This is a genomic window from Devosia pacifica, from assembly GCF_014652635.1.
Lineage (GTDB): Bacteria > Pseudomonadota > Alphaproteobacteria > Rhizobiales > Devosiaceae > Devosia > Devosia pacifica.
The window spans coordinates 677,552-735,222 of record NZ_BMZE01000002.1; the positions used below are offsets into that span (position 1 = coordinate 677,552).

The following is a 57,671-nucleotide window of genomic DNA, read 5'->3' on the forward strand; positions in this document are numbered from 1 at the left end:
ATTGAAGACGTTGTTAGGGCGCTCGAAGTGATGTCGTCGATCAAGAAGCCGATCGTCCGGATGGATCCGCTGCCGACAGGTGACCGTCTCCAAACGTGGTAGCCGATCTCATCTGCTACCTGACGCACACGAGCTCGCGTATCGGCGTTGACCCTCACGCCTCCGGTGTCGTTCAGGACCAGAGAGACCGTCGCTTGCGACACGCCAGCACGTCGGGCAACTTCAGACATGGTGGCCCGTTTCGGCCGCCTCTTAAGCCCGTCCTCTGTCATCTTACCTCTTTGCATGGCCTGCAGTTCATCTAGCGATTGCTATGAAGTGCCACAAGCGCTACGCTTCAAGTAATAAATAACCCAATCGGGTAGGGTCATCGTAGCCTTGGAGGAGGAAACAATGAATTCGAGCAAACAGGTTAACGTCATAAACCGGCGCGAGCTCATGGCCGGAGTAGCGGCCATCACAGCGATGGCAGCTGTCATGGGCAGCAGATCAGCGCACGCACAGGAAGGAACTCTCGCCTGGTGGGACCACTTTCAGCCACTTGCCGAGTTGCATGAGCGGATGTGGGCCAACTATGCGGCTGAGAGCGGTGGCGTACCCGTAGAGCACACGGTCATGAACCCGTCGGACATGATGCAGTCCCTGCAACTCGCATTTCGAAGCGGGGAGGCGCCAGACGTTGCGTCCATTCCCGATAGTTTGGCGGTCATAAGCCAATTGCTCCGCGCTGGGCGCTTTGCTTCGCTCACCGATGCAGTGTCACTCGACAAACCAGTTCAGCGCGAAGCTCTGTTCGACGGTATGCACATCGTCGACGGAGAGGTTTATTCATTTCCGATCTTCTCGTTTCGCTGGCACACCACCGCCCTTTGGTTCCACAAGCAGATGTTAGAGGAGGCTGGTATGGATCCGGACGCCGGTCCTCGGGATTGGGACCAGATTGCAGCGGCGGCCCAGGCAACCACCGGAAATGGGCGATACGGGCTCTTGTTGCCTATTCAGTTCACTGGTCGCATGGAGGCTCACCTTGATGATCTGGCACAGATGGCGGGCGGGGTCGGTCCAATTGACTGGCGTACTGGGCAGTACACATTTGCCGGCGACCAGTATGTCGAGGCTCTAGAGTTCCTCCTGTCCTTTCAAGAGAACGGCACCCTTCATCCGGCCTCGTCATCACTTGATGCCCGGCAGGGTCGGGTACGGTGGGCTGCTGGTGAGGCAGCCATGTTCACGGATGGGCCGTGGAACAGCGGTTCACTGGCGTCAAACATGCCTGATGTGATCGATGGCATCGGCGTTGTGACAAATCCTATGCGGAGTGCCGGTAGCACGATGCAGGTCGGCCCAGCAGCCGGCACATTCTGGGTCACCGAGCAGTCTCAGATGCGCGAGCAGGCGAGTGAACTGCTCGCGATGATGACAACTGATGAGTATTACGTCGCTCTGGCTGAGCGCATGGATCAGCCCCCGCTGGACTTGAGCGCCGTTGAACGCGCCGATGTGCATGAGACCTACCGTACGATCGTGCGAGAGTATCCAGAGACCGTCAGGCTTGCTCCGGAGCCGCTCATCCGGAACCCGGACATAGCGCAGGTCTATGCGCAGATGCGCACCGTCAGTCCGGGACTCGGCGAGATCATCCAGGGTGCGTTTGCGGGGGCCGTGCCGGACATCCGTGCGACGTTGCAGGAGTATCAGGACGCAATGACCGCGGAACGTGATCGTGCTATTTCTGTAGCCCGGGAGAACGGCGCCCAAGTCAGTGTCGATGACTGGATTTTCGAAAACTGGGAGCAGGGCACCGACTTCGCTCCCGACCAGTACTCGTAGGTCTGAAGATGGCCCGCACTGCTCCCATGGGGAGCCGCACGCAGCTGGTCCAGCAGTTGTGGCGCGACCGCTATATCTATCTGTTCCTGTTGCCCAGCACTGCGCTCTTCGCGCTTTACACCCTGTGGCCGATTGGCGTCAGCATCTACTTTTCGATGCTGGACTGGAGTGGATTTGAGCAGGCGGGCCGTTTTATTGGTTTTGCCAACTATAAAGAGCTGGCGAATGATCGCCTGTTCTGGAACGCCTTCCGGAATACGGTGACGTTCATGGTTTTGGCAGTTCCGCTACGCGTGGGATTGGCACTCTTGCTAGCGATACTCCTCAACCAGGCCTTGCCATTCTCACGGGTCTTTCGAACGGCAATCTTTCTACCCGTCGTCACCACGGCCGCAATTCTCGGCGTTGTGATGCGGTTCATCCTCGATCCCACGAGCGGTCCGGTTAATCTCGCGCTGCTACAGAGCGGAATTCTTGATCAGCCCGTGAACTTTCTCGGGCAGTCGGGCGTGGCGCTTTACACGGCCGTCGGTGTCTGGGTCTGGAAGTGGCTCGGGATCACCCTGATCTACTGGCTTGCCGCGCTGCAAACCGTACCGAAAGATCTTTACGAAGCAGCACGGATCGATGGGGCCAGCGGGTGGCAGCGCATCGTGTACATTACATTGCCGCTGCTGACGCCATTCACCATTATCATCACGCTGATCACTGTCGTCGAGGCAACCAACGTTTTTGACTTGATGCTGACGCTGACAAATGGCGGTCCCTTCTACGCCACCGAAGTCATCGACATATTCGTCTACCGTCAGGCCTTCGCGTCGAACACGCCAAGGCTGGGATATGCGTCGGCGGCCTCGCTATTTTTCGGGATCTGCGTCATCGCGCTGGCACTCCTTCAGTTGATTATCCTGAGGCGAATTCGCCAGAAACCGGCGGAAACTGAATGAGTATTCGTAGATCGAGACCCCTTGGCCGGCGTCTTTCGGTGGTTCTGGCAGTGCTGGGATTGACCGCACTGTGCGCGCTTTGGATTTATCCGTTCCTGTGGCTGGTATCCGCCTCGTTCAAGGGCCCCCTGGAGATGTTCCAGAAGGGACTTAACCTGATGCCGGATGCCTTTGACTGGGGGAACTACACGCGGGCATGGCAGGACGGGGGCTTCAGCACCTACATGCTGAACACCTTCCTCGTCACATCCGGAACAGTGATCCTGGTGATCTTTCACTGCTCCCTCTCCGGTTACGTGCTCGGGCGCTACGAATTCATCGGCCGCAAAACCGTCATCGGCGTTCTCGCCGCGACATTCGTCATTCCGCTTGGCTTCACCATTATTCCGATCGTGGATCTCTCGCGGAACCTTGGGCTGCTCAATTCGCACGCCGGGATCATTCTTGCACTCGGTGGTAGCGGGCAGGCAGCTGCAATCCTGCTCTATGCCGGGTTCTTCAGCCGCATCCCCAAGGAAGTGGAAGAGGCCGCAATCGTTGACGGCGCCGGGTTCTTGCGCATCTTCTTTTCAATCATGCTGCCTCTCGCCGGTCCAGTAACGGCGACGGTTGCCGTGTTGTCGTTCCTAGCGGCTTGGAACAGCTTTCTGGTTCCGTTGGTCTTCACCTTCGGCAACCCGAACCTGCGCACGCTTGCAGTAGGAATGCTCGCCTTCGTCGGCACCAATGAGACCGACTGGTCGGGTATGGCGGCCGCAGCAACGCTTTCCCTGGTGCCGGTCGTTACCTTCTTCTTCCTCGTCCAGAAGTACTTCGTCGAAGGTGTAGCTGGCGCCATAAAATCATGAAGTCCAACCGAAAGATTGCTTGAACAATGACCCGCGCTCCGAACATCCTGTGGATCTGCACCGACCAGCAACGCTGGGACACGCTCGGGTGCTATGGCAACGAGTTTGTAAAGACACCAAGCATTGACCGCCTGGCGAAGGACGGCATGTTGTTCGAGCGAGCGTACTCGCAAAGTCCCGTCTGCACGCCGAGCCGCGCGAGCTTCCTGACGGGCCGCTATCCGCGGACAACAAGGACGCGGCAGAATGGGCAGGACATTCCGGCGGAAGAGCGCCTGATCTCAAGGGTGCTTGCCGACAGTGGCTACAATTGCGGCCTGGCCGGCAAGCTGCATCTTTCCACGTGTCACCCGTCGATCGCACCATTCACGGAGCGTCGCATCGATGACGGCTATTCAGAGTTTCACTGGTCGCACCACCCCTCGCCGCCGCTTCAGCGCGGAAAGGGTAACAACTGGCCAGCCAACGAGTACGATCTGTGGCTGCGAGAGAAGGGCACCGAGTATCAACGTGCGCCCTATGAGGGTTCACCGCACGTGCATGTGGGGCCGCCAGCCGAGGATCACCAAACGACCTGGTGCGCACAGAAGGCGATCACCTTCATGGAAGCGAATGCGAATCTGGATCATTCTTGGATGTTCTCCGTCAACATGTTCGATCCGCACCATCCATTTGATCCGCCGCTCGAGTACCTTCAACCGTATCTCGACAAGCTCGACGAAATCCCGCTTCCAAACTACGAAGCCGGAGAACTCGACAATAAACCTACTGTGCAGAAAATCGACCACGAGGGAGCCTATGGCGGCCGTGCTGGCTTTGAGTATGAAAAGATGTCGGATCGCGATCACCGGCTGGTGAAGGCCGCGTACTGGGCAATGTGCGATTTGATCGACGCGCAGGTCGGACGCATGCTTGAGGCTCTGGAGCGGACGGGACAGCGCGAAAATACAATCGTCATCTTCATGTCCGATCACGGCGAGATGCTTGGCGACCATGGTATCTACCTCAAAGGCTCGTACTTTTACGAGGAGGCGGTGCATGTGCCGCTGATCATCGCCGGCCCCGGTATCCAGATAGGAGTGCGCAATAAGGATCTGATGGAACTGGTAGATATTGCGCCGACCCTCCTTGGTGCCGCTGGCATCGACCGAGAACCCGGCATGCAAGGCCGCTCTTTCCTGCCTTTGCTGCGCGGCGAGGCCTTCAAAGCTCGGGAGGACGTCTATTGCGAGTACTACAACGCTATGCCGTGGCACCCCAAAGACGTGAACCCGCAGGCGACGATGGTGCGCACTGACAGGTTGAAAATGGTAGTCGTTCACGGACACGACGAAGGCGAACTATACGATCTGGTTGAGGATCCGCAGGAGCGTCACAACCTCTGGGGGGACCCGAAGCGTGAAGGGGACAAACTCGCGCTCTACAGGCGTCTCGTCGACCGGATGGCATGGACCGTCGACCCGCTGCCGCAGCGTCGAGCCGATTTCTAGCGGCATGTCTTTAGCTGTAACGATATGGCGGCGATAAGCAGAAAAGCAGTCGGCAAATGCTTCGCCGCTACTCGTTTTTTGGTTGGATAGTGATACATGGCGTGCTGCAGCCCTACACGTAAAATCAATGAGTTGTCGTCCAGCGGTTTGGCACCGGTAGCAATGCCTCCGGCAACAGGCACGGCCGACAGCGCTATCCACGTAGTTGGCGGCAAGAGCTTTGTCGGCACAAATGCTCCGGTAGTTCTCGTTGACGGAGAGGGGCCGGAGCGGGCTGTGACCTTGTACGATTTTGCGCTAGAAGCAACCACGGTCACCAACGCGCGCTTCGCCGGTTTCGCAGCTGCCACTGGTTATGTCACAGAGGCTGAACGATTTGGCTGGTCTGCGGTATTTAGCAACGAGCGAGAGAGCGTCGATCGTTCTGCAGATAGCGGATCGCACTTGCCCTGGTGGCAACAGATCGAGGGCGCGAGCTGGCGTCATCCGGAAGGGCCGGGCTCTTCCTTAAATGGTAGGATGGACCATCCGGTAGTCCAAGTCTCCTGGAATGATGCGTACGCCTTCGCCCGGTGGGTTGGTGGCCGCTTGCCGAGCGAAGCAGAATGGGAGCATGCAGCGCGTGGTGGTCCGGTGCGCAAGCGCTTTCCTTGGGGCGACGACGAGCCCGATGACGCTAACATCTTTTGCAACATTTGGCAGGGCAGGTTTCCGGATCTGAATACGGAGAGAGACGGTTACGCTCTCACCGCACCGGTAAGGAGCTTCGAGCCCAATGCGCTGGGCTTTTACTGCATGAGCGGCAATGTCTGGGAATGGACGCACGATGCGTTTCGTGTGCGCTCGATCTCCAAGCTCGCGAAGCAGAGAAACGCGCGCGCCCTACAAGGCGAGGAAAAGGTCCTCAAGGGCGGATCCTTCTTGTGCCACTTCTCCTATTGTTACCGCTATCGCATCGCCGCGCGCATGGCGATGACTCCTGATAGCGCCGGCTCAAATACAGGATTTCGTGTGGCTTACGACCTGCCTGCGCAGGTTCACGAGCCCGCTAGTGGCTAAGGTCTATTCAGACTTTTCCACGGCGACGGAACGAGACACTGGATACGAGGGCCAGTGATGCGTTGCATGCGGTCGTTGGCGTAGTGCGATCCTTGAGGCTCTAGGAGCACAATCCGATACGCCGCGTCCCCAAGAGTCGCGTGCATCTTTCGAGCTTAGCTTCGAAGGGATGCCGGGAAAAGCGTTCCAACCACGTGAAAAGCTGTCATTCCTGGGCAAAAAAAAGTCTGAATGTCGATAAACTCTAGTGGGGCGCAACTCACCTTTGTCGGGGTCTCACACTCAGGTTAATCCCAGTATCGGGGCGCACGGTCATCAGCATGGTCGGGGTAGGTAAGGCGAGGGGGCCTTGAGCAAACCTGAATCGCGACAGCAAGGTCCCTAAGATTATCTGGGCTTGCATCATTGCAAAGTTGGCACCGACGCAGACGCGCGGGCCTGCGCCAAAGGGCAGATAGGCGTAGCTGTCCCTAGCCTTGACCTGCTCTGGCAGGAAGCGGTCAGGGTTGAAGGTATTGGGATTGTCCCACAGCGTTGCGTGGCGATGCAGCGCATAAAGCGGCAGGAAAATCACATCCTTAGCATGAATATCGCGACCACCCAGCTGGTCACGGATGAGCACTTCGCGCGCTAGCATTCCCACCGGTGGATAGAGCCGCATGGTTTCCTGAAGGATGCGCCGGCCGAGTGGCATAGACTCAAGATCACCGAGGCTGGCTGGCTGATCGCCAAGAACGCTGCGGGCCTCGGCATGCGCTTCTTCCTGGATTTCTGGATAGAGCGCTAGTAGCTGCAGGGCCCAACTGAGCGCCAGCGCCGTTGTTTCGTGGCCCGCTACGATGAAGAACTGCATGTTGTGCAGCACATCTTGTGCCGACATCGTGCGTCCCGTCTCAGGATCCGTGGCCTTGAGCATGAAATCGAGCAGATCATCAGCCTGGCCGGTCGCCTGCGCGCGGCGCGCATCAATGGCCTTGTCTACCATGTCGTGCATTGTATGCACTGCACCATAGCCCAGCAGCTCCCCGGGCCGCGGGAACCAGCTCGGAACGCGCAAAAAGTCGAGAAGCGACGCTTTTCCGGCGGTTTCGAAATAGCGAACAATGGCAGCGCCATAGACCTTGGCATCAAAATGCTCCCGGCCCGATAAGGCGACCTCGCATATGACATCGAAGGTGGCGGTGAGCATTTCAGCCACCAACTCAGCTTGCGGCCCGGCCGCGTGTAGCCTCTGCGACGCCCGCTCAGCAGTGGCCGTCATCACCGGTGCGAGTGATGTTACATTGCGCCGCGCAAAAACCGGCGCGACGGCGCGACGTTGCCAGCGCCACTCGGCGCCTTCGGCAGTGAATAGACTATTGCCGATTGCCGGGCGCAGCATTCGCACCATGACCTCTGACTTGGGATAGTTGGCGGCATTGTCGAGATAGATGCGCCGCAGCGAGGCCGGGTCCTGCACCATGTGCCAGCGGGCACCTCCCATGCGTCCCGACACAATTGGTTGCTGATAAGCAATGGAAGGAATGATCTCGAGCACGTTACGGCGAGCCGCGCGCACCGACTGGAGGATAGACAAGGGCTTGCGATGAGGCTCAACATGGGGCGGCTGCATCTGCAGATCAGTTTGGGGCAAAACCTTTGTCCTCGCTTCTGCGTAGCCAGACCTACCCCATGAGTTTGCTGATCCAAAACCACACTTGAGTGATTGCTCCTTCAGCTAACAACTCAGCTGTTACACCGTTCAGATCCGGCAGCAACGCGCCCATTTGGGTGGAAAGGCGACGGTCGGCTTTCGGCGAGTGGCCGGGCCTCAGCGGACACTTATTAGACATCGGGAGCCCGGAACGGTTGTGTCCCGGGCTCCAAGGTTAGAGCGCCATCCCAATGGCCCTGCGGATGGCTATTTGCACCGCCGAGGGTGGCAGCGACGGGTCGAACTCACCCGTCGGCAGAAGCGCGGGCTGAGCCATGAACCGGGGCTCAGATCCGCTATGCGGCTGAGCGGAGTGGACCAGGAAAGGGTGGCAAAGATAGACCGTCCCGGCTTCCCCGGTAGCCAGCACTACTTCGCAGTCGGCTGTCGAAGCGAATCCATCAGCGGCCAACTCGCCAAGCGTGAGACCGCCCGGTCCGGCCGGCAGTAACTGCCTGGCGATGGCGCTGTGCGACCCACTTCTGATTTTGGTCGGCGCATCCATTTTCCCGATATCGGAGAAAAGGAATAGCATGAGAAGGGCACGGCCACTGCTTTTCACGTTGACCCGCCACTGCATGAAGTCGGGGTTATCGGTACCGAAGCTGGCATCAACGTGCCATCCAGCATCACCCGGATCGTTTGGCGACGGAAAACGCACAGGGAAAGTGCCCAAGCCATTGGGCCTCAACCACCGGCCTTCGCCTACCAGGGCATCGTACGATGCGTGCAAGAGCGGGGTGTTGGCGGCGTCGACGAAAGGTTTGTCTGTCATGAAGCCCAAGCGGACAACAGGCTGTTTCCATGTCTCTGGCGCGTCTGGAGAAAGCCCCACGGCATTCCAAAGCTGGTCCCGCCCTTTTGCGGCAAGGTCGCCATCGAAGGCACCGTCTAGTTTGATATATCCATGTTCAATGAAGTGCGAGATCTGAGCTTCGCTCAGATCGGAGTTACGAGGTTCCGACATTCAAAAAATTCTCCGCACGGCCTCCACGGAGGACAGGCCGTTATGATCTCAAAAGGCGCCAGGGTGCACGACGACACTGGGTCGTCAGATCAGCGGAAAGAATGTGGACTTAAACATCATGGTGGCGGGTGTTTAGCAGTGGGGCTTTTTCCCGGCAAGAGCTTGAGTTCTGAAACTTGGCGGCCAAGCGAGCGATTTCCGCTTTTCTGAAATCGTTGGAAGCCATCCTTTGACCGAAATGGGGTCGAGTTCTGCCGGTCAGCAACGCGCCCATTCCGGCCGTTCCCCGATTTATTTCCCGAAGCTAAAAGCGGACACCCGCCTTGCACGAGCGGGTCGGCATTATCGCAGCAGACGGCCGGGGCATGATTTTGGTTGCTTTCGGTTCTGTCGACGACCGAGTGAGGGCGGCAGTAGACTGCCATGCCGGGATTTACATTTCTCCAACCTTCCCTAAGTCTTTCACCGGGCTGATGATGATCTATTAAGGGCTTTGCTGTCAGGAACCGTCCCTGACATCGCGGATGCTGTGAAGCATTTTGACGATGCGATCAGCATCCTCGTGTGTCCGGTTCCAAAGCGAAAGCACGCCGCGGGTCAAGCGTCGTTCATCCTCGTCTTGAAGGGCGTCAGGCAAGGGCGAAATATGCAGCTTATTGCAAATTTGCCAGACGCTGCCACTGATTACGATGAACTGGCCTTTGCAGATTTTGAAAACCTGACTGTAGTCAACGCCGGTCCTGGTAGCCAGCTCAGGAAGGGTTAGGCCGCGATCGATGCGTGCTGCATCGATCCGTTGTCCAATGGCCTTTGCCTCTGCTTCGTTGACTTTCATGCAAATTTGCATATTGATAGATGATGAAAAAAGCAAGGTGGTCGGCATGAGTGACATTGGAGAAATCCGGTTCTATCGGGCAAGCGAGAAGCCCTACGGCGCCTTCAGCAATTTGTTCCGCAGAGAAATCCAGTTCGAGGGTGAGACCTTCAAGACCTCGGAACATGCCTATCAGGCAGGGAAGGCCCGGAAAGCTGAAGTTCGCGCCTGGCTCATGCAAGCGCCCTCTCCGGCGCTTCTGGCTATGGCGGCGCACGGACTCTATTACTGGGATGTCGCCCCGGGATGGTCGAAAGCTAAATACGGCCGCATGCGCCGCGTGCTGGCGGCCAAGTTCGAACAACATGCAGATTTGAAAGAGTTGCTTCTCTCAACCGGCGAGGCGCGTCTCGTGGAGTCCGCCACCGTCGACAACGAGGTCAATCGACTCTGGGGTGAAGTAAACGGCGTTGGCCAAAATATGCTCGGCCAGATGCTTATGGAGCTGCGGACCGCGCTCAGGTCAGGGATCGACATTGCCGACGGCTGGCCAGCACCTATGGAAGCTGCGGAATAGTCTTAATGTCGGGTATCAAGCGCTTGCCTTGCGGCAGCTGCACCCAACTCTCGAAACAGGCCGCGCGCGCCGACGAATCCGCAGTTTGCTGAGGCGAGGCTTTGTCCCGCGCGCGCTCCTGCGACGACATGCTCCAGCGACAGTGTTGCCGCTGTAGCCGCAGCGCCAAGAAGGCGATCGATCAGGCCAACGCTCACCATGTCGCCCGAACCGCAGGTGTCTAAAACCCTTGGGGCCGTTATGGCCGAACACGAAACTTCATAGTTGCCATGTACGACCTCGAGGCCGCGCTCGCCATGCGTGACCATGCCAAAAATCTGCATTTCCGACAAATGTGGCCTTAGCACATGGCCAAGCCGTTCCTCCGAGAACTTGATGATCGATGTGTAGCGAAGCGCCTGGCGAAACAAGGCTTCATCACTAACAGCCGAGGGCTCGAAATACACAATACCGCCGGCTTCTGCAGTCGCCCTCATTGCTTCGACGATCGCAGGGCTAATCCGATCAGAGTAAAATACCGCGCAGTTTTCGACAATCGGACGCGCGGCGTCGAGTTCACTCAGCTCGATCGGACGGTACGCGGGAAACCGAGTGCTGGTGTCAGGGCAGGTGAAACTGAAGTGGTGTTCGCCCGTAGTCGCATCGAGGAACTGCACAAGGACCGGCGACAGCCGGCCAGCGTGACGCGTTATGTATCGCGTGTCCGCCCCGACCGACTCGAACTCGTGGACCATTTCAAAACCAGTAGCGTCGTCACCAAGTGAAAGAATGGGGACCACGCTGCGGTTCAGCATTGCCAACGACCAGAGAACGTTCGCACAGGATCCACCGAGCGACTCCTGTTGCTTGCTGCCGCGTTCATAAAGTCGATCAATAACCGCAAAACCCGATCCGGCAACGTCAACGCTGGTTTTCACGATTTGCCCCCGCACCTAGCCTTCAGACGTCGCACCTGCACTGATAAGTCGGTCAATGTCCAACTGGAATACGCCGTTTCGCACCACATTGCTCGCGCGAAGTATCGCCAACAATGCTTCTGGACCTCTTAAGTTCGAGCCGAAAAGTGACCAGCAGCCATTTGGGCGGTGGCAAACACGATCGACGCTAATCCCGAACTCGTGCCCCAAGAGCTCGAAGTCGTTGCCCATGTGGTGCCCACTGTCCCCAATCCTGAGAGCCGTCACGCTCCTCGATAGTTTGGAAGACATGTATCCGAGCACATTGAGCTTGGTGCTGCCAGCGAGCACGATATCGATAGAGTGCATAGACATCGCAAACCTGATCTCGCCTGACTCCATGAGCGGCGATTTTTTGAGTTCAGTCAGGAAGTTAGCAAGGTCTGCGACACGATCGGTATCAATAGACACCTGAACCGAGCTGCGACGCCCGTCAGAGTGCAGGATGCCAGGATGTCGATCAAGCCATTCATACACGGCTTGCATAATGGGCGACACGGGCGGGGGCTCTTCGGAAATGTTAACGTCCAGGGTGCGCACAACCCCCCCGTTGTAATATCCCATGATCACAGCTCGGTGCTGATCTGGGGGAAGCACGTCACGAAGCATTTCACCGGCCGAGCCTCCTCGACCCGTGGCGATGCCGATCATCACGCCTCCGCCAATCAGGCGAGACAATTCGTTGATGATTGCAGGAGCAGGAGGCGATAGCCGTTCGTCGGTGGTGACGATCGTGCCATCATAGTCCATCACCAAGGCGTCGAACTCGGCGCCCCTCAAAGCTTCCAAAACGCTGACGTAGCTCTCGATTACATCGGTCGGTGGGGTTTCTTGTCGATCGCTGATGCGATGCGCTGAAAGTTTATGGCGAACTGGAGCAACAAGCTTGGTGCTAAGACGTCGCAGGCCGGCGGCCTCGTAAATCGGCTTGGCGAAAGCGCCATGGCCAGGCTTGCCGGGATCTACCCCCTGCCGGTTGCCCAACGCTTCAACTACCAAGAGTGCATCGACCATGGTCATCGCAGCTTCGATCCTTCCCCCGTCCGATATCTGGATCGTTTGGCGCCGGATCGTTGCCGGCAGTTTCTCACTTATCTCGGACCAGATATCTGCGGACACCTTGCTGGTTAGAGCCAGGACGAAACTGCTGTCGCCCCTTTGAGCCAACCAGACATGTCTGCCATGAGCGAAGTTTCGGAAGTCGGTTCTTTGCACGGGATGGAGTGCGGCCTCCCATAGGGACGTCTCGATTGTAACGGCGGCGGCGTCTAATTGGGGATCGGTAAGCAGAAGGATTGTATCCGTCGGTCTCACCTCGTCCAGCCTCCTGCGGAGCGAGGTACGGGCGTCTGGCAAAAGCCGACGCTGAAGCTTTTCTTGCAAAAGCGCAGGAATGTCGCGCGAGTGGACACCATGCACCGCACGTTCCGTAGCAGTGACCAACGCCGCGACAACTGCCCAAAGTGAATGGGTCGATAGAAAACCGTCCTTTTCGTCCGCGACGGCGACGTAGTGGCCGGAAAAATTCTCGCGACCAATGAGGCGTCTAAGAGCTGCCGCTTCGGGATTGCTGGTGACAACATGGATTTGAGCAGCATTGCGCAGGATGGCGGCATCGACTGCTGCGAGGATGTCAGGATTATTCCCGCGACCAGTAAACAGCCACACTGCAATGGAGCTCAGATCCTCGTGTCCCAAAACGAATTCCATCGGGGTCTGAAGGGCGCTGGTTTTGTCCGAAACATCGCGGCGACACCTATTAAAGAACGCTGCGCTCGCCAATGAGCCGCCGGACCCGACAGCAATCGAGGGAATGTGCCTTCCTGCGCTCAGGGCCTGCGCCAAACTCAAAGTTGTTTGGTCGGCCACCAGCTCAGTAGTCTTCGAAAGACCGTCTAGCTTCTGGCTTAGAACATTGGTCACAGAAGCGCCTTCTGTTCACTCAGATCAACCTCAGCGTCAGAGGTAGTTTCCGGCTCGGGTTTGCTGAATTGAGCTGCAAAGCCATCGTAGACAGGACCATCCAGCCAAACATGGACAAGCTTCAGGTCAGTGGGGCCTTGATTAAAGTCTGGCGCCTCCATCTCGTAGCGCAGCGCCTCGACATAATGAACTGCCAGGTCATGTTTGATGGCAGCCATCATTGCGCCTGCTGCCATCACCTTGCTGCCGATCGGCGAGAGGATTATTTGAGATTCGTAGACGCCTGCCACCGTCTTATCGTAGCGGGCCTTCAACGTTTCGATTGTCCGGAATGTATCGAGCGGATTTCGCTCGGAAACGTACATGAAATCGCGGTTGTTGACGTTCCAGAGTTCGCGGATTTCCTCTCCGTACTCCGCGATAAGCTCGTCGGCTCGGCGTGGGTCACTGGCCGGAAATGGCAAGATCGGGCACACCTTGTATAGCTCGTCAAAGCTAGCATGGATCTTGCGAAAGGCTGCGTTACGTTTTTTTGCCAGTTGGGGCAGCCAAATCCTGGCCACGCGACGTTCAGAGTCATCCGGCAGGGCGCCGGTAAACCCGCGCACTGCCTGCGGCCGTGCCGCAGGCTCACCCACAATGCCGCCGTCTAGCTCCGGGTTCGAGGTCACCATGATATGCAAGTTGAGGTCACTGCGCCGTTCTGACCAACCCAGAAGTATGCGGGCCGCTGGATATGAAATGCCCAATGACAGCGCGCTCATATCGAGGACGATGTCAGTAACATCGGCCGGTAGCGCGAAGCGCCGAAGCCGTTCGCTTATCTTGGTCCCACCGACAGGTGCGCTATCTTCTGGATCGAAGATGTCGATCGGCCAGATTTCCAAGTTCTCGATACGATCCCGGAGCGCTCCTTCGTTCTGGTCAGCTGCATCTCGCAACGCTTGTATCGCCTCGCCTCGTTCCTCACGCACTAAGATCGCCTGGAGCCGTTGCCCCATAGTTTCGGCCAGAGCCGACGGGATCGTTTGTGTCCGAGGGTCGAAACCAGCGCCGGCCAACAGGACGCATTTACAATCGACCCGCGCAAAATAGTCCGAGATGAAACGCGATACGTCGCTATTGAAGTGCGTAATGCAATTTCCCCAGTGCTCACGCATCAGTCAGCCTCACCCAGAATTTGATTGAGATCTTCGACCGTTCTTTCGAGGAAGTTGCCTCGGCTGAGATCGAGCCCGTTCGCCAAGCAGACCGGGCCGGACAATTCAAGCAGACACCACTGCTTTCCGCCTTGTCCATAGTCTCTGACCGCGCTCAATGCGCCGTAAGCAATGGCGTATTTCAAGACCACCGGAAGCTCGGTGTCGGAATGCAGCAATTGCTTCATCTCAGACTCCAAAATGCCGATGGTGTTGGCGCCGCCGCCTAACGGCGCATTTGGCTGCATCGCATTCTCGCGGCAGTCCGCAACAAATCTATCGATCAATGCCCTGACCCGCTTGGAATATGGGAATGACCACTTAGCGATAATCTCACTCGCCCTTTCAGTAAGTGCATCTTGTTGCTGGGCCGGCGTCAGCGTCGTTTCCTGGTTTCGGATGACCTTGGTTTCCATGCGTGCAACCAGTGAGCCTGCCAACTGCAGAAAAAGCTCCGCATTTTCCCCGCTCGCGTTGCACAGGTCTTCCATTCCAAAGTGGAGCGGTCTTCCGTAATCGTGATGCAGGTGCACCCTGGCGGCGTCGACGATCTGCGATTTTGCTTTGACGGGTACATTCGGTTCTGGGTCGTCGAACAGCGACATCGTTGTTCCCGCAACCCTTCCAGCATGCCGGTGCATCAGGATGCGCAACATCGCCTCTTCCACGTCGGGGGTAAGGTCCGCTTTGGTGGAGCCCTTCGCGTATCGTTTGACTACTTTGCGGATATGCTCGCGGCGCGAAGACGTGATCTCGAGCGCCTTCTGCTCACGGTCGATTACGGAGGCCAGTTTTTGGCGGTTGTTCTGGGTGAGCAAGGGTGGCTCCTTGCTCAACAATGGTGAAAAGGCCTGGTAACCGCGTTCTTGAAGCGGTTCCACGTATCGAAGGTACCGGTTCGCCATATCGGTCGCCATCTTGCGAAACTGCCGCCGCTCTCCGGTGCGATTGGCCGCGCTTTCCATCACGATGTCGAAGTAGTCTCTGTCGTACTTCAGGCCTGGGAGGGCGCTTTCGTCAGGCGAACGAAACACCGCGTTTGGGCTGAGGGCGTCCATCCGCATCATCATCCAGCGCCCAACGCGAATTTCCCGGCGAGCCAGCGCGTGCATCAGCGCTGCATATTGCTCGGGGTGCAGGTTATGAACGTCGTCGAGGATGACTAACGGCCGAAGTGATATCCGTGAGCTTTTCCACGTAACCTCAAAGCTTTGGATGGCTTCAAAAGGCTGGTACGGGCTCTGCGCTGTTGATGGGATGTCGGCGAGGTCAGGTGGGAGCAAGCTTGCGCCGACTGAATAGACGGCGCGTTCGACCTCTCTTGCTCGGTCTCTAATCGCAACGCTGGACAGTCCCCCGATCTGGTCAACTTGTGCGTCGGCGCCCTGACGGGCGATCACGGTGATATCCTCAAGTTCACGATATTTGTTGGCGGTAAGCGTGCGTAACCAACCCAGCATTGCCCTCGCTTGGATGAGCGAAAGCATCAGTTTCGTTTTGACGCCATCCTCATAGGGAAGCTCCCAGAAGTCTCGGTACTCGGACTCCATCGGTAAACGGACCGAGACCACCTTTGGGTCAACGCCGTCAGCGAAATGGATATCGGTAAGTGCCGCGGCCAAGGCCCGGGTTTCATCAGAACTTTGGTCGCGTAAAATGGCCTCGACCAACCGATACTCGACGATGGACGCCATCATCGTCTTGCCTGTTCCGGGGCTGCCGATAATGCGTACGGGCAGGTCGAGAATGTCGTTGACCTTAGGGTGTCTGGCGATAAACGTCTTCAGCGGTTCGGGACTCGTGATGTGAAGGAAAGCGCTGGTATCACGCAGATATTCTGTCGCGCGTCGAAGGAATGGGTTCATTTAGTTCATCCGTGGCGGTCGCGGCGGCGGAACAATGGCTGCATGGAGTGGCCGGGTGTCCCAGGTGTCTCCGCCCAAAGCAATGCAATGCTGTTGTTGGGTGTGTTGTGATCCAAGATTAGCGGCAGGGCGCAGTTGGCATATCCGTACCGTACGGAGTCGATACCAGATTCGGCGAGATGCTCTTTGAGCCGCTCGTCCAGCGCTGCGTCCTGATACTTGGCACATAGAGCCAAAATCGCCTCGTCGCGCGGCAATTGTAATTGCAAGGAAGGCGGCAGCAGCGTTCCTTCCGTCACGATGACGTTTCGATCAAAGGTTGGGTTTTTCCAGCTACCCTTCGCTTTTTCAAGCAGTTCATCCAGTTTTCGCCTGGCTTGGTCGGTCGAAACGTAGTGATGAATATGCAGCGAGTAGTTCTCGACCAGCGGAACATTGATGCTCGTGCGAGCTTCCCTGACGCGGCGATCAAATTTTTCCAGCTTTCCTTTCCACTTCCCATCTCGCCGCCGCAAAAACGTTGTGCCTGACGCGGTAAAATCTTCGATGAGATAAACGCTTTCGAACTTGGCGCCTTCCCCTTCCGACTCCGCCAGCTTCTTACCAAGATCGAGCCACTTCTCGTCGTCGATATTGAGCGTTGGCAAAACCTGCTCAGTGCTCATCTTGCCGGCGTTTGCTCTACGCAGAATGTCGATCCTGCTCCCATCGCTCATACCGACAAAAAGGGTACGCCGAAGCTTGTGAGAAAACAGACGAGCAGCCTCCGGGGTCTGCCACACTTCGTACGGCTTGATCCCAAGGTCGTGAGCGACTTCAGCACGCAAGTAGGGAGTGACCACCTCCGACATAAAGATTTCGATGAGGCACTGCAGCTCGGCTGGCGAAATGTACACGAGCCTGGTCTTGAAAAACTGATATGCGCCTTCTCGCTCGCTGGGCTCAAATTGCTTGAGCCAGACCGCAAGGCTTTCAATAAACCGTACTCCGGCGCGGAAGTCGGAATACCCATCATACTTGATGGACGACATCATCCGCAGCCACGCATACTCGCTAGTTGCCGGGCTGCTTAGATTTTCATCCCAACCCATCACCTCGGCAATCAGATCTAATGCCATATCAGTGGCCAAGCACGTCTCCTCCCTTGAGATTACCTCTATGCACCTTCCGTGTCGCCCAGTATTGGAGCAGGGCGCAATAGTCACTCATCGCTGTTTTTTCGAGATTCTTGAAGGGGTCCCAAGCGCGATGGGCCGGGTCTGGAGTTTGGGTGATATTACGCTACTCCGTCGGACGTTCTGCGGCGCGCCTTGCGGCCGCTTGCAGGTTTTGTGTCGTCTTTCCGGTCTGAAGAGGCCTCGGCAAGTAACGTTGTCCATTCGTTGTATGGCGCGGTGGACATGCTGGACTTCATGGTCGAGCGTCGTCCAAAACTCGCTGCTGAACTGTTACGGTATGGCTTCCGCGACAGATTTGAGTTTTCGAATGCCCTGCTTGAACGCCTGATGCAGTCGCAAGGCAGCCGGCTTTATGAGGAGCTTCGCAGCATCGAGAACCTCACCAAGCAGAACGGGTACTTTATTGATCCCCGTAACACCCTGCTCACCGCGTATGTCGCTAATGCCACTGTAGCAAGCGATCTAGCTGCGTATAAACCTGTTGGCGACCATGTCCTTCGTGTGCACGGTCCTGCAATGACGCCAGAGTACTTGGACTTCATGAATGGAAATGCCAGCGACTTCGACAACGAACGATGGCCAGACCCCACGCATGCCGGGATCCGATTCATTGTTGTAATGGCGCGAGCCGCAGTAGAGCAGGGTGTGCCCAGTCACATGTGGATCAACTACATCCCGCATGTCTCCACACTCGGACGTGCCGCCGAACCTTCTCGGAGGTGGTAACGCCATCCCGGGGAATGCGGCGGTGATAATGGGGGCTGTCTTCGAGCGATCATTATGTCCGATCGCCTCACGGCCGAATTTCAGTCGTCTATACTCGTTTATGGACAGACCACTTTGCGAGACTTGCAAAATGACGGCCAGCAAAGAAAATTGAAGCGGTTCTTGGCTGTAAGTCTAGTAGCGGGCGGTCGATCAGCCGTTGACGTCGAGTACGCCAACCGTTTGCAGGGTATTTTCGCTGAAGTGGACCACGTCCTTCGATGGGATTCAAAGGACTTCGGGGAAGCCTTTGCCGCCACCTATGGGCACAAAATTCGATGATCGGATTTGGTCTGGCTATCTCATGCCTGAAGCTAGGAGTTGTAGACATCCGTGCGGCAGTCAACCGACTGGCCGGACAGGGTGTGGATTTTTAGGGCTCGACGGTAATCCTTGGTGATGAATGTCACTACGATACTGCCTCTCAGCACCTAGCGTAGTGATACATTTCGCTGATAAATCAGCACTTGGAGATCGCGGGCGGAATGCCGGAAATCCTGGGTTTTGAATGGTGTGGCGAGAGTTCCTCTCCACTATATGTCTGCTTTCCATTGAAACCTAACCAAAACCTGCCAGTCTGGTTCCGGCCCAAACTGACCTTCGCCGGCCTGCCAAAATGAGATCTGGCATCTGCTCTGAACCGACAGCCGTTTTTAATTACGCTCAGGGTTGTCGCGATATCGGATCCGATCGCCGACCCGACCGATCCCACGGTGTCGTCGGTCCCGCAGATGAATGCGGTTTCCTCGAGGATGGACCGGCGCGCTGGCCGACACGGGGTATGGCTTCGGTCCCTGAGCAAGCGGAGCACTGATGATCACAGATGGTGCGAGAACTCGGAATGGCCGAAACAGTGCAACGGTGGGCTTACAGATGCCTGCAAGGGAAATGTAGCCCTGTAGGAGGCAACATCGGTCCAGACCGTCATTTCTAGGACGCTGCATTTTGCCTCGGCGGTATTCTCCCGGTGCTGGCCGCCTGCAATATCAATAGGCAAGTGTTTGGGCCCGAAGGACGAAACTATCTCGTGCTGCATTGCGGGCGGCGAAACGATATCTCGCCGCCCGAGTGCGTTATTATTCAGACGCCGCCGGCTCGATCTGGGCGACGATGAACTTGAAGTTTGACCACCACCACCATGGGCCTTCATAGTAATTGTCGGCCGACGGATAGTTCGTCCAGTATGTCTCGTTTACCGGAACGAACTTTGAGGTTCCGAACATCTCGATCGCCGGCAAGCCTTCGACCATCTCCTTGAGGATTTCGGTGCCGATCGGCACGATCTCCTCGTCGTCCGCCGGGATCGCGCGCAATTCGTCGATCAGGGCGCTCAGGTCCTCGTTGACATAGCGGGCCTGGTTGGACGAGGCCGGGGTGCCGTTGTCGCGGACATAATCCTGGTGCCAGCCTTCCATGTCGACGAAAAGGTCGGGCGTGATCGCGCAGGATGACCCCCAGTAGGAACCGACTTCGTAGTCACCGGTATTCTCTGCCGTAAAGAAAGCCCCCGCCTGCATCTGTTGGACATTTGTGGGGACACCGAACTGGCTCCACTCATTTGCAACCGCGAAGGCAAGGCGCTGCGACTGCACCTCAAAGTCCGCGGGCGCGAGAATGGTGATGGTCCACGGCTCACCGTCAGGCTTTACCCACTGGCCACCGTCCTGGGTGAAGCCGGCTTCCTCGAGGAGCTTCGTCGCCTGCTCGGGGTCATGCTTCCACCAGCCGACTCCGAACAGTTCGCGCGCTTCTTCGGCGTCTTCTGGAATGTTCTCGATACCTTCGGAACGCAGCCGTTCCGCAAGGTCCACGGCGTAGTCGGGGTTGAAAGGCTGGTAGCCGTCCTCTAATTCGAACGCGGCGAGCCATTCGGCCATCGGCTGGTGGTAGGTATCCATTAGTACCGAGGTCGGCGGTATGGCCAGCGGCGAGGCACGCATCATGCCCGAATAGGTGGCGATGCTGGCGCGTTCGATATCCATGGCCAGCGCAAGGGCCCAGCGGGTTTTGGCATCGTCATAGGGCGCGACACTGGTGTTGAAGTGCATGCCCCGCTCGCAGGGGTCGTCAAGATTGGCGAACGGGAAGTCGGTGAACCAGCCGCGCACGTTCTCGTTCTGCCGGCGCAGGATATCGAGGCTTTCCGGCGAGATGTCGGTCAGGATGTCGATGTCGTCGGCGGCCATCGCCAGAACGCGCCGTTCCTCAGTTCCATAGCTGCGGAACAGAACATATTGTGGGTCCGGCTCGCCGATGAGCTGCCCCACATCAGTGTTTTCCCAGTCCTCGCGCTTCTCCCACAGAAACCAGGTGCCGTTCGGATCGTTCTCGGCGAACTTGTAGGCGCTGATGGTGACCGGCGGGAAATTGGTGAAGGTCGCGGGATCTTCCTCGGACCAGATATGCTCCGGCACGACGATGAAGGCGTTGCCGTAGATCACCGAACCCAGAACGATCGACAGGCGCGGCGTCGGGCGGGTGGTCTCGATCTCGACGGTATAGTCGTCCACCTTCCTGATTGACGCGATCTGGTCGGTATAGGCCGCGCTATAGGCCAGTTCCGGCGTGTCGCGCAGCATCTGGTCGGTATAGATCACGTCATCGGCGGTGAACGGCTCGCCGTCGCTCCAGGTCAGCCCCTCACGCAGCGGCACTCGGAACTGGGTGTAGTCGTCATTGAGCGCCTCGGGCATCTCGGCGGCGAGGCCCGGGATCTGCTCGCCGGCTGCGGTGTCGATATCGTAGAGCTGCGAGGTGGCCAACTGGTGCAGGCCGTGATTGGTGGTCACGCCCTGCTGGTACATGTTCATGTTGGTGGGATTGCCGACGCGCGCATTCAGCATGTCGACGATGAGCGTTTCGGCGCGCGGGGTGCCGACATCGGTCATCTCCTGGGCCAGTGCCGGCGTCAGCGCAACGCCCGACAGCATGGTCGTGCCCATCGCCAGCGTAAGGCCTGCGGCGAATGCCGGTCCCAGCCGGCGTGGTTTCAGAAATCTGGTCACATTCTCCTCCTCGGGGTGCCAAAATCAGCTTGTGGTCTGGTGCCTTGCGGCACTCTCGGTCGTGGCGCGGTCCCCTGTCGGGTACCGGCGGTCGATCTCCTCGAGTTCCGTCCAGCGAGCGCCGATGGTGGGAATGGCCCCCATCAGCTCACGTGTGTAGTCCTGGCTCGGATTATCGAGGATGTCGCTTGGAAGGCCCTGTTCGATGACTCGTCCGGTATTCATGATCGAGACGTGGTCGGACAGGTAATAGGCGGTCGACAGATCGTGGGTGATGTAGATGAAGGAGACGCCTTTCTCCTCGACGATCTGGCGAAACAGATTAACGATGTTCATGCGCATCGAGGCGTCCACCATAGAGACCGGCTCGTCGGCGACGATCAGTTTCGGATCCGGGATCAGCGCCCGCGCAACGCTTATGCGCTGCAATTCCCCGCCGGAGAACTGGCGGATATATTTGCCCGCTACCCGGTCGAGACCGAGCCCTACCGAACGCAGCGCCTGATCGGCCGCCTCGTCCGCCTCGCGGTCGTTGCGCGCAACCTTGAGGTTGAGCGCAGTGCGCCTGAGATAGGTCGAAACCGGCAGATAGGCGCTGAACGCCTCGAACGGGTTCTGGAAGATCGGCTGTACCAGCCGGCGGAACGCGAAATTGTCGATCCTGTCCTTGCCGTTGACCGGCTTGCCGAGCAGTCGGATCTCGCCACTCGACGGCTCGACGAGCCTGAGGATCATGCGCGCTAGAGTGGTCTTGCCGGTGCCGGATTCCCCGACGACTGAGAACACCTGCGGGCGGTCGTCGATGGAAAAGGACACATTGTCGACGGCGGTCAGGGTGTTGCGGCTGAACATGCCGCCTCGGCGAAAAACCCGGCTGACCCCGTTGACCTCGAGAATATTGGTATCGTTCATCCGGACCTCAGCGGAAATGGCACGCCACCGGCCGGTCGGCCGAGCGCATCTTCAGTTCGGGTGACTGGGCGCGGCAGATATCCTGCGCCTCGGGGCAACGGGCAGCGAAGCGGCAGCCTTGGGGAGGTTTGACAAGGCTTGGAGGACGTCCCTCCAGGCCGCTTCGCTGACCCTTCTCGCCGACCCTGGGAAGGGCGGCAATAAGGGCTTGGGTGTAGGGGTGCGACGGGGCCGCGAAGATCTTCTGGGTCGGACCAATCTCGACGATCTTGCCGGCATAGGCGATCGCCAGCCTGTCGGTGATCTGGTAGTGCACGCCCAGATCGTGCGACACCAGCACCAGCGTGTTCTTCAGCCGGCGCTGGATCTCGACCATCATCAATAGGATGCGCTTCTGCACCACCACGTCGAGCGCTGTGGTCGGCTCGTCGGCAAGGATCAGGCGAGGGTTGACGAAGGCCGCGATGGCAACCAGCACGCGCTGGCGCATGCCGCCGGAAAGCTGGTGCGGATAGGCCTCGAGGACGCTCTCCTCGAGGCCCAGGCCCTTGAGGAAATTCGCGATGCGCTTGCGCAAATCCGCGCGGCTACCATGCTTCTCGCGTTTTGGCAGGCCGTCGATGATCTGCTTGTCCACCTTCATCAGCGGGTTGAGGACGCTCATCGAGCCTTGCGGAACGTACGAGATCTGGTCCCACCACAACTCGCTGAGATTGGCACCGCGCTTTTCCACCGTTGTGCCGGTGCCGGCATCGGTGAAGCGGGCATTAATCTCGCCGCCGCGCTGGCGCAGGCCATGCGTGAAGTCACCATAAAGGGCCCGCAGCAGCGTTGACTTGCCGCACCCGGATTCCCCGGCAATGCCGACAATCTCGTTGTCGCCGATGGTTATGGTGACGTCGTCCACTGCGGCGATGAAGGCCTTATCCGGCCCGTAGCCGACGACGGCGTTCTCGAGTGCGATCATAGTCCGAGCCTCCGTGCGGCCGATTGCATGGTGAGCCCCGACGAGACCAGGAACAGGCCGATGAACAGCAGCAGCACCGCGACCACCGGCGAGCCGATCCACACATAGCGCTCCGCCAGCAGCGCCTGGTATTCGATCGCCCAGTAGATCATCGTGCCGAGAGTCGCCTGGGTGGCGCTCGACAGCCCGATCACCGCCAGTGCTGATTCAGTCGTCACGCCCACCAGAACGGTGTTGATGAAGTTAGCTGCCGACCAGCCGGCGATGTAGGGAAAGATGTGGCGCACGAGGATGCGCACACCGGACTCGCCGCTGAACCAGGCGACATTGATGAACTCGCGCTCGCGCATAGACAATGCCACGGCGCGCACCTGGCGTGCCGGGTAGGGCCAGTTGAAGATCACCAGCGCCACGCCGATCACCGGGAGCGAAAGCTGTCCGCCGAACAGCGCCGCCAACAGGATCAGGATGGGCAGCGATGGCACGCACAACAGCGCATCCATGCAGAATGATAGGAAGCGGTCGAGAATACCGCCGGCATATCCGGCAGCAAGGCCGAGGAACACCCCGATCAGTGTCGAGAAGAACGCCACAGCGAGCCCCAGGATCAGCGAATTGCGCAGCGCCCAGGTGAGCAGCCAGAAGATGTCCTGGCCGAGGCTGGTTGTGCCAAGCGGATAGACGAGGCTCGACTCCTGGTTGCGTGGCGCGGTGTACCAGGTCAGCGGGTTGTCCGGCGCGAACCAGGGCAGGATGAAGCCGAGAATGACGCACAGCACCAGCAGCAGGATGCCGAGATAGAGCCGGAACGGTGCGTTGTGAAACATGGAGGTTATGCGTTGCATCGCCATCACCTGTGCCGGATTCTGGGGTCGATCAGCGGATAGATCAGGTCGATCACCATGGTGGCGGTCGCCACGGCGATGACCGACAGGCTGATCGTGCCCATCAGTAGGTTGAAGTCGCCCTGCAGCACGGCGGTGTAGATCAACAGGCCAAGCCCGGGATAATCGAACAGGATTTCGGTGATCAGCGAGCCGTTGAACATCAGCCCGATCTGCAGCGCCAGGAACGTGATCTGCGGCAGGATGGCGTTGGGCAGCACGTAGCGCGTCAGGATCCGCGTCTGGCTCAGGCCCTTGAGCCGGGCATAGCGGATGAACTCCTCATCCTTGAGCTGACTGGTCTGTGCCTTGACGCTGATCACCCACCAGCCGAACACCACAATGACGATGGAAGCCGCCGGCAGTATGGAGTTCCAAACGATCGAGGAGATCAGATCCCAGCTCCATGGGGCGCCACGAATGGTCGTCGTCAGCGGGAAGATCTGCCAGACGTAGGAAAACAGGATCGAGAGGACGAGCGCCAGGATGTAGTAGGGGATGGGGTAAAGGAAGATTGCCACCCCCTCCATCGCCTTGGCGGCGTTGCTCTCGGGGCGCCAGCCCGCCAGGAGGCCGACAAAATTGCCGAGCACCCAGGCGATCAGCGTCGAGGTCAGCAGCAGCCCGAAAGTCCAGGGCAGAGCGTTGAGGATCAGCTCCATCACCGGTGTCGGATACATCGACAGCGACGGGCCGAAATCGCCTGTCAGCAGAATCCGCTTGATGAAGGCCCAGTACTGCTCGAGCAGCGTGCCGTTGAGCCCGAACGTGTCCGCCAGCGATTCACGCAGGCGGTCCACCTGGCTGGCATCCATGTAGGCGCCCTGGGCGGCGACCTTTGCCAGCATGGCCTCGACCGGATCGGTCGGCCCCAGCCGGGGCACGAAGAACAGGATGGTCAGCCCGAACACGATGACGAGCAAATAGACCACCAGGCGGCCCGCGATGTAGCGCAACAAACGCATGTCTTGCCTCGGTAAGCTTGCGTGTCTCTGGGTTCAGATGACTTCGAGATAGTCGCGGTCGGGCAATTCGGGGAACGGTGCGGTCGGCAGCGTCTGGTACCAGAAGGCGACCGAGGCGATATCGTCCTGCAATGGCAGGTAGCGCCGGTCTTTCTTTTCGGTGCGCCAGCCCAGCGCCTGGATTGTCACGCGCAAATCCTGGTCGAACCGGATCGGGTCGGGGATGTGCCAACGATACATGCCGAAGCGCATCTGGCTCTGATAGACCCCATCGGGGCGAAGCACCTGCGGCAGGCCGGCGTAGGGCGTGGAAAATTCGCGATAGGCGCTTTCCATGGTCTCATCGACCACACCGCCATCGAAATTGTAGGCGCCGCAGAAATAGTCTTCGGTCCCTGTGCCGCAAATGGTCGGGAAATCGGTATCCCCGTCCATGAAGAACTTGATCTCGCCTTCGCCCCACCAGCCGGAATTGTTGACGCCCCAGGCCATGTAGGTGCCGACATACTGGCCTTTGCCGCTCACGCCATCGAGGATCGTGTAGTCCTGTTTGTAGGGCAGGGGGTTGGTGCGGCGGAACTGGGCGTGGAAATAGGCCGCGTCTTCGGGCACATCGTTCAGCGCGTAGTTGACCTGGTAGTAGATGATGCCGGTCTGATCAGGATCGCGGTTTTCAATCTCGATGCGGGCGCGCTTGCGGAACGGCATCTGCCAATAGCAATTGAATGCTCGCCCGGGATTGACGCAGACCGCCAGGGACGTCACCTGCGAGAACCGGTTCCAGCCCGAGCAGAAGAAGTCGCCGATCGGCGCCTCGACCGATGGATTGTCCTGATCGTCCCAATAGATGCGCAGGATCAGGTCACGCCACTTGAGGACGGCGCTGGTCAGCCATATCTGCTGGATCGCTCCGGGACCGGTGATGTCCGCCAGCACCCGCGTTTCGCCGGGCTGGATCTCGATCGACGGAGATATTTTCCACCCCTGTCCAAGGCCACGAGCGCAGCGAGCGCCCGTACCCTCGGTCGCCATACCGCCCTTGCCTTTTTCGCCGGTGAAATTTTCGGGCGATATCGACCGGGTCTTCGCGTCCGACAGGCGGTAGAGATTATTGATGTTGACGTCGAGGCCGGAAAACGGTGTGGACATGAAGTCTTTCCAGAGCTGGGAAAAGCATGAGTGAGCTGTCACGCGCCGGCACAGCGGCTCATGGACAGTCGTACGATGGTTAGGCTCTGCCCAAGATGCTCGGGCGAAATGGCGGGCGGCGCTGAAGATCGCAGTGCCGGCTGACGCTATTGGTCGACGGACGTTTTCAAGAATTTTCCTCCGATATGCGAATCGCTGCCGGCTTTAGCGCTGGTCTTGCATCGCTTGATGCGGATCTCGTTGATCCGATGATCTGACGATAGCACCAAAAAATCGTTTTGCAAATCCATTCACAAATCAATTTGCCAGATGTGAGTGCCGATGGTAGCCAGTTGTCATGACGACGATTTCCAAAGTGGCTGAACGTGCCGGCGTTTCCCGGACCACCGTCTCGCATGTTCTCAACCATGCGGACCGCGTTTCACCGCACCTGCGCGAGCGGGTCCTGAAGGCGGTGGAGGAACTGGGCTATTCACCAAACCCGCAGGCGCAAAGCCTACGGACGGGGCGCACCAACATGGTCGCGATGCTGATCCCGGATATTCGCAACCCGTTTTATCCGGAACTGGTGAAAACCGTTCAGTCTGATCTCGAGGCCGCCAATCTCGACACGCTGATCTTCAATACAGATGTGCCCGGCGGCCACTCGCAGGATCTCGGGCGAGAATACCTGCAGCAGATCCGTCAAAAGCGGATTGATGGCCTGATCGTGGGCGATTTTGCGTTGCACGGCATGCACGATGCTCTGCAAGAGATCGATATTCCCACCGTCTTTATCGGTAAATTGCCCAACCAGGCGGTGGATAGCGTACGCGTTGATGATGAGGCCGCGTGCTATGCAATGGGGGAGTATCTCGCCAAACAAGGGCATACCCGCGTGGCCCAGATCACCGGGCCTTCATTCTTCAGCGAGGCAATGGATCGTGCGCGCGGGCTTCGCCAGGGGCTGGTGGACCATGGCGTCAGTTCCGAAGACATTTTGGACTGGGAAGGTACATTTCTCGCCCCGTCAGGCTTGGATGGAGTCGATTGGCTAATGGAGCAGCAGGCGGCAAAGAAGGTTACGGCCCTGTTCTTCGGCAACCACCTCATGGCGCAAGGCGGTATGGCGCGGCTGTTCGACCACGGGGTTCGAGTTCCACAGGACTTGGCGGTATGCGTTTATGGTGATCAGCCGCAGATGAACTATATCCGCCCGCGTTTGACACGGGCTGGCGTTCAGCCAGCCGTGCAAGCCCATATCGCGAGCGAAATGCTGCTCGATCGTTTGAACCGCAAATTCCAGGGGCCACCACGAACGACGGTTCTGTCGGGTACGTTAAAGCAATTCGACAGCGCCTGAGATCAGTTCGTACTTCAGAATCGCTTATGCGCGGACCGCCCGTAGCACGACTTCGGCAAAAGCATCGCCAATATCGGCGGCGTTCTGCGGGCCACGTGGATCAAGCCAAAGAAAGCTATAGAAGTACATTCCCAGTAAGCCCTTCAGAACGGTGCTCGGGATTGGCCGAAACGTCCCTTTGGCCATGCCATCACTTAACGACCTCGACCAGATTGCCTGGTAGTCACTGTGAAGGCTCATGACGGCACGTCGGCGCTCATCGGTCAGTGCATGCAGTTCGCGGAAGCAGACTGTCATCTCGGATAGATGTTCAGAAATCGCCATCATCAAGGCGCGGCTAAGCTTCTGGGTGCGCAGCGTTGGATCACTTTCGCTTTCGAGGATCGACTGGCCTTCGGCGATCAGGTCGGACATATAGGCGGTGGTGATATCGTAGAGCAGGTCTTCCTTGCTTGAGATGTGGTAATACAGAGCCCCTCGTCCGAGCCCTGTCGCTTCGCCAATCTCATTTACACCCACTCCCGAGAACCCGCGGGCCGCAAACAGTCCGGCGGCGACCTGCAATATTTTCAGGCGTGTCGGCGACACCTGCCGATGTGAGGTCGCTGGCTGCGACTGGGTGAGGCTTTCTGTCGTCATACGTCCATACCTAGATCTCTCGCTGCAAACTTGTACCGATCGGTCTGTACAAAAATCGCTTGACCATACAACTGGCGCGTTCGTATTGTACCGAACGGTCACCTCAAGACAAGAACTCTAATCGTCAAGGTGGCATGAGGGTGGAGGAGTTGGTTTGCTTGCAGTGTCAACTGTTTGTGGAATTGTGCCTGCCTGGGGCAGGGGTGAAGCCCGTCGCCTAACACGGGACGGATATACCGAGCAATCGGTACAAACCGACCGTTGGGCTGTATCATGACGCTTGCACCGAAGGCCGGCGGCTGGGCGGGCACTATCAATGGAAAGCCATCCGTTGGCGCTACGGCTGAACGCAGGAGACGCGTCACGATGGCTGACGTGGAAGCGTTCACCGCGATGACCGGAGATCGTAATCCGCTGCACTACGATGAGGCGGCGGCCCAACGGACCGTGTTCGGCGGTCTGATCGTGCAGGGGGGTGTTACCTCCGGGATCCTCAATGCGATTGTCGCTGAGGATTTGCCCGGGCCGGGCAGTGTCTTTCTCGGTGTTGAGTGGAAATTTGCCAAGGCAGTGGCGGTCGACGAGGAAATCGTTGGACGTGTCGAGGTTACAAAGGTGCGTGAAGATAAGCCGATCGTCACGCTCCAGACAACGGTGCGCAACGCGGCTGGCGACATCTGCCTAAGCGGTAGCGCCGTCACTTATACCGTGCCGCTGCAGGCGAACAGCGAAGAGGCATTGGACTAGCGGTGGCGTGGGCATGCCTCAGCTACTCGATTTGTAATTACCGCACATTGAGCTTCCCAGCCAATGATCGGTCATCATCAGGGAGGAGAACCCGAATGAAAACGAATAAAGCCAATCGGAAGAATCCGTTGATCGTCGGCGCATTGCTAGCGAGCACGGTGCTAGCGACGAGCGCCCCCGCGCTGGCTCAGGACTGTGACGAACAGGTCAACCTGACGTTCACATTCTGGGGCTCCGCCTCGGAAAAGAACGATATGGAGACGGCAATCCGTACGTTCAACGAAAGCCATCCTTGTATCACTGTTTCTGGCCAGCACATCCCCAACACGGGGTATGTCGAGAAGATAACCTCGATGCTGGCGTCTAACACTGCACCCGATGTCGCATATCTCAGTGAGAACCAGGCGTTCCAATGGGCTTCAGATGGGCGCCTTCTCGACCTAAGCCCTTATCTCGGCGACACACCGGAAGACACCTTTCTGAAGAACTCGATCTATCGCGTCGAAGACACGCTGATGGGCACCGGGCTCGCGACCGGTGTCATGCTGATATACTATAACAAGGATGTATTTGATGCAGCCGGAGTCGAATATCCGCCAGCCAACGCCGCCGACGCCTGGACCTGGGACGAATTCGTCTCCAACGCTGAACGCCTGACTAAAGACCGCAGCGGAAATTCGGCAGACTCTGAAGAATTCAATCCTGATGCGATCGACACGTTTGGTATAGCGATGCCTGCCTGGTGGGCAGGTTGGTACCCGTTCATCGTATCCAATGGTGGCACTTTTGCCAACGAAGACGGCACCGAACTGCTTCTGAATTCACCCGAGGCGGTGGAAGCTCTGCAGGCGTACCAGGATCTCATCTACGAACATCACGTGGCGCCGACCCCCACCCAGACGGGTACGCTTCCCGCTGCCGATATTCTGATGCAGTCGGGCAAGGTCGCGATGAGCATGGATGGCATGTGGAAGGTGACAGACTTCAACGACAGCCGGATGAATTGGGGCATCGGAGTCTTGCCGGTCTTTGACGAGCCGTACACACCACTGATTTCAACTCCAAAGGTTATCTTCGCCAGCACGCAACATCCTGACGAAGCTTTCGAATTTTATCAGTACGTCTCGAACCCTGAAGAAGTCGGTCTGTTCAAGTCGGGCCTGTGGGCGCCCTTGGAACTCGAGTATTTCGAGACTGAAGAGGGGCTCGACAAATGGGTTACGTCGCCCGACGGCGAGTATCCCGAAGAAGCGCTGGATGCCATTGTCGACTACAGCCTTAACTACACAGGCGAGCAGGTTCCTCCCTATCAGATCCGAAATATCGGGCAGATCATGAACGATGCCGTTAACCCGGCAATCACCAAAATGCTCGATGGGACTGTTGATGCTCAGGCTGCCATGGACGAGGCGGTCGAGAACGCTGCGCCGCTTATGCAGGGCCGCTGGTAGCGCATGTCAAACCCATCTCCCAGTGCAACGCTGTCGGAGCGGTCAGTTGACCGCTCCGACACTTCAAGACGGATGAGCAAGCGGGCGAGGCGGGAACTCTATTGGGGTCTTGGTTTCACCTCGCTGGCGGTTGCCGGTTTCGTCCTGCTCAAGGTGATACCGATCATCGCCAGTTTCTTCATCTCGCTGACCGACTGGAACGTCGCCCGATCGCCGGAATTCATCGGTCTTGAAAACTATGCTGACATGCTCATCAGCGATCCACTTTTTTGGAAATCGATGTGGGTAACGGCGTATTACGCGATTTTCGCGGTGCCCGTTAGCATGGCGTTCGCGTTCGCGCTGGCAATGCTACTGAACACTAAAATCCCCGCACTTGGGATTTTCAGAACCCTGTTCTATCTGCCATCGATTATTCCGATTATCGCCAGTTCAATCCTGTGGCTTTGGATGTTCAACCCGGATTTCGGCCTGTTCAACGCAGGACTGGAAGCGGTGGGGTTGCCGCGCCAGCGGTTCATCTACGAAGAGAGCCAGGTCATTCCGTCGCTCGTTTTCATGAGCATGTGGAGCGTCGGGCCGATGATGATCATTTTCCTTGCCGGACTGCAGGACGTTCCGAACCAACTCTACGAGGCCGTGGAGATCGACGGTGGCAATGCGCTGCACAAGCTTTGGCACGTTACCATCCCAATGATGACGCCTACCATCCTGTTCAACCTGCTGATTTCGATCATCACGGCGCTGCAGACTTTCGTACAGGCCTTCATCATGACGGAAGGCGGGCCAAACAATGGCTCGTTGTTCATCGTCTACTACATCTACCGCAAGGCGTTTCAGGAACAACAGATGGGCTATGCTTCGGCCCTCGCTTGGGCGCTGTTCGTTGTCATCTGCGTGCTCAGCTATCTGGTGTTCCGCACCTCAAGCCGCTGGGTATTCTACCATGGAGGGGCCGACTGATGAGCGCCGCTGGTGAAGGCTCCTTCCGCGAACTTATTGTCGAACGCCGCCCCGGGGCGGGCAAACGACGTACGGCTCTTCTGGTATGTATCACTATCAGTCTATTGATGATGCTTCCGCTTGCCTGGCTTGTGCGCTCATCGATGATGGAGATGGGGCAGATATTCATCTTCCCGCCGGAGTGGATTCCTCAGCCCTTTCGGCTGCAGAACTACCCCGAAGCGCTGACTGTTATTCCGTTCTTTCAGTATTTCATCAACTCGCTGCTGATCCTAATCCCGACGGTAGTCGGCACACTCGTCAGTTGTTCGCTCGCAGCCTATGGATTTGCGCGGCTGCGCTGGCCCGGTCGCGACGCAATCTTTGGCATCCTGATGACAACGCTGATGCTGCCATACATCATCACCTTGCTGCCGACCTTCCTGCTGTGGGCGCAGCTGGGGTTCATCGATACCTATGTTCCGCTGATCGTGCCGCACTGGCTGGGTTTCCAGGTGTTCTTCATCTTCCTGCTCAGACAGTTCTTCAAGAACCTGCCAATGGAGCTGGATGAAGCGGCCGAGATAGACGGTGCCAATCCGCTTCAGGTGTTCTGGTTCGTCATCCTGCCAATAAGCAGGCCTGCACTGTTGGTCGTCGCGATACTGTCGGGTCTCAATGCCTGGAACGACTTCCTCGACCCGCTGGTCTACATAAACAGCTCGGACAAATACACGCTGGCCCTCGGGCTCAGCCAGTTCACCGGTCTCTATACATCACAATGGAACCTGTTGATGGCTGCGTCGACTGTCATCATCGTTCCCGTGCTCATCGTTTTCTTTCTGACCCAGCGCTACTTCATCGAGGGCGTTACCATGTCGGGTCTCAAGGGCTAAAGGAAAAAGCCTCGTGTCGGATATCCAAGCAAGCGAACCCCTCCGCCTGGCTCTCGTCGGAGCAGGCGGACTGGGCAGGGTGTGGACCCGTTTCATCACCGGCCTGCCGCAGGCGCGCCTGTCGGCCATTGTCGATCCTCTGGTAGGGACTGACAACGAGGCTGATTGGATCAGCGAAGACTATAACGACCTGCCGAAAGTCACGAGCCTCGCCGATCTCGATGGCACCGATCTCGATGCGGTGGTGGTGACCGCCTTCTCGACGGCGCACCACGCTGCCGTATCGGCGGCGCTCGATAAGGGTCTGCATGTCATCGTGGAAAAGCCGTTCGCGGTGACCATGGCAGAGGCAGAAGACCTGGTCAAAAAGGCCGAAGAGCGTGGGCTTACGCTGATGGTCAGTCAGAACTATCGCTACTTCCCCGGCGCCAGCATAATCCGCGACATCGTTGCCGATGGGCGATATGGCAAGATTGCAGCCGCGTTCTGCCAGTTCAATCTCGACTGGCCAGGCAAGCCTTACCAGCATGGTATGACCCACGCGATGGGGCTGGAAATGGGGATCCACCACTTCGATATGTGCCGCGCACTGTTCACTGCCAACGCGGCTGATGGCTATGTGCGTGAGTGGCAGCCTGCCGGCAGCCAGTATGCCGCCGGCGGCGCCATAGAAGCGCTGTTCGATATGAAGGGCGAGACGGCGGAGTTTCCGTTCACCTATTCCGGCAATCTCGTCAGCCGTGCGCCACGCAGTCCGTGGCCGGGGCAGTGGCGGTTCGAGTTCGATACGAAGACCGTACTGCTCGATACCATTGACGGCCGATACGGGCTTTACGCCTGTGAGGGCGACGTATGCGAATGGCTGGGCCAGTTCGACGGCGAAGACATGATGTTCGATCGGCCGCTGTCGCATTTCATCGACTGCGTTCGTCAAGGCAAGCAACCCTGGAGTTCGGGGCGCGACAACCTCGAGACGCTGCGCATGGCGCTGGGCGCCGAATATTTTGGGTCACGCCGATGAGTCGCCGCGACGCCATTCTGTCCGCGCTCGAGGGCAAGCGCTCGGCGGGACGTGCGATCGTCGGCGCCGGAGCAGGCACGGGCATCTCCGCGAAATTTCTGCATCGCGGCGGCGCCGATTTGATCTTCATCTACAATTCCGGTCGCTTTCGCATGCAGGGGTTGTCGTCCTGGGTCGGCCACCTGCCGTTCGGGGACGCAAATGCGATTGTAATGGAGATGGGCGAACGCGAGGTGATGCCTGTCGTGCCGGATGCCAACGTCATCGCCGGCGTTTGCGGGTTCGACCCAACACGGCGCATGTCGCACTTCCTGCCGAAAATCCTCGAGGCTGGTTTTGCCGGCGTCATCAACTACCCGACCGTCGCCGTGATCGACGGGCGCATGCGTGCCGATCTCGAGGCGGGTGGCCTCGGCTTCGACAAGGAAGTCGAGATGATCCGCATCGCCCACGGGCTCGATCTCGTCACCACCGCCTATGTCGCCACGCCAGATGAAGCCCGCGCCATGGTCGATGCTGGCTGCGACATGATCGTCGCCCATATGGGCCTGACCGTTGGCGGCGCGATCGGTGCGCAACACGCCATGGCGATGGACGATGCCGTCGGCGGCGTCCGTGCCATCGCCGAGGCCAGCCGCGAGCGCCGCGCCGACGTGTTCGTCGTCGCTCATGGCGGCCCCATCGCCGGGCCCGAGGATGCCGAGAAGCTCTTCGGCATGGTCGATGTCGACGGCTTCGTCGGCGCCTCCAGCATGGAGCGCCTACCGATCGAGGAGCCCTTGCGCGCCAACACCGAAGCCTTCACCCAGCTCAAGACGCGGCGCTGACATGGCCGACCGTCCCACCATCGCGATCCTCGTATCACTCGATACCAAAGCCGCCGAAGCGGCATTCCTTCGCGACGAGATCGTCAGCGCCGGGGCCGAGGCGCTGCTGGTGGATTTCGGCACCGGCGCCGCAGCGATCACGCCGGACGTCTCGGCTGAACAGATCGCCGAACTCGGCGGCACTCCGCTGGCCCAACTGCGCGACCGGCAGGACCGCAATGCTGCCATCGAAACGATGATGGTCGGCGTCGCCGCCTGGGCGGCAAGTGCCCGCACATCGGGGCAAATCTCCGGCATCATCTCCATTGGCGGTTCCGGTGGCACCGCCGTCGGCACGGCCGCCATGCGTGCGCTCCCCTTCGGTGCGCCTAAGGTAATGGTCTCGACCGTCGCCGCGTCAGACGTGCGCGACTATGTCGGCAGTAGAGACATCACTATGGTCAATGCCGTCGTCGATTTCGCTGGCGTCAATCCTATCAGCGAGCCCGTCCTGCGCAACGCCGCCGCTGCAGCCGCCGCGATGGCCATCGCATCGCAGCGCTCTATTGAGGCGAAGGGCCGGCTGGTCGCCGTCTCCCAGTTCGGCGTCACCACCAGGGCCGTCGAACAGATCCAGCCGCTCCTTGCCGGAGCGGGCCTCACCCTCGTCCCGTTCCACGCAACCGGTATTGGTGGCCGCACCATGGAAGCGCTGATCGCGGAGGGGCTGTTCATCGCAGTGCTCGATCTCACAACCACGGAATGGGCCGACGAGATTGCCGGCGGCAATCTGTCCGCAGGGCCCACCCGCCTCGAGGCCGCCGCCCGCGCCGGCCTGCCGCAGGTAGTCGTGCCCGGTGCGCTCGACATGGCCAATTTCTTCATGGTGCCGGTGCCCGAAGCACTCCGGCACCGCACGCTGTTTCATCACAACGCCAACGTCACGCTGATGCGCACCACGCAGGACGAGAACGCGGAGATCGGCCGCCGCATCGCCGAAAAGCTCAATGCCGCGACCGGTCCGGTCACCGTGCTGTTTCCGCTGCGCGGCCTGTCGGCGCTCGATGCCGAAGGCCAGCCGTTCCATGACCTCGAGGCTGATCGGGCCCTGCTCGAGGCGCTGCGGCAGACGCTCGCACCCAAAGTTACGTTCGAAACGCTCGACATGCACATCAACGACCCCGAATTCGCGGCCGCATGCGTCGCAGCGCTGGTTCGGAACATCGACATCAAGGAGGCCGCCAATGCCGAAGACCACGCCCACGGATAAGGAATTCCCCGCCTGGAGCGAGACCCAGAATTACGGCATCAGCCGGCTCAAGGTCGGTGCCGAAGTCGAGCCGCATTTCCACGACTGCCATGAATACTGGATCATCATCTCCGGACGTGGCGATGCCATGAGCGAGGGCCAGCCCTACGAACTAGGTCCCGGCGACATGCTGCTCACCAAAGCGGGCGACTACCACTCCCTTAAGGTCACCGAGGAAATGGTCGCGGTCTATTATTATGGCGTTATGCCCGAACATGGCCGCTGGGGCCATTTGCACGAGGGCGAAGACCTGCCATGGGCCGAACACCTCAAGTCAATCGGTGCTGCCGCATGAGTATCCGTCACGTCGTCCTGTTCGACTACGCCGCCGATGCTGCGGAAGACGAAATCCAGGCCGTCATCGCCGGCCTCGATGCTCTGCCCAGCAAGATCGAGGAAATCCGCGACTGGTCGCTGACCGAGGATCTCGGAAAGCGCGAAGGCTCGTTCCGCTACTCCCTGATCGCCCATTTCGACGACATGGCGGCGATGGAGCGCTACCTCGCCCACCCCGAGCACCAGAAGGCGGTGGCGCGCGCCATGCCGATTTTGACCAAACTCGCAGAGCACGATCACACGATAGACTGAACCAGCGGGCCAAGACGACACTTTATGGCGGATCGGCAGGCTCGCCCAGCATGTCGGTCCGCCATCAGGCGCCTAGCGCTGCCCGTGCGCAATTCGGGCCGCTTCGGGCAGGCGCCGCAGCACCAACATCGCAATCGTTCCGACGATCGGTCCCGGCACCAGCACTAGGAATGCCCAGCGCCAGCCGACGGCATCGGCAATTATCGGCACCAGCGCCAGGCTGATCATGGTCAGCGCGAACCCGATCCCCAGCTGGAAAGCCAGCGCCGTGCCCACAAGGTCCGGGTCGCCGATTTCCGTCGTCATCGCCGAAAACTGCGCCGAATCCCCGATCACCGACACGCCCCAGATCAACGCCACGATCACTAACAGCCAGTCTGGGCCATCGAACACCAGCCCGATCCCAAGGGCGCAGAGCCCGGAGACCGTCATCATCAGCGCCGTCGTTGCCGTGCGCCCGATACGGTCGGCTAGCCATCCGCCGCTGAGGCAGCCGACGATTCCAACGCCGATCACGGCGAATGCGAACAGCGACAACTGCGACGGCGACATTGTACCATTGGCTCCCAACCCCGCACCCGCAAACGCGAGAAACCACCCCCACATCGCGTAGAGCTCCCACATATGACCGAAATATCCCAGATTGGCGAAGGCGACGCCGCGATTGCGCAGCACCCGTCCGATCTGGCGCGGATCGAACACCGCCCGGCTGAACGGGTAGGGTCCCTCGCGCACCAGCAGCACGAACAGCATCGCCCCGAGCCCGGTCATCACGCTTGCGGTCAGGACTACCGACGTCCAGGCGAAGCCCTGCGATAGCCCGCGCAGCAGGTGTGGAAATGCGGATCCCAGCGTCAGACCGCCGATCAGGATGCCCATCGCCAGCCCGCGTCCGCGCTGGAACCACGTGGCGATCAGCTTGAGGGCAGGGGGATAGACGCCGGCCAGCGCGATGCCTGTCACGATCCGGCACGCCAGCGCCCATTCGCCCGAGGGGGCCAGCAGCAGCGCCAGGTTCGCCAGCGCCGCGAGGGCCGCCGCCCCGCCCATCAGCAGTCGTAGCGGCGCGATATCGGGCAGATTGACCATGCTCAGCGACAGGGCGCCGATCACGAAACCCAGTTGCACGCCATTGGTCATCCAGGTCTGCATGCCCGGCGACAGCGCCCAGTGCTCGGTAAGTTGCGGCAGGATCGCCGTCGCCGAGAACCACGTCGTCATCGACAGGATCACAGCGCCCGTCACGATTGCCAGCATGCGCAAGGCAGATGCTGTCGACGCGTGTGCCGCGCTCATGTCGAAATCTCGAAAAACGGCAGGGACCGCCCGGCGACCATCACGAACCGCACTCGCATCGGCGCATCCAGCGCGAAGCCGTCGCGGTCCCCCAGAATATGGCTCAGCATCGTCGGACCCTCCTCGAGCGCGACGATCCCGATCGCATAGGGCGCAACCGCCTGCCACGCCGGATGCGCGGACCGTTCGATGATGCTCCAGGTCCTCAGCCGCCCCGATCCCGAGGCCTCTTGCCATGCGAGCGCGTCCGACCAGCAATGGGGGCAGATGGCGCGCGGGTAGAACACCGCCCGCTCGCACGCCAGGCAGCGCTGCAGGATCAATCGGCCCTCAGCCGCCGCATCCCAGAATGGCTGGCTGAGCGCCGTAGCCGTCGGCCCCGGAACGTTCAGATCCTCATAGTCCAAGATATCCGCCATGTCCGTCATGTCCACGCCCCCAGCACCAGCGCCGACGCTTCGCTCATCGTCGCGCCGTTGCCGGTCACCAGCGCCAGTTCGGCATTGGAAATCTGCCGCCCTTCGGCGCTGCCGCGCAATTGGCGCACCGCCTCCACCACATGCGTCATGCCACCCGCCAGGTCCGGCTGGCCGAACCCCAGCTGGCCACCATGCGTGTTCAGCGGCGCGTCGCCGTCATGGCCTAGTCCATGCGCGCGCACCCAAGCGCCGAACTGTCCGGGCGCGCACACACCAAGATCCTCCAGCGTCGTCGCCACCATGATCGTGTAGCAATCGTAGAGCGACAGCAGGTCGAACTGGTCCGCCATTACCCCCGCCTGCGCCATTGCCCGCGCCATCGCCGGCTTCAGCGGGCCCGATGTCAGGCTCGGCACCTGCGACAGCGCCCGGTGCGTCACCTTCTCGCCCGCACCCAGCACCGCAACGGCTGGCCGCTGCATGTCGCGCGCGCGTTCCATCGAAGTCACCACAACGGCCGAACCGCCGGCCACCGGCATCACGATCTCGAAAAGGCGCAGCGGGCTGGCGATCATCGGCGAGGCCAGCACGTCCTCGACCGTTGCCGGCTTGCCGAAAAAGATCGCCTCGGGATTGTGCTGGGCATTGGCGCGCGCGGCCGCTGCAATCAGCGCGAAATCCGCGTCGGCTGACCCGTAAGTCGCCATGTGCGCCTGCTTGATCATCGCATAGGTCGCGTTGGCGCCTGACGCGCCGAACGGCACGTCGAACTCGCGGATGGGGTTGCGGTTGGGCGAGCGCGGCGGCACCGCCTCGCGCGTGTTCGCCAGCACACACAACACCGTCTCGCACATGCCCGCCGAAATCGCGGCTGCCGCACGCCACACCATGCCGGCCCCGGAGGCGCCGCCGAGATCGACGACATTTGCCATGCTGGGCTTCAGCCCGAGATACTCGGCCACCGTCGCCGGCACGTGCTGCGGAGTCTCTCCCACATGCGGGCCCACCAGCAGGCCATCGACCGCACCGGGCTCGAGCCCCGCATCCATCACCGCCCGGCGCGCCACCTCGGCAATCATGCCGAGCGTCGTCGCACCCTCGGTCGAGCGCTGCGGCGTCAGTTCGCCGACGCCGACAATCGCCCCGAGACCATGTCTCACAGCGCGCTGTCCCGGCTCAGCGTGCGAAACGCCTCCAGCGCCTCCGGGTTGGAAAGCGAATCGAGATTCTTCACCGCGATGCCCAGCATGCTCGATCGCGCCGCCCCCTCCACCCGCTTGCCGTTGAGCGTATAGGGGACCGCCGGGATCGCGTGGATCCGATGCGGCACATGCCGGGGCGACGCGGCTTCGCGGATCGCCTTGCGGATCCGCGCCGCCAGATCCGCGGAAATCGCGCCATTCTCCGTCGCCTGCAGGCAGAGGACGATCTCCTCGTCGCCGCCGACCGGCGCCCCGAACACCAGGCAATCGGCGATTTCGGCAAACCGCTCGACCGTCGCATAGATCTCGGACGTGCCGATCCTGACGCCCCCCGGCTTCAATGTCGTATCGGTGCGGCCATAGATGATGCCGGCCCCGTGAATTGTCTCTTCGGCGAGGTCGCCATGCGTCCAGATCCCCGGTCGCTGGGCAAAATAGGTGTCGAAATACCGTGCCGCGCCGCCTTCGCCCCAAAAAGTGAGCGGCATCGAGGGGAAGGGCTCGGTGCAGACCAGTTCGCCCTTCCTGCCGATCACCGGCACGTTGCGGCTGTCGAGCACCGCCACGGCATGCCCCAGCGCTTTGCAGGTCAGATGTCCGCGCCGCACAGGCAGGGTCGGATTGCCGATGAAGAAGCACCCGATGATCTCGGTACCACCCGAGATCGAGGCGAACATCATGTCGCGCTTTACATGGGTGTACATCCAGTCGAACTGGTCTGGTGCCACCGGCGCGCCGGCACTCATCAGCACGCGAAACCGTGACAAATCGACGGTCTCGCCGGGCGCATAGCCGGTCTCCGCGACCGTGTGCAGGTATTTCGGGCTGATGCCGAGATGCGTCATGCCGGTGTCGGCGGCCACCCGCCACAGCAGGCCTGGGTCGAGTCCGGCGTCGGACTTGGGGATCGGCGCGCCATCGGTCAGCACCACCGTCGCCTCGCTGGCAAGTCCGGAAATGACCCAGTGATACATCATCCATGCGACGTTGGTGTACCAGCCAATAACGTCACCTGGCTTCAGGTCACAATGCAGCTGATGCTCCTTGAGGTGCTGTAGCAGCACGCCGCCCGCACAATGGACGATCGCCTTGGGCTTGCCCGTCGTGCCCGAGGTGTAGAGCACATAAAGCGGTTGCTCGAACGGCTGTCGGTCGAACCGCAAGGCTGCACCGGCATCGCCGAACGCCGCCCACTCGACGGACTTCACCTTCGTGGCGATACCGTCTCCGCCGCACAGCACCACCGCCTCGAGGCTGGGCATCCCCGCGATGATCTCGCCCAGGCGATCGCCGATATCATGCTCGCGCCCGCCATAGCGATAGCGCGGCGCCGCGAACAGCACCTTCGGCGCGATCTGGCCCAGACGGTCCAGCACCGCCATCGCCCCGAAATCCGGTGAACACGACGACCATACCGCTCCCAGCGATGCCGTCGCCAACAGCGCAACCAGCCCCTCAACCCGGTTCGGCAGCACCCCGCCGACGCAGTCGCCGGCTGCGACGCCCGCGGCGCGCAGGCCATCGGCCACCCGCGCCACCTCGCGCCGCAGTTCGCCCATGGTGATCCGGCGCCCCGCGCCCGCCTCGTCGCTCTCGATCACGGCCAGTCGATCAGCGTCGCCGCGCAACAGGTTCTCGGCAAAATTCATCTGCGCACCGACAAACCAGCGTCCGCCCAGCATCGAGCCTTCGGGCGGCGGCACGAAGGTCGTGTCACCCTTGTCGCCGATCACCCCGCACTCATCCCACACCGCGCTCCAGAATGGGCCCGGCTCGCTGATCGACCAGCGATGCAGCGTCTCGTAGGACTGTCCGGCAAACCCTGTCGCGGCCATGAAACGGCTCAGCCTCGCCGTTTCCATCCAGTCCGCGGATGGGCGCCACATGATCGTTTCGTCTGCCACCTGTTCCCCCCGTTATGACACTCGATATCGTGCCAGATAGTGGCCCATAGGAGCGTTTTTGGTTATAAGCATTTATGGACCGAACGGTACAACATCGTCTTCGCGCGGCCAAGTCCGCGCTGCGGGAAAACTTCAGTGACGCGTTCCGTCCAAGTGAAAAAGGACCGCCAAAATGCCGTCAAGCGCCGTTATTGTTGCAGCTAAAAGAACAGCAATCGCAAAGTTTTGCGGCAGTTTCTCGGCTCTGCCTGCTACCCGCCTCGGCGCCACGGCGATAGCGGCCATTCTCGCCGAAACCGGCCTCGATCCGGCGCAGATAGATGATGTACTGATCGGTCAGGTTCTGCAGGCCGGGGCCGGCCAGAACCCCGCTCGCCAGTCCGCCCGCCACGCCGGCGTCCCCGATACCGTTCCGGCCGCGACAATCAACCAGGTCTGCGGCGGTGGCCAGCGCGTCCTGCATATGGCCGCCCAGGCGATCCGGGCCGGCGATGCCGAGATCGTACTGGTCGGTGGTCAGGACAGCATGACCCGCGCGCCGCATGTCCTCGAAAAGTCACGGGAAGGCTTCAAGGCGGGCGACATCACCATGCAGGACTCGATGCTGGTCGACGGCCTTGTCGATGCCTTCCACGGCGTCCATATGGGCGTCACCGCCGAAGCGCTCGCGCGCCGCTATCAGGTGACCCGCGACGCGCAGGACCGCTTCGCCCTCGACTCGCAACAAAAAGCAGGCGCCGCGATCGCCGATGGTCGGTTCAGCAGGGAAATCGTGCCGGTCGCAATCGAGGACAGGGCCGGCCGACGCAGCGTCACCACAGACGAGCATCCGCGCCCCGACACCACGCTCGAGGGCCTTGCCGCCCTTCGCCCCATCTTCGAGGAGAACGGCACCGTCACCGCGGGAAATTCTTCCGGCGTAAACGACGGCGCCGCCGCCCTGCTGGTGATGTCGGAAAGCACCGCCGCGCGCCTGGGTTTCGAACCCCTCGCACGCATCGCCGGCTATGCCTCGGCGGGCCTCGATCCGATCGAAATGGGTCTCGGTCCGGTCCCGGCCTCCCGCCGCGCCCTCGACAAGGCCGGCTGGCGCATCGAGGATCTCGACCTGATCGAGGTCAACGAGGCCTTCGCCGCCCAGTCGATCGCGGTGCATCGCGAAATGGGCTGGGACACCGACCGGGTGAACGTCAATGGCGGCGCCATTGCCCTCGGCCACCCGCTCGGCGGATCTGGTGCCCGCATCGTCGTCACCCTGCTGCACGAGATGAAGCGGCGCAATGCACGCAAGGCGCTAGCAACGATGTGCATAGGCGGTGGGCAAGGCGTTGCTATTTGCCTCGAGCGATAGAACAGGGCGGCGAAAGATTGGGAGTTAACAATGCATTCGGGGACAACCTCGTATTACTTCCGAGATCTTTCCGGACGGCCATAGTTGAGCAAGGCGCGAGGGACTTGCCTCCGAGCCAGCAACTCCAAATGAGATTTCAGGTTTTGGACAGCTGAGGACTGCTGTGGATCGTTGAATTTCGATGTTCTGTTGTGGGGGCGAAGGCGACCGAAGCCGCCCTCAAGCTAGTTGTCCCGACGCGCTGCAATCTCATCGGAACGTCCTAGTGCAGCAGCACCAAGGAGCGTGAAGACATCGAGTGCGCCTTGCCGCCGTCCACCTGGCGCGAGCCTGCGTCGGGTTCTGCGGTATCTATGGCAATCGTCCAGGGCGAGCCGTCCGCGCGTTCAGGCAGGGTGAAATCCAGATCGCTATCCTGCGGATTGAACAGAACCATCAGTTCCGCCCACACGCCCTCCTGTTGACGCAAGTCGTCGCGCGACAGCCGCAGGCCAATCGTCATCGCGCCGGAATCGAGCCAATGCTCCGTCTGCTGTTCGCCGCCGCCCGGGTTGAACCAGGTGACGCTCATCATGTCGCGCCAGCTCTCGCGATGTATCAGCGGTTGGGCATTGCGGATTGCCACCAGCTTGGTGACGAAGTCCTTCAGCGCGGCGGCGTTTTCATTCAGGTCCCAATGCACCCAGCTGATCTCGCTGTCCTGCGCATAGCCGTTATTATTGCCGCCTTGCGTGCGGCTGAACTCGTCGCCGGCCAGCAGCATGGGCGTTCCGTGCGACAGGAACAACGTTGCGAGGAAATTGCGTTTCTGCCGTTCGCGCACCGCAACTATGCCCTCGTCGTCAGTCTCGCCTTCAACGCCGTAATTGTAGCTGCGGTTGTCGTTATGGCCGTCATTGTTGTCTTCGCCGTTGGCCTCATTGTGCTTGTCGTTGTACGAAACCACGTCGTGCAGGGTGAACCCGTCATGGGCGGTCAAGAAATTGACGCTAGCCCACGGGCGCCGTCCGCGTTTGTCGTAAACGTCGCCAGACCCGGTGAAGCGCGCCGCAAAATCACCCACTGTGTGCTCTGTGTTCCTCCAGTAATCGCGCACCGTATCGCGATACTTGTCGTTCCATTCGGCCCAGCCGGGCGGAAACCCGCCGACCTGGTATCCTCCAGGGCCAATATCCCACGGTTCGCCGATCAGCTTGACCTTGGAAAGCACCGGATCCTGGCCCACGGCGTCAAAGAACCCGCCCCGCTGGTCGAACCCTTCCGGTTCACGGCCGAGAATGGTGCCGAGGTCAAAACGGAATCCGTCGACATGCATCTCCTCAGTCCAGTAGCGAAGGCTGTCCGTCACCATTTGCAGGACCCGCGGATGGCTGGTGTTGACTGTGTTTCCGGTGCCGGTGTCGTTGATGTAATAGCGCGCATCGCCTGGCAGCGTACGATAATACGAGAAGTTATCGATGCCCTTCCAAGATAGCGTTGGGCCCATCTCGTTACCTTCGGCGGTGTGGTTGTAGACCACGTCGAGAATGACCTCGAGGCCGGCATCATGAAAGGCGCGGATGGTGTTGCGCAGCCCGTTCATGCCATTCGGGCCATAATAGCGACTGGCCGGGGCGAAGAAGCCGAGCGTGTTGTAGCCCCAGTAGTTACGCAGGCCCTTTTGCAAGAGGAAGTCGTCGTCCGGAAAGGCATGGATCGGCAACAATTCAACCGACGTCACCCCAGTCGACTTGATGTAGTCGATGACCTCTTTTTGCGCCAACCCCTCAAAGGTGCCGCGCAGTTCTTCCGGCACGGCCGGATGCAGATGGGTAAAGCCCTTGACGTGCGTTTCATAGAAGATGGTCTTTGCCCAGCTGAGATTGGGCTTGGCATCGCCCGACCAGTCATAGCTGCGAGGATCGACGACGCGCCCTTTCGGCATCACCGCCGCGCTGTCTTCGTCGTTGAAGGAGAGGTCCTTGTTCTCGTCATCGGCATTATAGGCAAAATGCGCGGGTGACCATTGAACCTCTCCCACCAGCTCGCGCGCGTATGGGTCAAGCAGAAGCTTATTCGGGTTGAACCGGTGTCCCTGGCTCGGCTCGAATGGACCGTGGACGCGATAGCCGTAAAGCGTTCCCGGGCCTACCCCCGGCAGATAGCCATGCCAGACCTCATTGGTATATTCGGGCAGCGTGACCCGTTCCATCTCCTTGCCCGTCGCTTCATCGAACAGGCACAGTTCGACCCGCGATGCATAGGCAGAGAACAGGGCGAAGTTGGTGCCGTCTCCGTCCCAGTTTGCGCCCAGCATGCTGTAGTCGCCAGGCAAAATCTGGCGGGAGGACGAAAGCGAGTCTGTCATGTTGTTGTTTCCAGGTTGGCAACCAGTAACGCCGAGCTGCTGCGGAAGTTGCGCCCGCTATCGACGGCCGCGCGAGCCTTCGGATCAAGGATTCTCGTGGTCGGCACCGGGGACTTTCACCTCGGTGTCGAGTGCCTCGCGTACGTAGAGCTCCTTGACCATCACCATGACGACGATGGTCAGCGGAATGCCGAAGATGAAACCGAGCGGCCCGAATACCAGGCCTAGCGCCACGATGGCGAACAACCCGAGGACGGGCGGCAGTTCGACCGTGCGTTTTTGAATCAGCGGCACCAGCAGATTGCTTTCGGTCTGCTGAATCAGAAGATAAAGACCCAATACCCACCAGATAGTGCCATCGTCCTGCTGCAGGGCCACAAGTGCTGCGGGCACGAAACTCAGAACCGGGCCGATAAAGGGCACGTATTCAAGCAGGCCAGCGATTGCACCGAGCGCCAGCGCAGACGGAACACCGAGAAGAAAAAGTCCGGCTGTCGTCGCCACGCCAATCACCGCCATGGCCAGCAGCTTGCCGAGCAGCCACAAGCGCAACGCGCGGCCAGTTGTCTGTAATACCTCGCGTGCGTGATCCCGGTGGTTCGGCGGCACCAGTTTGAGAGTGCCTTCGATATAAAGATCCGGATCGACAGCCAGGAAAATGCCTCCGATCACGATCAGGGTGAGCCCGGACACCGCGCCCAGTAGCTGTGGCACGTAACCCATCGCCCCGAACATCCAGCGCCATTCGTTCAAAGCCTCGAACTCCTGCCATAGGTCTTCCACCCCCAGCATGTCGCCAAGTCCCTCGACCGCTTCTGGCAATTGTTGGTTCAACCCTGAAAACTGGGTCACGAGCTGATTGCCCATGAGCATGACAAATACGCCGAAAATCAAGCCAACGAGCGCGATCGCCAGCCCGAGTGACCAGGATGAGGGGAGATGGGTCACCTTATGAACGAGGTTGCCAGCTGCCCTCAAGACAACGGCTATGGTGACCGCACCGAACAGCATCAGCAATATGTTCGCCGTTTGCCCGAGGAGCCAGAACAACGCGACGAGCGCCAGCACCACCAGGGTTGCTCGCGCGACCCAGCTCAGTGAAACCGGCGAATTCGGATCCATGCTCGTTCCCCTGCCTAGGACTGTTTGGATTGACGTTATGAAAAGCTGAACGGAGCCGCTGCCTTCGGAACGGTGCGCTCTTTTTGCTTCAGGTCAATCCGCTGACGTACGTGAAGTTTCCGCTCCGTCACAGGTTAAGGGGGTGTCCTGTTCGGGTGTTCGGCTCTCTGGCCGGTGCTTTGAGGGGTGCACGCATCGGGCCGCCGGACCCATAAGCCACTGTCAGCTGCACTTTTTACCGGCGCTTAAGATTAGTAAGCCATGCTTACCTAAAATCGACCCCAAGGCATGCTCAGTGGCGCCTGCTACGGGAAGCCACGAGTTAAAGGTTTATCTTCCATGCTGAACTGGTTCACAGGCAGTCTCTCGCGACGGCTATATCTTCTTATCGGCGTTTTTGCGCTCGGGATGATGGGGATTGTCACTTTTCAACTTTACGACCAGCGGGCGAGTCTTGAGAATTTCAAGCGCACCGAATTGCAGAGCGTCGTGCAATCCGCGATCAGCGTGATCGAGAACTTTTACGAGCGGGCGCAGGCCGGAGAACTCACTGAGGCAGAAGCCCAGCAGAGAGCGCTCGATACCGTGCGGGCCATGCGCTACCAGGGTAACGAATACTTCTTCATCGACAGCTACGACATGGTGCTGCTGATGCACCCCACCAAGCCCGAAAAGCAGGGGACAGACCGGTCGATCGAGACGGACGGCAACGGGACGCTTTTTATCAAGCAGATGATCGAAAACGTTCTTGCCAATGGCTCGGCGTATCAGGAATACCTGTTCACCAAGCCTGAAGGCGGGTTGGGCGAGAAGGTTTCGTATGCCCAGGGCTTCGAGCCGTGGGGCTGGGTCGTGGCCTCAGGCATCTTGTTTACGCAGGTCGACACGATCTTCTGGCAATCCGCACTGGAAGGCGGCGTCATCACGCTCGCCATCATGTTGCTGATCGTCGGGGTAGGCATTGTCATTGCCCGCTCAATCGCAAAGCCGATGGCACGCCTCAACACTTCGATGCTCAAGGTTGCCGATGGTGATCTCGATGCAAGGATCGCCGATACCGAGCGCGCTGACGAGTTGGGAGCAATGGCCCGCGCAGTCGAGGTCTTCCGAGAGAACGGGCTCAAGGTGGAGCAGCTGACAAAGGCTGAAGCACTTCGCATCATCGAGGAAAAGAATGCGCGCCAAAAGATGATGGCGGACCTGCAGCAGGCCTTTGGCGATGTAGTGGAATCCGCGATCGATGGCGATTTCTCGCGCCGCGTATCGACCGACTTTGCCGACGAAGAGCTCAATGCCTTGGCAGGCTCGGTGAACTCGCTGGTCGAAACCGTTGATCGTGGTGTCACGGAAACCGGCCTTGTGCTGGACAGTCTCGCAGGTGCGGATCTTACCACGCGCATGACCGGTGAGCATCGCGGGGCATTCGCCAAGCTCAAGTCGGACGTCAACGCGGTCGCCGAAAAGCTCTCGGAAATCGTCCTGAAGCTGCGCACCACGTCGCGCGGCCTAAAGACCGCAACGAGCGAAATCCTGACGGGCGCCAACGACCTTTCGGAGCGCACCACCCGACAAGCCGCCGCGATCGAAGAGACCTCGGCCGCAATCGAGCAATTGCTGACAACAGTCAGGGGTAATGCGGAAAAGGCCGAGACCGCCTTTGGCCGGAGCCAGGCGGCGGCATCGCTGGCCAATGATGGCGGGGCGGTAATGGAGCGTGCCACTGGCGCGATGGCCAAGATCACCGCTTCGTCGGGCAAGATTTCCAACATTATCGGTATGATCGATGACATCGCCTTCCAGACCAACCTGCTGGCGTTGAACGCCTCGGTCGAGGCTGCACGGGCAGGTGAGGCCGGCAAGGGTTTTGCCGTCGTCGCGGTGGAAGTCCGGCGGCTGGCACAATCGGCAGCGCAGGCATCCTCGGAAGTTAAGGTGTTGATCGAGCAGTCCGGCAGCGAGGTCGGGGAAGGCTCGAAGCTCGTCGCGGAAGCTGCGGCGAAGCTGGCCGACATCCTGGCTGCCGTTAACGAGAACAGCACGCTCATGCAGGGCATCTCCGAGGCCAATCGAGAGCAGAGCACGGCGATCGGCGATGTCAGCACGGCAATCCGGGAAATGGACGAAATGACCCAGCACAACGCTGCGCTGGTCGAAGAGACGAACGCCGCCATCGAGCAGACTGAAGTTCAGGCGTCGGAGCTCGACGTCATCGTCGATATCTTCACGGTCGAGCAAGCGGCAGCACCAATGCCGCAGACGCGTGCGGCTCGGGCGGCAGCAAGGCCCGCACCCGCTCCAGCGAGCGCTGCGCGTTCTTATCTCTCCGAAGGCAACGCGGCGCTAAAGGCCGACTGGTCAGAGTTCTAGCCATAGATTTTATCGACGAAGAGCATCGGGCCGGTGTGCTGACTGCGCACCGGCTTCTTCTTTGTCTCAATCATGGCCGCTTCGGAACGATCCGCCGGACGCAGGATTGTGCCGTCGACGATTTAAGATGCCAATTCTACGTGGAGGCCGATCCGATGAGCGATGACAACGTCCAGCAGGTTCCGAGCGACGAGGCCGACAAGCGTCAGCTTGAGCTGGCAGAAGCCGAAGGCGAAGCCTACCAGCGTTCCCTCGAATACATGGTCAATGAGGTGGCCCATACCGGAGCGAAAAAGGCCGTTGGTGACTATATCATCGGCATCGCGCAGGAAGAGGCAGAAGGCATGTATCGGCCGAATGCGAGCGGGGAACTCGTCTGGCAAGCACCGGGTGAAGAGAACTGCCATCTCGAAGTCGCGGTATGCGATGGCGATGACAAACGCTTCGTTCCGGGACTCTCCGTAAAGGCCACGCTAACATCGGAATCCGGCGAACGCATCGGCCCCTTCGAGGTACCCTTCATCTGGCACCCCGGCCTCCTGCACTATGGTACCAATGTGAAGATCCCCGGCAGCGGCAAGTACGATGTCACCGTTCACATAGCACCGGCGCCGTTTGCCCGGCACGACAAGACCAATGGCAAGCGCTATGGCGAGGCTGTCGAGGTGGTGTTCGAAAAGGTCGATATCGAGGCTGGCCAGGAATAGCGGAAACTCCCGCTACTTCTCGGTAAAGCGAGAGACCGAGTTGCGCACGATCAACTCGCTGCGCAAAAACACCTCGCGCTGGCGCGGTGGTTCGCCTTCCAGAAGCGTCAGCAGCATGTTCATTGCCTCCTCGCCGATCTTTCGGCGAGGCTGCTTCATCGTCGTCAGGGCGGGGGTCACAAAACTCGCAAAGGCGATGTCGTCAAATCCCATGACAGAGAATTGTCGCGGCAGAACATAGCCGCGATTGTTGAGGGCCATGAAAACGCCGAGGGCTGTCGCGTCGTTGACGCAGAGAAAGGCGCTCGGCAGCACATCGCGTACGAACATGTGCTCGGTGGCCTGCCGCCCGCTCTCGGTCGTGCCATCGCCCGGCAGGATCAGGCGTTCATCGACGCTCAGCCCCGCTTGTGCAAGGGCGGCACGATAGCCTTCCTCGCGCAAGGCGTTGATCCGGCGCGCCGGTGAGCGACCGATAAAGGCGATGCGCTGGTGCCCTTGCGACACGAGATGCTCGGCCGCGATGCGCGCGCCCTCGAAATTGTCGACCCCGACGAAGGGTACGTCATGGTTCAGCACCGGCTCGTTAACCGCCACCATTGGCGGCAAGCGAACTGAGGGGTCCGCATCGGCGAGCCCAAAGGGAAGGTGGCCGGTAAACAGGATCAGCCCGTCCGCCTGGTTTGAGCTGATGAACTTAAGGTAGTCCGCCTCGCGTTCCGGGTCGTTCTGGGTATTGCCGATGAGAACGCCATAGCCGCGCGTGCTGGCAGCAATTTCGAGCCCAACGAGAATGTTCGAGAAGTTCGGATCGCCGACATCGGGGGCAAGGATGAGGATCATGTTCGCGCGTCGCATGCGCAGCGACCGCGCCATCGCGTTCGTCGTATAACCGGTGCGCGCGATTGCATCGGTCACACGGCGACGGGTTTCGTCGGCGACCTTTCGCGGCTCGTTGATCGCTCGGCTGACCGTTGCGATCGAAACCCCCGCAATGGCAGCCACGTCCTCGATCGTGGCCAGTTTGCGATGATGCATCAGGCTGCTCCGCACCGGCACCGGGCCCAATGTGCCCGCGGTCGCCGTCCCCTTTATCAGAGCCGGCCCCAAGCGCCAGAGGCTCGGGCGGCTCGATCTCCTCCAGTGCGACTGTAAACCTTTACATCATGGATGAAAACCTTTACACACGAGGTATCGGGAAGAGCCACGAGAAGCGGCCATCCGGTTTGGGGAGGTATCAGGAATGTCGGAAGCGACACCTGACGGTGCAATCCTGTCAGCAAGCAGGGTCAGCAAATCATTCGGCGAAATTCCGGTGCTGTTCAGCATCGATTTCGATGTTCGCCCGGGTGAGGTTCACGCCATCATTGGTGAAAACGGCGCCGGCAAGTCCACTCTCATCAAGATACTCTCCGGGTTCGAGCAGCCAACATCAGGCAGCATCATTTATGACGGCGATCGCGCGGTTCTGCCGCCCAATGGCGAGGCTGAGGCGAGGGGGATCGTCCTCATCCACCAGGAACTCAACCTTGCCGAGCATCTGAGCGTCACCGATTCGATTTTTCTCGGGCGCGAACTGCATCGCTATGGCCTGCTTGACCTGAAGACGATGCGGGAACGCGCTCGCGCAATCCTCGACAGGCTGGATGTTCGCGTTGATCCCGATGCGCGCATCTCAAGTCTTTCCGTTGCCGACAAGCAAATGGTCGAGATCGCCAAGGCGATCAACCGCGATGCGCGCGTCTTGATCATGGATGAGCCAACGGCGGTGCTCAGCGTCGCCGAGACCAAGACATTGTTCGAGCAGATCCGCCGGCTAACCGAACAAGGCGTCGCCATCGTTTTCATTTCGCACAAGCTCGATGAAATCATGGCCTTGGCCAATCGTGTCACCGTGCTGCGGGACGGACAGTTGATCGCGACGATGAACACCTCGGCGCTCACACCGGACTCCATCGCGCAGATGATGGTCGGGCGTGAGCTGTCGAATCTGTACCCGCCCAAGAAAGAGCCTGATGTCGATGCACCAGTGGTGCTCTCCGTCCGCGGCTTGTCGGCGCCAGGCATCTCCAACGTGTCGTTCGACCTGCGCGGTGGCGAAATTCTAGGCTTTGCCGGTCTTATCGGCTCCGGGCGCACGGCAGTGGCCGAGGCGGTGGTTGGCCTGGTGGTGCCGGAAGAGGGAGAGATCAGCCTTAACGGGCAGCCGGTAGCGTTTTCAGATGTGCGGGAGTCGCTAGCGGCGGGGCTCGCCTATATGACCAAGGACCGCAAAGGGCGCGGCCTCCTGCTCAATATGGGGCTTGAGCCGAACCTGACGCTGGCAACCCTTCCAAAGCACCGGCGCGGCGGCTTTCTCACCGCATCGAGCGAACATCAGGCGCTGGAGCGCGCTGTGCGGCGGTTCGATATTCGCGCGCGTGATCCGTCCGTCGGTGTCGGTCAGCTGTCGGGCGGCAACCAGCAAAAGCTGCTGCTGGCCAAGTGCATGGAATCCGATCCCGACATCGTCATCATGGATGAGCCGACACGCGGCATCGATGTCGGCACCAAGCAGCAGATCTACCACATCATCGCGGCGCTCGCCGCCGAAGGCAAATCCGTGATCGTCATCTCGTCAGAAATGCAGGAAGTGATCGGTCTGTCGCACCGTGTGCTCGTCATGCGGGAAGGCCGTATGGCCGGCCTTCTCGAGGGTGCCGAAATCAACGAGGCCGAAATCATGCGTTACGCGGCCGGGGTCAAGCAGGGAGAGGTTTCATGAGTCTGGCAAGCGCCGGAACTGACAGGCTGCGCGGCATGCGGATCGATCTGAAGACGGCGGGGCCGCTGGTCGCCCTGATCCTGCTATGCGTTCTTGGATATTCGCTCAACCCGCTTTTCCTTGCGGAAGGCAATGTGAGCAATCTCCTGACCCGGTCGGCGTTCATCGGCATTATCGCGGTCGGGGCGACATTCGTCATCACTGCCGGCGGCATCGACCTGTCAGTCGGCTCGATGGCAGCCTTCATCGCCGGCATGATGATCATCGTCATGAACTGGGCGGTGGAGAGCATGGGCGTTTCGGTCGGCACGGTGCTGCTTGGCATCGGCTGCTCGCTGATCCTTGGCATCGGCGCCGGGTTCATCAACGGGTTTCTAACGACCAAGGGCAAGATCGAAGCGTTCATCGTCACGCTTGGCACGATGGGCATTTATCGTTCGCTGATCACTTATTTCGCCAATGGCGGCACCTTGTCGCTCGATTCCGATGCGCGCCAGATCTACCGGCCGATCTACTACGATTCCCTGCTCGGCATTCCGATTCCGGTCTGGGTGTTCATTGTCGTGGCGCTGATCGGCTGGGTGTTGATGAACCGCACCGCGTTCGGACGCTATTGCATGGCAATCGGCTCGAGCGAGCACGTCGCACGCTACTCGGCCATCAAGGTCGATCGGGTGCGCACCATCACCTACATCCTTCAGGGACTGTGTGTGTCACTCGCCACAATCATTTACGTGCCGCGGCTCGGCTCGGCATCCTCCGCCACTGGCGTCCTTTGGGAACTAGAGGCAATTGCAGCCGTGATCATCGGCGGCACGGTGCTCAAAGGGGGCTACGGGCGGATCGGGGGCACGGTTATCGGGGCTCTGATCCTCACCGCCATCGGCAATATCCTGAACCTGACCGAGATCATCTCGAACTACCTCAACGGGGCGGTGCAGGGCGTCATCATCATCGCTGCGGTCTATCTGCAGCGTGGCAGTTTCCGGGCCGGGCGAAAGAAAACTCCGGCTCAGTAAACGTCCACCGCCGGGGGGCGGTGGGTGAACCGGCGCCCAAGGGCGTCATCCATAGGGAGGAGACTTCATGTTTCTCAAGCAAGTTACACTGGCGTTGACGGCGACGACCGTTCTAGCCGGCGCCGCAATGGCACAGGACGAACAGGTGCGGATCGGCGTCTCGATCCCGGCTGCCACTCACGGCTGGGCCGGTGGGCTGAACTGGCACGCCCAGGAAGCCGAAAGCCGGATCGAAGCGCAGTACGACAATATCGATATCGTTCTCGTCACAGCAGATAGCCCCGGCGATCAGGCCAGCGATATCGAGGACCTGATTTCGGTCCAGCAGATCGACGCGCTCGTCGTTCTGCCGTTCGAATCCGATCCGCTGGTTGAACCGGTTCGCCAGGCAAAAGAAGCAGGCGCCTTCATTACCGTGGTCGATCGTGGTCTGCCCGACACCAGCATCCAGGATGTCTATGTTGCCGGCAACAACTCGGAACTGGGTTCGGTTTCGGCTGACTACATGATGTCGCGCCTCAGCGAGGGCGATAACATCGTCATTCTGCGCGGTATTCCGACCGTCATCGATACCGAGCGTTTCGATGCCTTCATGGCGGGCATTGAAGGCTCCGGCATCAATGTACTGGACGATGAGTTCGCCAACTGGAACCGCGATGATGGCTTCGAGGTGATGCAGGACTTCCTGTCCCGCTTCCCCGATATCGATGCCGTCTGGGCCCAGGACGACGACATCGCCATGGGCGTGGTCGAGGCCATCCGCCAGGCTGGTCGCGAGGATGAGATGTTCGTTGTCGGCGGCGCCGGCATGAAGGACGTCATTCAGGGCATCATGGAAGGCAACGAACTGATCCCGGTCGACGTGCTGTATCCGCCTGCGATGATTGCAACAGCGATGGACATCACTGTCGCCAATTTCACGTCGAACGGCCCGGTGCAGGGCGAATACATTCTCGGTGCGCCGCTGATCACTCAGGAAAACGCCGAGCAGTTCTACTATCCCGACAGCCCGTTCTGATCGCAGGCTAGGCGTTTTTTTTACCTGGAAGGGTCGGCACTTGTGCCGGCCCTTTTCTGTTGCATTGGGCGAGATTGCTGGGGGTGCCGCGATCGGCTATGCCCAAGATACGTAGGCATCGGCTTGGGGGGCAGAGCATGGCCGCTTCTAAAATTCATCTCGTTTTCAAGACGCATCTAGATATCGGCTTCACAGATCTCGCCGCTAATGTCCGCCGCCAGTACCATGAGCGGTTTATTCCGCAGGCGATTGCGACAGCGGAGCATTTTTACGCGGAAGACGCGCAGCGGCCGGCCTTCGTTTGGACCACAGGCGCTTGGCTGATCTGGGATCACCTGCACCGGGGCGATCGTCAGTCGGTCGAGCGGCTGGTCTCTGCCATCGAGCGCGGGCTGATCACGTGGCACGCCCTGCCATTTACGACGCACAGCGAACTCATGTCGCCGGCGCTGTTCCGTGCAGGTCTGTCCTACGCCAAGGAACTTGATGAGCGCTTCGGCCGCCAGACGACTGGCGCCAAGATGACTGATGTTCCGGGGCATACGCTCGGCATCGTCCCGCTTCTCGCGGAAGCGGGCGTCAAGTTCCTGCATCTCGGCGTCAATACCGCAAGTCCAGTGCCCGACGTGCCGCCGATCTTTCGCTGGCGGGCGCCCGATGAAACCGAAGTCGTGGTGATGTATCAAGGCTCGTACGGCGCGACGGACTTTCCAGCCGGGCCGGATATCGGGCTCAGCTTCGCGCATACGGAAGACAATATCGGTCCGCAAAGCGTTGGGCAGACGGTCGAGGCGCTTCGGTCGCTGTCCCGGCAGTATCCAGATGCCGAGATCGTGGCATCAACGCTCGATGCGTTCGGCGAGGCCATGTGGGCCCGCCGCGAGCAGTTCCCGATCATCACTGAGGAGATTGGTGACAGCTGGATCTACGGCGCAGCCTCAGATCCACTGAAACTGACGAAGTTCCGGGCCCTGCAGCAGCTTCATGATGGCTGGGCCAATGATATGACCGCCGAACGGCTTGCCTTTGCGCGAGGCCTTGCAATGGTCGCCGAGCATACCTGGGGCGTCGATATCAAGACTTATCTGCGTGACACCAGGGCCTGGGACCAAGCCGATTTCGCCAAAGCGCGCCAGAACGACTATCGCTTCAGACTTGCCGAACGCTCGTGGCAGGAGCAGCGGGACTATATCGATGACGCCTTGGCAGAACTCGGGCCGGCGGATCGTCAGGCAGCAGACCGCGCTCTGGAGCCGCTTTCAGTTCCCGCCGCGATGGAGCCAACTGAAGGCACCAGCCTGATCGATGGCGGCTGGTCGGCCGAACTTGATCCTCAAACCGGGGACATCAAAAATCTTGTCAGCCCTCAGGGTATGCGGATCGAAGGCCGCGGTGGCAGCCTGATCGGCTATCGCCATGAAAGCTATGACTGGGCTGCACTGCAGGCCCATCTCGACACGTATCTGCAGCACCGGCTGGAATGGGCGATCCTTGACCACGATAAGCCGGGTCTGGCAGGGGCCAAGACAGCCCGCACCGCTACTCATGTGCCGCGCCACGCGGGTGTTGCCGATGGTCGCATCGCCGTCGCACAGCTTGATTCGGCAGCCTACCAGCAACTTGGCGCGCCGAGCCGCTGCGAATGGCATTTGCGCGGCATCGACGAGCACAATGTCGAAGTGACCCTCGTCTTGCGCACAAAGCTCGCCAACCGCATGCCGGAGGCTGGGTTTATGCATGTCACGCCAACCGATGCTCACGTCTGGCGCCTCAGAAAAATGGGCTTGTGGCACAACTCAGACGATATCGTACGGCGCGGCGGTGGCCAGTTGCAGGGTATCGAAGCGGCGTCGGCCAAATCGGCAGGCCGCGGTCTGTCCGTTGTGCCGCTCGACATGACCCTAGTGTCCCCGTTTGGCGCGCCATTCCTGCCGTTCCAGCCCGAGGTGCCGGACTTTTCGGGCGGCTTGCGGTTCAATCTCTATAACAACAAATGGGGCACCAATTTCACCATGTGGTGGGAGGGCGACATCACCTACCGGATGCGCCTTTCCATCGATTGATCGCCCTTACTGCGACTGGACCAAAAGTCGTTTTTCAATCTTGGCCTTGACTGTTTGCGAACCAACCGGGACGCTGAGCGTTGCGTGACTATTGGCAGGCAGAGGGGCTTGGACCATGCGAAACGCATTTGGTGGGACCATTCAGCAGCAGGGCGACGCAACAAGCAGGGCCGGAGACCTCGAAGCGATCTCGGCGCTAGCGGCGCGGCGGATCGCGATCGAGGGCGTCGATCCGGAGATTGATGGCGGCCGGTTCGCTGCCAAATCCGCTGTCGGCGAGACTTTCATCGTCGAGGCGGATGCGTTCTCGGATGGGCACGACAAGATAGCGGTTGCCGTCTGTTACCGCGCCGCTGGCGAGAGCGTCTGGCAGGAACAGCGCATGACATATCTCGTCAATGATCGCTGGCGTGCCGAGCTCAGCTTCAATGAGAACCAGCTGCACGAGTACACAATCATTGCCTGGCGCGATTTGTTCGCGGCCTGGCATGACGAGGTGTCAAAAAAATTCGCCGCCGGGCAGAAAATCAGCCTTGAACTCGAAGAAGGCAAGCGGCTGATCGAGGATGCCTTGTCCGACACGGAGCGGCTGTCGGGTGAAGATCAAGCCGCGCTCAAGGACATTCTCTCGGCCTTCGCCCTGAAGGACGAGGACGATGACCGGCTGGCGCTGCTGCGTTCAACCGAGACGGTCGAGCTGATGCGCCGCGCTGGCGTGCGGACGAACCTGACGAGCTATGAGCGGGTTCTCGAGGTCTTCGTTGACCGCACCGCGGCGGCCTTCAGCGCCTGGTATGAACTGATGCCGCGTTCGCAATCGGGGGACGTGAACCGTCATGGCACGTTCAAGGACGTGATCGGCAAACTGCCCTATGTGCGCGACCTTGGCTTCGACGTTCTCTATTTTCCGCCGATCCACCCGATCGGCACGACCAACCGCAAGGGCAAGAACAATACGCTTACGCCCACGGCTGATGATCCCGGTAGCCCCTATGCCATCGGCTCGCACGAAGGCGGGCACGACGCCTTGCATCCCGAACTCGGCAGCATGGAGGATTTCCTCGAGCTGATTTCGGCAGCGCGTGCGCATGGGCTGGAAATTGCACTTGATTTCGCCATCCAATGCTCGCCCGATCATCCGTGGATCAAGCAGCATCCTGAATGGTTCGACTGGCGGCCCGACGGCACCATCAAGTTCGCGGAGAACCCGCCAAAAAAGTACGAGGACATTGTCAACGTCCACTTCTATCGCAAGGCTCTGCCAGACCTTTGGTATGCGCTGCGCGATATCGTGCTGTTCTGGGTCGACAAGGGCGTCAAGATTTTCCGCGTCGACAACCCTCACACCAAGCCGTTTCCCTTCTGGGAATGGATGATCGGCGATGTGCGCAGCAAGCACCCGGATGTGATCTTCCTCGCCGAGGCGTTCACGCGCCCCAAAGTGATGAAGCGGCTCGCAAAGGTCGGCTATTCGCAGAGCTATTCCTACTTCACCTGGCGCAACGAGAAGTGCGAGCTCGAGCAGTATCTGAAGGAGCTGACAACCGAGGAATGCCGACACTATATGCGGCCCAACTTCTTTGCGAACACGCCGGACATCAACCCGGTCTTTCTGCAGCATAGCGGGCGTCCGGGCTTTCAGACGCGGCTCATCCTCGCGGCGACGCTGGCCGGCAATTACGGCATCTACAATGGCTTTGAGATCTGCGAGGCCGCGCCGGTGCCGGGCAAGGAGGAATATCTAAACTCCGAAAAATACGAGATCCGCGCCTGGGATTTCGATACGCCCGATTCCATTTCCTGGGACATCAAGCTGATTAACCGGCTGCGCCGGGAGCACAAGGCGCTGCAAGGGTTCACCAATCTTAGTTTCTACAATGCGTGGAACGACAACGTGCTGTTCTACGGCAAGAAGACCGAAGATCTGACGGACTTCATCCTATTTCACGTGTGCCTCGATCCGCATCACGATCAGCACATCGATTTCGAAGTGCCGCTGTGGGAGCTCGGCCTTGGCGATGATGCCTCGATCGAGGTCGAGGATCTGGTGAGCGGCAACCGTTTCACCTGGCACGGCAAGTACCAGCACCTGCATCTAGACCCGCACTACAAGCCCTACGCGATCTGGCGTCTTGTGGCCCCAGGAGTATCTGCATGATCAACGAGAAACCCGCCAGCCAGGCAGGACATGCCAATGCAAACAGCAAGGCGGCGAAAAGCACTGACGGTGTGATCGATCGCGACGATATCTTTTGGTATCGCGACGCAACGATCTACCAGTTGCACGTCAAGGCGTTCCAGGATTCCAATGGCGATGGCATCGGCGATTTCGCGGGGCTGATGAAGCGGCTCGACTAT

Annotated in this window: 49 protein-coding genes (2 of these 49 running past the window's edge); 26 read left to right on the forward strand and 23 right to left on the reverse strand. The window is 59.8% G+C overall.

The features are described from left to right. A protein-coding gene (locus IE127_RS10445; RefSeq protein ID WP_189425613.1) for a LacI family DNA-binding transcriptional regulator crosses the window boundary here: on the reverse strand, positions 1–230 show its 5' end (the start). Its footprint begins 784 nt before the window's first position; only the first 230 of its 1,014 coding nucleotides appear in the window; the start codon lies at positions 228–230; its stop codon lies beyond the left edge, outside the window. Between the two features lie 163 nt (positions 231–393). Here IE127_RS10445 and IE127_RS10450 point away from each other — a divergent pair, with 163 nt between their 5' ends. From IE127_RS10450 to IE127_RS10470, 5 genes are all read left to right on the forward strand, one after another. Next, a complete protein-coding gene (locus tag IE127_RS10450) occupies positions 394–1,830 on the forward strand; it encodes an ABC transporter substrate-binding protein (RefSeq protein WP_189425614.1) in 1,437 nt (478 codons plus the stop codon). Between the two features lie 8 nt (positions 1,831–1,838). Then, positions 1,839–2,777 carry a carbohydrate ABC transporter permease gene (locus IE127_RS10455; RefSeq protein ID WP_189425615.1) on the forward strand — a complete coding sequence of 313 codons (939 nt, stop codon included), beginning with the start codon at positions 1,839–1,841 and terminating at the stop codon, positions 2,775–2,777. After that, entirely contained in the window at positions 2,774–3,625 is an 852-nt protein-coding gene (locus tag IE127_RS10460) for a carbohydrate ABC transporter permease (protein WP_189425616.1), read from the forward strand. Before IE127_RS10455 ends, IE127_RS10460 begins: the two co-directional genes overlap by 4 nt. 26 nt (positions 3,626–3,651) lie before the next feature. Further along, the gene (locus IE127_RS10465; protein ID WP_189425617.1) at positions 3,652–5,115 is read left to right on the forward strand and encodes a sulfatase family protein; all 1,464 of its coding nucleotides are present in this window, start codon (positions 3,652–3,654) and stop codon (positions 5,113–5,115) included. A 162-nt stretch (positions 5,116–5,277) separates the two neighbouring features. Then, a complete protein-coding gene (locus IE127_RS10470) occupies positions 5,278–6,174 on the forward strand; it encodes a formylglycine-generating enzyme family protein (RefSeq protein ID WP_244640103.1) in 897 nt (298 codons plus the stop codon). 259 nt (positions 6,175–6,433) lie between these two features. Here IE127_RS10470 and IE127_RS10475 read toward each other — a convergent pair whose 3' ends face one another. The 3 genes from IE127_RS10475 to IE127_RS10485 all read right to left on the reverse strand — a co-directional run bounded on the left by IE127_RS10475 (position 6,434) and on the right by IE127_RS10485 (position 9,726). Next, positions 6,434–7,807 carry a cytochrome P450 gene (locus IE127_RS10475; RefSeq protein ID WP_210310474.1) on the reverse strand — a complete coding sequence of 458 codons (1,374 nt, stop codon included), beginning with the start codon at positions 7,805–7,807 and terminating at the stop codon, positions 6,434–6,436. Between the two features lie 235 nt (positions 7,808–8,042). After that, positions 8,043–8,834 carry a phytanoyl-CoA dioxygenase family protein gene (locus tag IE127_RS10480; protein WP_189425619.1) on the reverse strand — a complete coding sequence of 264 codons (792 nt, stop codon included), beginning with the start codon at positions 8,832–8,834 and terminating at the stop codon, positions 8,043–8,045. Between the two features lie 499 nt (positions 8,835–9,333). Beyond that, positions 9,334–9,726, reverse strand: coding sequence for a helix-turn-helix domain-containing protein (locus IE127_RS10485; RefSeq protein ID WP_189425620.1), 393 nt, complete (start codon positions 9,724–9,726; stop codon positions 9,334–9,336). On the opposite strand from IE127_RS10485, the gene ybiA reads away from it, so the two are divergent. Then, on the forward strand, positions 9,716–10,225 hold the full coding sequence (gene ybiA, locus IE127_RS10490) for a riboflavin biosynthesis intermediates N-glycosidase (protein ID WP_189425621.1): 510 nt from the start codon (positions 9,716–9,718) through the stop codon (positions 10,223–10,225). The genes IE127_RS10485 and ybiA overlap by 11 nt on opposite strands. 2 nt (positions 10,226–10,227) lie before the next feature. On the opposite strand, the gene IE127_RS10495 is transcribed toward ybiA, so the two are convergent. The 5 genes from IE127_RS10495 to IE127_RS10515 are packed head-to-tail and all read right to left on the reverse strand — an operon-like array spanning position 10,228 to position 17,298. Continuing rightward, complete coding sequence (locus tag IE127_RS10495) at positions 10,228–11,142, reverse strand: PfkB family carbohydrate kinase (protein WP_189425622.1); 915 nt, start codon at positions 11,140–11,142, stop codon at positions 10,228–10,230. Positions 11,143–11,157: 15 nt separating this feature from the next. Then, on the reverse strand, positions 11,158–13,104 hold the full coding sequence (locus IE127_RS10500; protein ID WP_189425623.1) for an HAD family hydrolase: 1,947 nt from the start codon (positions 13,102–13,104) through the stop codon (positions 11,158–11,160). After that, on the reverse strand, positions 13,101–14,264 hold the full coding sequence (locus IE127_RS10505) for a hypothetical protein (RefSeq protein ID WP_189425624.1): 1,164 nt from the start codon (positions 14,262–14,264) through the stop codon (positions 13,101–13,103). The genes IE127_RS10500 and IE127_RS10505 overlap by 4 nt, the downstream gene beginning before the upstream one ends. Continuing rightward, positions 14,264–16,168, reverse strand: coding sequence for a hypothetical protein (locus IE127_RS10510; RefSeq protein WP_189425625.1), 1,905 nt, complete (start codon positions 16,166–16,168; stop codon positions 14,264–14,266). Before IE127_RS10510 ends, IE127_RS10505 begins: the two co-directional genes overlap by 1 nt. Before the next feature lie 5 nt (positions 16,169–16,173). Beyond that, positions 16,174–17,298: a phosphoribosyltransferase-like protein gene (locus tag IE127_RS10515; protein ID WP_244640105.1), complete on the reverse strand. Its 1,125-nt coding sequence runs from the start codon at positions 17,296–17,298 to the stop codon at positions 16,174–16,176. A 270-nt stretch (positions 17,299–17,568) separates the two neighbouring features. On the opposite strand from IE127_RS10515, the gene IE127_RS10520 reads away from it, so the two are divergent. Beyond that, positions 17,569–18,072 carry a hypothetical protein gene (locus IE127_RS10520; protein ID WP_189425626.1) on the forward strand — a complete coding sequence of 168 codons (504 nt, stop codon included), beginning with the start codon at positions 17,569–17,571 and terminating at the stop codon, positions 18,070–18,072. Between the two features lie 1,115 nt (positions 18,073–19,187). On the opposite strand, the gene IE127_RS10525 is transcribed toward IE127_RS10520, so the two are convergent. From IE127_RS10525 to IE127_RS10550, 6 genes are read right to left on the reverse strand one after another with little or no spacing between them, the layout of a single operon-like run. After that, a complete protein-coding gene (locus IE127_RS10525; protein WP_244640107.1) occupies positions 19,188–21,116 on the reverse strand; it encodes an ABC transporter substrate-binding protein in 1,929 nt (642 codons plus the stop codon). A gap of 24 nt (positions 21,117–21,140) precedes the next feature. Beyond that, positions 21,141–22,028, reverse strand: coding sequence for an ABC transporter ATP-binding protein (locus IE127_RS10530; protein WP_189425627.1), 888 nt, complete (start codon positions 22,026–22,028; stop codon positions 21,141–21,143). Between the two features lie 7 nt (positions 22,029–22,035). Beyond that, positions 22,036–22,995: an ABC transporter ATP-binding protein gene (locus IE127_RS10535; RefSeq protein WP_189425628.1), complete on the reverse strand. Its 960-nt coding sequence runs from the start codon at positions 22,993–22,995 to the stop codon at positions 22,036–22,038. Continuing rightward, entirely contained in the window at positions 22,992–23,840 is an 849-nt protein-coding gene (locus tag IE127_RS10540; RefSeq protein ID WP_189425629.1) for an ABC transporter permease, read from the reverse strand. Before IE127_RS10540 ends, IE127_RS10535 begins: the two co-directional genes overlap by 4 nt. A 5-nt stretch (positions 23,841–23,845) precedes the next feature. Beyond that, entirely contained in the window at positions 23,846–24,844 is a 999-nt protein-coding gene (locus IE127_RS10545) for an ABC transporter permease (protein WP_189425630.1), read from the reverse strand. 33 nt (positions 24,845–24,877) lie between these two features. Beyond that, a complete protein-coding gene (locus tag IE127_RS10550; protein ID WP_189425631.1) occupies positions 24,878–25,993 on the reverse strand; it encodes a glycoside hydrolase family 172 protein in 1,116 nt (371 codons plus the stop codon). A 355-nt stretch (positions 25,994–26,348) separates the two neighbouring features. Between IE127_RS10550 and IE127_RS10555 the strand changes: the two genes are divergently transcribed. Then, on the forward strand, positions 26,349–27,335 hold the full coding sequence (locus tag IE127_RS10555) for a LacI family DNA-binding transcriptional regulator (protein WP_244640109.1): 987 nt from the start codon (positions 26,349–26,351) through the stop codon (positions 27,333–27,335). A 24-nt stretch (positions 27,336–27,359) separates the two neighbouring features. Here the strand turns inward: IE127_RS10555 and IE127_RS10560 are convergent, their stop codons facing one another. Next, positions 27,360–27,974 carry a TetR/AcrR family transcriptional regulator gene (locus IE127_RS10560; RefSeq protein ID WP_189425633.1) on the reverse strand — a complete coding sequence of 205 codons (615 nt, stop codon included), beginning with the start codon at positions 27,972–27,974 and terminating at the stop codon, positions 27,360–27,362. Between the two features lie 273 nt (positions 27,975–28,247). Here IE127_RS10560 and IE127_RS10565 point away from each other — a divergent pair, with 273 nt between their 5' ends. From IE127_RS10565 to IE127_RS10605, 9 genes are all read left to right on the forward strand, one after another. Then, positions 28,248–28,721 (forward strand): MaoC family dehydratase, encoded by a 474-nt coding sequence (locus IE127_RS10565; protein ID WP_189425634.1) that lies wholly within the window; start codon positions 28,248–28,250, stop codon positions 28,719–28,721. Between the two features lie 95 nt (positions 28,722–28,816). Next, positions 28,817–30,172 (forward strand): ABC transporter substrate-binding protein, encoded by a 1,356-nt coding sequence (locus tag IE127_RS10570; RefSeq protein WP_189425635.1) that lies wholly within the window; start codon positions 28,817–28,819, stop codon positions 30,170–30,172. A gap of 72 nt (positions 30,173–30,244) precedes the next feature. Further along, positions 30,245–31,135: a carbohydrate ABC transporter permease gene (locus IE127_RS10575; RefSeq protein ID WP_189425636.1), complete on the forward strand. Its 891-nt coding sequence runs from the start codon at positions 30,245–30,247 to the stop codon at positions 31,133–31,135. Further along, a complete protein-coding gene (locus IE127_RS10580) occupies positions 31,135–32,010 on the forward strand; it encodes a carbohydrate ABC transporter permease (protein ID WP_189425637.1) in 876 nt (291 codons plus the stop codon). The genes IE127_RS10575 and IE127_RS10580 overlap by 1 nt, the downstream gene beginning before the upstream one ends. A 13-nt stretch (positions 32,011–32,023) precedes the next feature. Beyond that, positions 32,024–33,031 (forward strand): Gfo/Idh/MocA family protein, encoded by a 1,008-nt coding sequence (locus tag IE127_RS10585; protein ID WP_189425638.1) that lies wholly within the window; start codon positions 32,024–32,026, stop codon positions 33,029–33,031. Continuing rightward, positions 33,028–33,858 carry a phosphoenolpyruvate hydrolase family protein gene (locus tag IE127_RS10590; RefSeq protein ID WP_189425639.1) on the forward strand — a complete coding sequence of 277 codons (831 nt, stop codon included), beginning with the start codon at positions 33,028–33,030 and terminating at the stop codon, positions 33,856–33,858. Before IE127_RS10585 ends, IE127_RS10590 begins: the two co-directional genes overlap by 4 nt. A 1-nt stretch (position 33,859) precedes the next feature. Next, positions 33,860–35,107: a Tm-1-like ATP-binding domain-containing protein gene (locus IE127_RS10595; protein ID WP_189425640.1), complete on the forward strand. Its 1,248-nt coding sequence runs from the start codon at positions 33,860–33,862 to the stop codon at positions 35,105–35,107. After that, positions 35,082–35,441 (forward strand): cupin domain-containing protein, encoded by a 360-nt coding sequence (locus IE127_RS10600; protein ID WP_189425641.1) that lies wholly within the window; start codon positions 35,082–35,084, stop codon positions 35,439–35,441. Before IE127_RS10595 ends, IE127_RS10600 begins: the two co-directional genes overlap by 26 nt. Next, positions 35,438–35,734: a Dabb family protein gene (locus IE127_RS10605; protein WP_189425642.1), complete on the forward strand. Its 297-nt coding sequence runs from the start codon at positions 35,438–35,440 to the stop codon at positions 35,732–35,734. Before IE127_RS10600 ends, IE127_RS10605 begins: the two co-directional genes overlap by 4 nt. A 72-nt stretch (positions 35,735–35,806) precedes the next feature. Here IE127_RS10605 and IE127_RS10610 read toward each other — a convergent pair whose 3' ends face one another. Genes IE127_RS10610 through IE127_RS10625 form a run of 4 tightly spaced genes read right to left on the reverse strand, consistent with a single transcriptional unit; the run spans position 35,807 to position 40,555 of the window. Then, positions 35,807–37,030: an MFS transporter gene (locus IE127_RS10610; protein WP_189425643.1), complete on the reverse strand. Its 1,224-nt coding sequence runs from the start codon at positions 37,028–37,030 to the stop codon at positions 35,807–35,809. After that, complete coding sequence (locus IE127_RS10615; protein ID WP_189425644.1) at positions 37,027–37,449, reverse strand: Zn-ribbon domain-containing OB-fold protein; 423 nt, start codon at positions 37,447–37,449, stop codon at positions 37,027–37,029. Before IE127_RS10615 ends, IE127_RS10610 begins: the two co-directional genes overlap by 4 nt. A gap of 5 nt (positions 37,450–37,454) precedes the next feature. After that, positions 37,455–38,609, reverse strand: coding sequence for a thiolase family protein (locus IE127_RS10620; RefSeq protein ID WP_189425645.1), 1,155 nt, complete (start codon positions 38,607–38,609; stop codon positions 37,455–37,457). After that, complete coding sequence (locus IE127_RS10625; protein WP_244640112.1) at positions 38,606–40,555, reverse strand: acetoacetate--CoA ligase; 1,950 nt, start codon at positions 40,553–40,555, stop codon at positions 38,606–38,608. The genes IE127_RS10620 and IE127_RS10625 overlap by 4 nt, the downstream gene beginning before the upstream one ends. Positions 40,556–40,727: 172 nt before the next feature. Between IE127_RS10625 and IE127_RS10630 the strand changes: the two genes are divergently transcribed. After that, entirely contained in the window at positions 40,728–41,906 is a 1,179-nt protein-coding gene (locus IE127_RS10630) for an acetyl-CoA C-acetyltransferase (protein ID WP_189425646.1), read from the forward strand. A gap of 262 nt (positions 41,907–42,168) precedes the next feature. Here the strand turns inward: IE127_RS10630 and glgX are convergent, their stop codons facing one another. After that, positions 42,169–44,253, reverse strand: coding sequence for a glycogen debranching protein GlgX (gene glgX, locus IE127_RS10635; protein WP_189425647.1), 2,085 nt, complete (start codon positions 44,251–44,253; stop codon positions 42,169–42,171). Positions 44,254–44,337: 84 nt separating this feature from the next. Then, positions 44,338–45,375, reverse strand: coding sequence for an AI-2E family transporter (locus IE127_RS10640; protein WP_189425648.1), 1,038 nt, complete (start codon positions 45,373–45,375; stop codon positions 44,338–44,340). Positions 45,376–45,714: 339 nt separating this feature from the next. On the opposite strand from IE127_RS10640, the gene IE127_RS10645 reads away from it, so the two are divergent. Together IE127_RS10645 and IE127_RS10650 are read left to right on the forward strand one after the other, a co-directional pair. Continuing rightward, the gene (locus IE127_RS10645; protein WP_189425649.1) at positions 45,715–47,742 is read left to right on the forward strand and encodes a methyl-accepting chemotaxis protein; all 2,028 of its coding nucleotides are present in this window, start codon (positions 45,715–45,717) and stop codon (positions 47,740–47,742) included. A 155-nt stretch (positions 47,743–47,897) separates the two neighbouring features. Further along, positions 47,898–48,449, forward strand: coding sequence for an iron transporter (locus tag IE127_RS10650; RefSeq protein WP_189425650.1), 552 nt, complete (start codon positions 47,898–47,900; stop codon positions 48,447–48,449). A gap of 12 nt (positions 48,450–48,461) precedes the next feature. Here the strand turns inward: IE127_RS10650 and IE127_RS10655 are convergent, their stop codons facing one another. Next, a complete protein-coding gene (locus IE127_RS10655; RefSeq protein WP_189425651.1) occupies positions 48,462–49,487 on the reverse strand; it encodes a LacI family DNA-binding transcriptional regulator in 1,026 nt (341 codons plus the stop codon). Positions 49,488–49,692: 205 nt separating this feature from the next. Between IE127_RS10655 and IE127_RS10660 the strand changes: the two genes are divergently transcribed. From IE127_RS10660 to treS, 6 genes are all read left to right on the forward strand, one after another. Continuing rightward, positions 49,693–51,213, forward strand: a complete 1,521-nt coding sequence (locus tag IE127_RS10660; RefSeq protein ID WP_189425652.1) for a sugar ABC transporter ATP-binding protein — start codon at positions 49,693–49,695, stop codon at positions 51,211–51,213. After that, the gene (locus IE127_RS10665; RefSeq protein WP_189425653.1) at positions 51,210–52,232 is read left to right on the forward strand and encodes an ABC transporter permease; all 1,023 of its coding nucleotides are present in this window, start codon (positions 51,210–51,212) and stop codon (positions 52,230–52,232) included. The genes IE127_RS10660 and IE127_RS10665 overlap by 4 nt, the downstream gene beginning before the upstream one ends. A gap of 67 nt (positions 52,233–52,299) precedes the next feature. Continuing rightward, complete coding sequence (locus tag IE127_RS10670) at positions 52,300–53,250, forward strand: substrate-binding domain-containing protein (RefSeq protein ID WP_189425654.1); 951 nt, start codon at positions 52,300–52,302, stop codon at positions 53,248–53,250. Between the two features lie 137 nt (positions 53,251–53,387). After that, complete coding sequence (locus tag IE127_RS10675) at positions 53,388–55,313, forward strand: DUF5054 domain-containing protein (protein WP_189425655.1); 1,926 nt, start codon at positions 53,388–53,390, stop codon at positions 55,311–55,313. 115 nt (positions 55,314–55,428) lie between these two features. Further along, positions 55,429–57,471: an alpha-1,4-glucan--maltose-1-phosphate maltosyltransferase gene (locus IE127_RS10680; RefSeq protein WP_189425656.1), complete on the forward strand. Its 2,043-nt coding sequence runs from the start codon at positions 55,429–55,431 to the stop codon at positions 57,469–57,471. 71 nt (positions 57,472–57,542) lie between these two features. Beyond that, on the forward strand, positions 57,543–57,671 hold the 5' end (the start) of the coding sequence (gene treS / locus IE127_RS10685) for a maltose alpha-D-glucosyltransferase (RefSeq protein WP_210310501.1). The gene runs 3,138 nt beyond the window's last position; 129 of the gene's 3,267 nt are visible here — the first part of the coding sequence; the start codon lies at positions 57,543–57,545; its stop codon lies off the right edge, out of view.

Coding starts and splice junctions, on each gene's coding strand:
- IE127_RS10485 (WP_189425620.1), bottom strand. CDS start 9,726: ATGTCACTCATGCCGACCACCTTGCTTTTTTCATCATCTATCAATATG.
- IE127_RS10660 (WP_189425652.1), top strand. CDS start 49,693: ATGTCGGAAGCGACACCTGACGGTGCAATCCTGTCAGCAAGCAGGGTC.
- IE127_RS10680 (WP_189425656.1), top strand. CDS start 55,429: ATGCGAAACGCATTTGGTGGGACCATTCAGCAGCAGGGCGACGCAACA.
- IE127_RS10655 (WP_189425651.1), bottom strand. CDS start 49,487: ATGCATCATCGCAAACTGGCCACGATCGAGGACGTGGCTGCCATTGCG.
- IE127_RS10505 (WP_189425624.1), bottom strand. CDS start 14,264: ATGCGTGAGCACTGGGGAAATTGCATTACGCACTTCAATAGCGACGTA.
- IE127_RS10455 (WP_189425615.1), top strand. CDS start 1,839: ATGGCCCGCACTGCTCCCATGGGGAGCCGCACGCAGCTGGTCCAGCAG.
- IE127_RS10540 (WP_189425629.1), bottom strand. CDS start 23,840: ATGCAACGCATAACCTCCATGTTTCACAACGCACCGTTCCGGCTCTAT.
- IE127_RS10605 (WP_189425642.1), top strand. CDS start 35,438: ATGAGTATCCGTCACGTCGTCCTGTTCGACTACGCCGCCGATGCTGCG.
- IE127_RS10640 (WP_189425648.1), bottom strand. CDS start 45,375: ATGGATCCGAATTCGCCGGTTTCACTGAGCTGGGTCGCGCGAGCAACC.
- IE127_RS10560 (WP_189425633.1), bottom strand. CDS start 27,974: ATGACGACAGAAAGCCTCACCCAGTCGCAGCCAGCGACCTCACATCGG.
- IE127_RS10545 (WP_189425630.1), bottom strand. CDS start 24,844: ATGCGTTTGTTGCGCTACATCGCGGGCCGCCTGGTGGTCTATTTGCTC.
- IE127_RS10565 (WP_189425634.1), top strand. CDS start 28,248: ATGACGCTTGCACCGAAGGCCGGCGGCTGGGCGGGCACTATCAATGGA.
- IE127_RS10630 (WP_189425646.1), top strand. CDS start 40,728: ATGCCGTCAAGCGCCGTTATTGTTGCAGCTAAAAGAACAGCAATCGCA.
- IE127_RS10460 (WP_189425616.1), top strand. CDS start 2,774: ATGAGTATTCGTAGATCGAGACCCCTTGGCCGGCGTCTTTCGGTGGTT.
- IE127_RS10520 (WP_189425626.1), top strand. CDS start 17,569: ATGCTGGACTTCATGGTCGAGCGTCGTCCAAAACTCGCTGCTGAACTG.
- IE127_RS10580 (WP_189425637.1), top strand. CDS start 31,135: ATGAGCGCCGCTGGTGAAGGCTCCTTCCGCGAACTTATTGTCGAACGC.
- IE127_RS10470 (WP_244640103.1), top strand. CDS start 5,278: ATGCCTCCGGCAACAGGCACGGCCGACAGCGCTATCCACGTAGTTGGC.
- IE127_RS10600 (WP_189425641.1), top strand. CDS start 35,082: ATGCCGAAGACCACGCCCACGGATAAGGAATTCCCCGCCTGGAGCGAG.
- IE127_RS10610 (WP_189425643.1), bottom strand. CDS start 37,030: ATGAGCGCGGCACACGCGTCGACAGCATCTGCCTTGCGCATGCTGGCA.
- IE127_RS10575 (WP_189425636.1), top strand. CDS start 30,245: ATGAGCAAGCGGGCGAGGCGGGAACTCTATTGGGGTCTTGGTTTCACC.
- IE127_RS10535 (WP_189425628.1), bottom strand. CDS start 22,995: ATGATCGCACTCGAGAACGCCGTCGTCGGCTACGGGCCGGATAAGGCC.
- IE127_RS10645 (WP_189425649.1), top strand. CDS start 45,715: ATGCTGAACTGGTTCACAGGCAGTCTCTCGCGACGGCTATATCTTCTT.
- IE127_RS10465 (WP_189425617.1), top strand. CDS start 3,652: ATGACCCGCGCTCCGAACATCCTGTGGATCTGCACCGACCAGCAACGC.
- IE127_RS10595 (WP_189425640.1), top strand. CDS start 33,860: ATGGCCGACCGTCCCACCATCGCGATCCTCGTATCACTCGATACCAAA.
- IE127_RS10480 (WP_189425619.1), bottom strand. CDS start 8,834: ATGTCGGAACCTCGTAACTCCGATCTGAGCGAAGCTCAGATCTCGCAC.
- glgX (WP_189425647.1), bottom strand. CDS start 44,253: ATGACAGACTCGCTTTCGTCCTCCCGCCAGATTTTGCCTGGCGACTAC.
- IE127_RS10530 (WP_189425627.1), bottom strand. CDS start 22,028: ATGAACGATACCAATATTCTCGAGGTCAACGGGGTCAGCCGGGTTTTT.
- IE127_RS10590 (WP_189425639.1), top strand. CDS start 33,028: ATGAGTCGCCGCGACGCCATTCTGTCCGCGCTCGAGGGCAAGCGCTCG.
- IE127_RS10570 (WP_189425635.1), top strand. CDS start 28,817: ATGAAAACGAATAAAGCCAATCGGAAGAATCCGTTGATCGTCGGCGCA.
- IE127_RS10510 (WP_189425625.1), bottom strand. CDS start 16,168: ATGAACCCATTCCTTCGACGCGCGACAGAATATCTGCGTGATACCAGC.
- IE127_RS10675 (WP_189425655.1), top strand. CDS start 53,388: ATGGCCGCTTCTAAAATTCATCTCGTTTTCAAGACGCATCTAGATATC.
- IE127_RS10615 (WP_189425644.1), bottom strand. CDS start 37,449: ATGGCGGATATCTTGGACTATGAGGATCTGAACGTTCCGGGGCCGACG.
- IE127_RS10450 (WP_189425614.1), top strand. CDS start 394: ATGAATTCGAGCAAACAGGTTAACGTCATAAACCGGCGCGAGCTCATG.
- IE127_RS10670 (WP_189425654.1), top strand. CDS start 52,300: ATGTTTCTCAAGCAAGTTACACTGGCGTTGACGGCGACGACCGTTCTA.
- IE127_RS10650 (WP_189425650.1), top strand. CDS start 47,898: ATGAGCGATGACAACGTCCAGCAGGTTCCGAGCGACGAGGCCGACAAG.
- IE127_RS10665 (WP_189425653.1), top strand. CDS start 51,210: ATGAGTCTGGCAAGCGCCGGAACTGACAGGCTGCGCGGCATGCGGATC.
- ybiA (WP_189425621.1), top strand. CDS start 9,716: ATGAGTGACATTGGAGAAATCCGGTTCTATCGGGCAAGCGAGAAGCCC.
- IE127_RS10550 (WP_189425631.1), bottom strand. CDS start 25,993: ATGTCCACACCGTTTTCCGGCCTCGACGTCAACATCAATAATCTCTAC.